The sequence below is a fragment of the Serratia sp. BIGb0163 genome (assembly GCF_024809935.1).
Lineage (GTDB): Bacteria > Pseudomonadota > Gammaproteobacteria > Enterobacterales > Enterobacteriaceae > Serratia > Serratia quinivorans.
In genome coordinates, this window is record NZ_JANUDZ010000011.1 from 1 (window position 1) to 56,020 (window position 56,020).

57 protein-coding genes and 4 tRNA genes (1 of these 61 cut by a window edge) are annotated in these 56,020 nt (G+C 55.4%); 38 read left to right on the forward strand and 23 right to left on the reverse strand.

Annotated elements, in window-relative coordinates; translation table 11 throughout:
* Positions 1-237: 237 nt before the first annotated feature.
* The 6 genes from M2406_RS24580 to aspA form a co-directional block, all read right to left on the reverse strand.
* A tRNA-Phe gene (locus tag M2406_RS24580) sits at positions 238-313 on the reverse strand.
* A gap of 159 nt (positions 314-472) precedes the next feature.
* The gene (locus tag M2406_RS24585; protein ID WP_041418443.1) at positions 473-1,048 is read right to left on the reverse strand and encodes a transcriptional regulator; all 576 of its coding nucleotides are present in this window, start codon (positions 1,046-1,048) and stop codon (positions 473-475) included.
* Between the two features lie 40 nt (positions 1,049-1,088).
* Positions 1,089-2,795 (reverse strand): protein-disulfide reductase DsbD, encoded by a 1,707-nt coding sequence (locus M2406_RS24590; RefSeq protein ID WP_259191767.1) that lies wholly within the window; start codon positions 2,793-2,795, stop codon positions 1,089-1,091.
* Entirely contained in the window at positions 2,771-3,094 is a 324-nt protein-coding gene (cutA, locus tag M2406_RS24595) for a divalent cation tolerance protein CutA (RefSeq protein WP_012004868.1), read from the reverse strand. Before cutA ends, M2406_RS24590 begins: the two co-directional genes overlap by 25 nt.
* Before the next feature lie 122 nt (positions 3,095-3,216).
* Positions 3,217-4,518, reverse strand: coding sequence for an anaerobic C4-dicarboxylate transporter (locus M2406_RS24600; protein ID WP_012004869.1), 1,302 nt, complete (start codon positions 4,516-4,518; stop codon positions 3,217-3,219).
* 125 nt (positions 4,519-4,643) lie between these two features.
* Entirely contained in the window at positions 4,644-6,080 is a 1,437-nt protein-coding gene (aspA, locus tag M2406_RS24605; protein WP_017891347.1) for an aspartate ammonia-lyase, read from the reverse strand.
* Between the two features lie 345 nt (positions 6,081-6,425).
* Here aspA and M2406_RS24610 point away from each other — a divergent pair, with 345 nt between their 5' ends.
* The 4 genes from M2406_RS24610 (at position 6,426) to M2406_RS24625 (ending at position 9,674) form a co-directional block, all read left to right on the forward strand.
* Positions 6,426-6,917 carry an FxsA family protein gene (locus M2406_RS24610; RefSeq protein ID WP_017891348.1) on the forward strand — a complete coding sequence of 164 codons (492 nt, stop codon included), beginning with the start codon at positions 6,426-6,428 and terminating at the stop codon, positions 6,915-6,917.
* Between the two features lie 185 nt (positions 6,918-7,102).
* Positions 7,103-7,396: a co-chaperone GroES gene (locus tag M2406_RS24615; protein WP_012004872.1), complete on the forward strand. Its 294-nt coding sequence runs from the start codon at positions 7,103-7,105 to the stop codon at positions 7,394-7,396.
* A gap of 44 nt (positions 7,397-7,440) precedes the next feature.
* The gene (groL, locus tag M2406_RS24620; RefSeq protein WP_012004873.1) at positions 7,441-9,087 is read left to right on the forward strand and encodes a chaperonin GroEL; all 1,647 of its coding nucleotides are present in this window, start codon (positions 7,441-7,443) and stop codon (positions 9,085-9,087) included.
* Between the two features lie 242 nt (positions 9,088-9,329).
* A complete protein-coding gene (locus M2406_RS24625; protein ID WP_012004874.1) occupies positions 9,330-9,674 on the forward strand; it encodes a DUF4156 domain-containing protein in 345 nt (114 codons plus the stop codon).
* 79 nt (positions 9,675-9,753) lie between these two features.
* Here M2406_RS24625 and epmB read toward each other — a convergent pair whose 3' ends face one another.
* On the reverse strand, positions 9,754-10,782 hold the full coding sequence (gene epmB / locus M2406_RS24630) for an EF-P beta-lysylation protein EpmB (RefSeq protein WP_012004875.1): 1,029 nt from the start codon (positions 10,780-10,782) through the stop codon (positions 9,754-9,756).
* A gap of 42 nt (positions 10,783-10,824) precedes the next feature.
* Here epmB and efp point away from each other — a divergent pair, with 42 nt between their 5' ends.
* The 4 genes from efp (at position 10,825) to sugE (ending at position 12,378) form a co-directional block, all read left to right on the forward strand.
* Complete coding sequence (gene efp / locus M2406_RS24635; RefSeq protein ID WP_004952647.1) at positions 10,825-11,391, forward strand: elongation factor P; 567 nt, start codon at positions 10,825-10,827, stop codon at positions 11,389-11,391.
* 70 nt (positions 11,392-11,461) lie between these two features.
* Positions 11,462-11,590 (forward strand): entericidin A/B family lipoprotein, encoded by a 129-nt coding sequence (locus tag M2406_RS24640; protein WP_012004876.1) that lies wholly within the window; start codon positions 11,462-11,464, stop codon positions 11,588-11,590.
* A 122-nt stretch (positions 11,591-11,712) separates the two neighbouring features.
* Positions 11,713-11,844 (forward strand): entericidin A/B family lipoprotein, encoded by a 132-nt coding sequence (locus M2406_RS24645; protein ID WP_012004877.1) that lies wholly within the window; start codon positions 11,713-11,715, stop codon positions 11,842-11,844.
* Between the two features lie 216 nt (positions 11,845-12,060).
* Entirely contained in the window at positions 12,061-12,378 is a 318-nt protein-coding gene (gene sugE, locus M2406_RS24650; RefSeq protein ID WP_017891350.1) for a quaternary ammonium compound efflux SMR transporter SugE, read from the forward strand.
* Between the two features lie 43 nt (positions 12,379-12,421).
* Here sugE and frdD read toward each other — a convergent pair whose 3' ends face one another.
* Genes frdD through frdA form a run of 4 tightly spaced genes read right to left on the reverse strand, consistent with a single transcriptional unit; the run spans position 12,422 to position 15,725 of the window.
* Positions 12,422-12,781, reverse strand: coding sequence for a fumarate reductase subunit FrdD (gene frdD, locus M2406_RS24655; RefSeq protein ID WP_085119381.1), 360 nt, complete (start codon positions 12,779-12,781; stop codon positions 12,422-12,424).
* Between the two features lie 12 nt (positions 12,782-12,793).
* Entirely contained in the window at positions 12,794-13,186 is a 393-nt protein-coding gene (frdC, locus tag M2406_RS24660; RefSeq protein ID WP_017891351.1) for a fumarate reductase subunit FrdC, read from the reverse strand.
* Positions 13,187-13,201: 15 nt separating this feature from the next.
* Positions 13,202-13,936, reverse strand: coding sequence for a succinate dehydrogenase/fumarate reductase iron-sulfur subunit (locus M2406_RS24665; RefSeq protein ID WP_259191771.1), 735 nt, complete (start codon positions 13,934-13,936; stop codon positions 13,202-13,204).
* A complete protein-coding gene (gene frdA / locus M2406_RS24670; RefSeq protein WP_012004882.1) occupies positions 13,929-15,725 on the reverse strand; it encodes a fumarate reductase (quinol) flavoprotein subunit in 1,797 nt (598 codons plus the stop codon). The genes M2406_RS24665 and frdA overlap by 8 nt, the downstream gene beginning before the upstream one ends.
* Positions 15,726-16,111: 386 nt before the next feature.
* Here frdA and epmA point away from each other — a divergent pair, with 386 nt between their 5' ends.
* Positions 16,112-17,089, forward strand: coding sequence for an elongation factor P--(R)-beta-lysine ligase (gene epmA / locus M2406_RS24675; RefSeq protein WP_012004883.1), 978 nt, complete (start codon positions 16,112-16,114; stop codon positions 17,087-17,089).
* Between the two features lie 182 nt (positions 17,090-17,271).
* On the opposite strand, the gene mscM is transcribed toward epmA, so the two are convergent.
* The 3 genes from mscM to rsgA form a co-directional block, all read right to left on the reverse strand.
* Positions 17,272-20,619: a miniconductance mechanosensitive channel MscM gene (mscM, locus tag M2406_RS24680; RefSeq protein WP_012004884.1), complete on the reverse strand. Its 3,348-nt coding sequence runs from the start codon at positions 20,617-20,619 to the stop codon at positions 17,272-17,274.
* A 13-nt stretch (positions 20,620-20,632) separates the two neighbouring features.
* On the reverse strand, positions 20,633-21,529 hold the full coding sequence (gene asd / locus M2406_RS24685; protein ID WP_017891353.1) for an archaetidylserine decarboxylase: 897 nt from the start codon (positions 21,527-21,529) through the stop codon (positions 20,633-20,635).
* Between the two features lie 75 nt (positions 21,530-21,604).
* Positions 21,605-22,654 (reverse strand): small ribosomal subunit biogenesis GTPase RsgA, encoded by a 1,050-nt coding sequence (gene rsgA, locus M2406_RS24690; protein WP_012004886.1) that lies wholly within the window; start codon positions 22,652-22,654, stop codon positions 21,605-21,607.
* A 183-nt stretch (positions 22,655-22,837) separates the two neighbouring features.
* Between rsgA and orn the strand changes: the two genes are divergently transcribed.
* The 4 genes from orn (at position 22,838) to M2406_RS24710 (ending at position 23,935) form a co-directional block, all read left to right on the forward strand.
* Complete coding sequence (gene orn / locus M2406_RS24695; RefSeq protein WP_012004887.1) at positions 22,838-23,383, forward strand: oligoribonuclease; 546 nt, start codon at positions 22,838-22,840, stop codon at positions 23,381-23,383.
* 205 nt (positions 23,384-23,588) lie between these two features.
* Positions 23,589-23,664: transfer RNA gene (locus M2406_RS24700), tRNA-Gly, on the forward strand.
* Between the two features lie 64 nt (positions 23,665-23,728).
* Positions 23,729-23,804, forward strand: a tRNA-Gly gene (locus tag M2406_RS24705).
* A gap of 55 nt (positions 23,805-23,859) precedes the next feature.
* Positions 23,860-23,935, forward strand: a tRNA-Gly gene (locus M2406_RS24710).
* Positions 23,936-24,233: 298 nt separating this feature from the next.
* Here the strand turns inward: M2406_RS24710 and queG are convergent.
* Positions 24,234-25,373, reverse strand: coding sequence for a tRNA epoxyqueuosine(34) reductase QueG (gene queG, locus M2406_RS24715; RefSeq protein WP_259191777.1), 1,140 nt, complete (start codon positions 25,371-25,373; stop codon positions 24,234-24,236).
* Here queG and nnr point away from each other — a divergent pair.
* The 16 genes from nnr (at position 25,372) to M2406_RS24795 (ending at position 44,047) form a co-directional block, all read left to right on the forward strand.
* A complete protein-coding gene (nnr, locus tag M2406_RS24720; RefSeq protein ID WP_041418446.1) occupies positions 25,372-26,883 on the forward strand; it encodes a bifunctional ADP-dependent NAD(P)H-hydrate dehydratase/NAD(P)H-hydrate epimerase in 1,512 nt (503 codons plus the stop codon). The genes queG and nnr overlap by 2 nt on opposite strands.
* A gap of 14 nt (positions 26,884-26,897) precedes the next feature.
* Positions 26,898-27,368, forward strand: a complete 471-nt coding sequence (gene tsaE / locus M2406_RS24725) for a tRNA (adenosine(37)-N6)-threonylcarbamoyltransferase complex ATPase subunit type 1 TsaE (RefSeq protein WP_012004890.1) — start codon at positions 26,898-26,900, stop codon at positions 27,366-27,368.
* Positions 27,369-27,375: 7 nt separating this feature from the next.
* Entirely contained in the window at positions 27,376-29,172 is a 1,797-nt protein-coding gene (gene amiB, locus M2406_RS24730; protein ID WP_259191779.1) for an N-acetylmuramoyl-L-alanine amidase AmiB, read from the forward strand.
* 22 nt (positions 29,173-29,194) lie between these two features.
* On the forward strand, positions 29,195-31,069 hold the full coding sequence (gene mutL, locus M2406_RS24735; protein ID WP_012004892.1) for a DNA mismatch repair endonuclease MutL: 1,875 nt from the start codon (positions 29,195-29,197) through the stop codon (positions 31,067-31,069).
* Positions 31,062-32,003: a tRNA (adenosine(37)-N6)-dimethylallyltransferase MiaA gene (gene miaA / locus M2406_RS24740; RefSeq protein ID WP_207978118.1), complete on the forward strand. Its 942-nt coding sequence runs from the start codon at positions 31,062-31,064 to the stop codon at positions 32,001-32,003. The genes mutL and miaA overlap by 8 nt, the downstream gene beginning before the upstream one ends.
* A 114-nt stretch (positions 32,004-32,117) precedes the next feature.
* A complete protein-coding gene (hfq, locus tag M2406_RS24745) occupies positions 32,118-32,426 on the forward strand; it encodes an RNA chaperone Hfq (protein WP_012004894.1) in 309 nt (102 codons plus the stop codon).
* 95 nt (positions 32,427-32,521) lie between these two features.
* Entirely contained in the window at positions 32,522-33,802 is a 1,281-nt protein-coding gene (gene hflX / locus M2406_RS24750) for a ribosome rescue GTPase HflX (protein ID WP_012004895.1), read from the forward strand.
* A gap of 68 nt (positions 33,803-33,870) precedes the next feature.
* Entirely contained in the window at positions 33,871-35,130 is a 1,260-nt protein-coding gene (gene hflK / locus M2406_RS24755) for an FtsH protease activity modulator HflK (RefSeq protein ID WP_012004896.1), read from the forward strand.
* A gap of 3 nt (positions 35,131-35,133) precedes the next feature.
* Complete coding sequence (hflC, locus tag M2406_RS24760; protein WP_012004897.1) at positions 35,134-36,141, forward strand: protease modulator HflC; 1,008 nt, start codon at positions 35,134-35,136, stop codon at positions 36,139-36,141.
* A gap of 63 nt (positions 36,142-36,204) precedes the next feature.
* Positions 36,205-36,405, forward strand: a complete 201-nt coding sequence (locus M2406_RS24765; RefSeq protein WP_017891360.1) for a DUF2065 domain-containing protein — start codon at positions 36,205-36,207, stop codon at positions 36,403-36,405.
* A 97-nt stretch (positions 36,406-36,502) separates the two neighbouring features.
* On the forward strand, positions 36,503-37,801 hold the full coding sequence (locus M2406_RS24770) for an adenylosuccinate synthase (RefSeq protein ID WP_012004899.1): 1,299 nt from the start codon (positions 36,503-36,505) through the stop codon (positions 37,799-37,801).
* Between the two features lie 233 nt (positions 37,802-38,034).
* Positions 38,035-38,460, forward strand: a complete 426-nt coding sequence (nsrR, locus tag M2406_RS24775) for a nitric oxide-sensing transcriptional repressor NsrR (protein WP_012004900.1) — start codon at positions 38,035-38,037, stop codon at positions 38,458-38,460.
* 59 nt (positions 38,461-38,519) lie between these two features.
* Positions 38,520-41,006 (forward strand): ribonuclease R, encoded by a 2,487-nt coding sequence (gene rnr, locus M2406_RS24780; protein ID WP_135344733.1) that lies wholly within the window; start codon positions 38,520-38,522, stop codon positions 41,004-41,006.
* Between the two features lie 59 nt (positions 41,007-41,065).
* Positions 41,066-41,797: a 23S rRNA (guanosine(2251)-2'-O)-methyltransferase RlmB gene (gene rlmB / locus M2406_RS24785; RefSeq protein WP_012004902.1), complete on the forward strand. Its 732-nt coding sequence runs from the start codon at positions 41,066-41,068 to the stop codon at positions 41,795-41,797.
* A 129-nt stretch (positions 41,798-41,926) separates the two neighbouring features.
* Positions 41,927-43,561 (forward strand): isovaleryl-CoA dehydrogenase, encoded by a 1,635-nt coding sequence (locus M2406_RS24790; protein ID WP_135344732.1) that lies wholly within the window; start codon positions 41,927-41,929, stop codon positions 43,559-43,561.
* An 87-nt stretch (positions 43,562-43,648) separates the two neighbouring features.
* Positions 43,649-44,047: a DUF350 domain-containing protein gene (locus M2406_RS24795; protein ID WP_012004904.1), complete on the forward strand. Its 399-nt coding sequence runs from the start codon at positions 43,649-43,651 to the stop codon at positions 44,045-44,047.
* On the opposite strand, the gene M2406_RS24800 is transcribed toward M2406_RS24795, so the two are convergent.
* Both M2406_RS24800 and bsmA read right to left on the reverse strand, forming a co-directional pair.
* The gene (locus M2406_RS24800) at positions 44,044-44,325 is read right to left on the reverse strand and encodes a DUF1471 domain-containing protein (RefSeq protein ID WP_259191780.1); all 282 of its coding nucleotides are present in this window, start codon (positions 44,323-44,325) and stop codon (positions 44,044-44,046) included. The two genes, M2406_RS24795 and M2406_RS24800, sit on opposite strands and share 4 nt — an antisense overlap.
* Before the next feature lie 122 nt (positions 44,326-44,447).
* Positions 44,448-44,756, reverse strand: coding sequence for a biofilm peroxide resistance protein BsmA (bsmA, locus tag M2406_RS24805; RefSeq protein WP_112364414.1), 309 nt, complete (start codon positions 44,754-44,756; stop codon positions 44,448-44,450).
* 126 nt (positions 44,757-44,882) lie between these two features.
* On the opposite strand from bsmA, the gene yjfP reads away from it, so the two are divergent.
* Complete coding sequence (gene yjfP, locus M2406_RS24810) at positions 44,883-45,635, forward strand: esterase (protein WP_259191782.1); 753 nt, start codon at positions 44,883-44,885, stop codon at positions 45,633-45,635.
* Positions 45,636-45,729: 94 nt separating this feature from the next.
* Here yjfP and M2406_RS24815 read toward each other — a convergent pair whose 3' ends face one another.
* Positions 45,730-45,996 (reverse strand): DUF1471 domain-containing protein, encoded by a 267-nt coding sequence (locus tag M2406_RS24815; protein ID WP_012004908.1) that lies wholly within the window; start codon positions 45,994-45,996, stop codon positions 45,730-45,732.
* A 457-nt stretch (positions 45,997-46,453) separates the two neighbouring features.
* Between M2406_RS24815 and rpsF the strand changes: the two genes are divergently transcribed.
* The 5 genes from rpsF (at position 46,454) to M2406_RS24840 (ending at position 48,370) form a co-directional block, all read left to right on the forward strand.
* Entirely contained in the window at positions 46,454-46,852 is a 399-nt protein-coding gene (gene rpsF / locus M2406_RS24820) for a 30S ribosomal protein S6 (protein ID WP_006317459.1), read from the forward strand.
* A 6-nt stretch (positions 46,853-46,858) separates the two neighbouring features.
* A complete protein-coding gene (priB, locus tag M2406_RS24825; RefSeq protein ID WP_012004909.1) occupies positions 46,859-47,176 on the forward strand; it encodes a primosomal replication protein N in 318 nt (105 codons plus the stop codon).
* A 4-nt stretch (positions 47,177-47,180) separates the two neighbouring features.
* Positions 47,181-47,408, forward strand: a complete 228-nt coding sequence (gene rpsR, locus M2406_RS24830; RefSeq protein ID WP_002210155.1) for a 30S ribosomal protein S18 — start codon at positions 47,181-47,183, stop codon at positions 47,406-47,408.
* Between the two features lie 39 nt (positions 47,409-47,447).
* Complete coding sequence (gene rplI / locus M2406_RS24835; RefSeq protein WP_012004910.1) at positions 47,448-47,900, forward strand: 50S ribosomal protein L9; 453 nt, start codon at positions 47,448-47,450, stop codon at positions 47,898-47,900.
* Positions 47,901-48,010: 110 nt separating this feature from the next.
* Complete coding sequence (locus M2406_RS24840; protein WP_115183398.1) at positions 48,011-48,370, forward strand: DUF488 domain-containing protein; 360 nt, start codon at positions 48,011-48,013, stop codon at positions 48,368-48,370.
* On the opposite strand, the gene M2406_RS24845 is transcribed toward M2406_RS24840, so the two are convergent.
* Positions 48,367-49,041: an OapA family protein gene (locus M2406_RS24845; protein ID WP_012004912.1), complete on the reverse strand. Its 675-nt coding sequence runs from the start codon at positions 49,039-49,041 to the stop codon at positions 48,367-48,369. The genes M2406_RS24840 and M2406_RS24845 overlap by 4 nt on opposite strands.
* Positions 49,042-49,327: 286 nt before the next feature.
* On the opposite strand from M2406_RS24845, the gene fklB reads away from it, so the two are divergent.
* Positions 49,328-49,948: an FKBP-type peptidyl-prolyl cis-trans isomerase gene (gene fklB, locus M2406_RS24850; protein ID WP_012004913.1), complete on the forward strand. Its 621-nt coding sequence runs from the start codon at positions 49,328-49,330 to the stop codon at positions 49,946-49,948.
* Between the two features lie 46 nt (positions 49,949-49,994).
* On the opposite strand, the gene M2406_RS24855 is transcribed toward fklB, so the two are convergent.
* Positions 49,995-51,947: a bifunctional 2',3'-cyclic-nucleotide 2'-phosphodiesterase/3'-nucleotidase gene (locus M2406_RS24855; protein ID WP_259191786.1), complete on the reverse strand. Its 1,953-nt coding sequence runs from the start codon at positions 51,945-51,947 to the stop codon at positions 49,995-49,997.
* Positions 51,948-52,203: 256 nt separating this feature from the next.
* Between M2406_RS24855 and cysQ the strand changes: the two genes are divergently transcribed.
* Positions 52,204-52,944, forward strand: a complete 741-nt coding sequence (cysQ, locus tag M2406_RS24860; protein ID WP_041418863.1) for a 3'(2'),5'-bisphosphate nucleotidase CysQ — start codon at positions 52,204-52,206, stop codon at positions 52,942-52,944.
* 1 nt (position 52,945) lies between these two features.
* Here the strand turns inward: cysQ and M2406_RS24865 are convergent, their stop codons facing one another.
* Positions 52,946-53,503, reverse strand: coding sequence for a YtfJ family protein (locus M2406_RS24865; protein WP_012004916.1), 558 nt, complete (start codon positions 53,501-53,503; stop codon positions 52,946-52,948).
* 326 nt (positions 53,504-53,829) lie between these two features.
* Between M2406_RS24865 and M2406_RS24870 the strand changes: the two genes are divergently transcribed.
* Complete coding sequence (locus M2406_RS24870) at positions 53,830-54,036, forward strand: DUF1107 domain-containing protein (RefSeq protein WP_012004917.1); 207 nt, start codon at positions 53,830-53,832, stop codon at positions 54,034-54,036.
* 279 nt (positions 54,037-54,315) lie between these two features.
* On the opposite strand, the gene M2406_RS24875 is transcribed toward M2406_RS24870, so the two are convergent.
* Positions 54,316-55,647, reverse strand: a complete 1,332-nt coding sequence (locus tag M2406_RS24875; protein WP_112364410.1) for a hemolysin family protein — start codon at positions 55,645-55,647, stop codon at positions 54,316-54,318.
* Positions 55,648-55,824: 177 nt separating this feature from the next.
* Positions 55,825-56,020, reverse strand: partial view of a peptide-methionine (S)-S-oxide reductase MsrA gene (msrA, locus tag M2406_RS24880; protein ID WP_405050637.1) — the end only. 446 nt of this gene lie beyond the right edge of the window; only the last 196 of its 642 coding nucleotides appear in the window; the start codon falls outside the window, past its right edge; it ends in the stop codon at positions 55,825-55,827.

Sequence of the window (56,020 nt, forward strand, 5' to 3'; positions counted from 1 at the left end):
CGAATAATCGAACTTGTTCGATGAAGAGTCCCACTCCTGAAAAGCAAAAAACCCGCCATAGGCGGGTTCTTCTAAATATGGTGCCCGGACTCGGACAACCGGCGTTTACGCCGAGTTGAACAACGCTTCAGCGTTGGCCCGCAGGGTGAGGCCTTCGGCCGAATAATCGAACTTGTTCGATGAAGAGTCCCACTCCTGAAAAGCAAAAAACCCGCCATAGGCGGGTTCTTCTAAATATGGTGCCCGGACTCGGAATCGAACCAAGGACACGGGGATTTTCAATCCCCTGCTCTACCGACTGAGCTATCCGGGCAACGCGCAGCATTAAACCGTATTGGCCGAAGGCAGTCAACGGCTTTATGAATGAAATCAGGTGAAACGCGTCTGGTTGCTGGCTTTTCGGTCAAAGGGCGCAAAAATTGCGCCGGATTGGCCAAAATTCTGCGGCGGCGGTGCACCGCCGCACACTGAATTAACTTAACGCCCCGTTTCTGCGGCACTGAGCTACCTGCAAGATGTCTTCCGCCAGCCGCTTGGCCACGGAAACGTCCTGTAGCTGGCGTTTTATCAGCAGTTTGCTCAGGCAACCTTCCTGAATCAGCTCCATCTGTTGTGCCACCATATCGGCGTCATCGGCATCCATTTCACGCAGCAAATCGCGGGTCAGATCCAGCGATGTCAGCTTCTGTTGCTCTGCCAATTGGTGAATAGGGTGATCCACCTCCGGGAAAAAGCTGCAGGCAGCGATAAACAAACAGCCGGGATAGCGGTCGTGTTTGACGTACTCTGCCAAAACGTCATAGCGCGCCAACAGTTTTTGCTGTGGGCTTAGAGTCTCGTCCAGCAGCAACTGGCGACGCCAGGTGTCAATTTGCTGACCATGATAGCGCAGGCAGTCATACAGCAGCGCTTCACGATCCGGCCAGAACCGTTTCAGGTCGCCCGGCTGCACATCGAGTTTATCCGCCAGCATTTCCAGTGTGGTGGTCGCCAGGCCCTGTTGTTCCAACAGCCCCAGTGCCGTATCAAGGACGTGTTCACGTTGCACTTGTGCTTCCTCCAAATTCGGTTCCGATCCTCAGTGTTATTTATTGCACCGTTTTCTGCAAATGCGCGTTGAATGCCGCGGCATCCATAAATCCGGTAACCCGTTGGCTGGTTGACTCTTGCCCCGTGCCGTTAAAGAACAGAATAGTTGGCAATCCCAGGACTTTCAGGTGTTTAAGGAGCGCGACCTGCTCGGCATTGTTGGCCGTGACATCCGCCTGCAGCAGCACGGTGTTGGCAAGCGCGGCCTGAACACGCGTATCGCTAAAGGTATATTTCTCGAACTCCTTGCAAGCGACGCACCAGTCGGCGTACAGATCCAGCATCACCGGTTTCCCCTGCGCCTGCTGCAGTGCAGCATTGAGCTGATCTACATTACTGATACGCGTGAAGTTCAGGTGTTGTACCGCTGCCTGCTGTGCGCTGCTGATGCCAAAGGCCCAGTCTTGCAGCGGTCGCGCAGCAATGACGGCCGCAGCCAGCAGCAGTAATTGCAATGCCCGTACCCAGCCGCGGGAAGTCTTCAGGCTCAGCGCGAAGGCCCAGCCGAAGAACGCCAGGCCAAGCAGGCTCCACAGCCGTAGTCCCCACACATCACCGATCACTCGTTCCAGCAGGAATACCGGCAGCGCCAGGATCACAAAGCCGAACGCCTCTTTGACATACTGCATCCATGGGCCACTGCGTGGCAACAGACGGTTACCGAACAGGGTCACCAGCACCAGCGGGATGCCCATCCCCAGCGCATACAGATACAAAGTGCCACCGCCGGCCCACATATTGCCGCTTTGGGCAATGTACAACAGGATGGCGCTAAGCGGCGCTGTGGTGCAAGGGGAGCAAATCAGCCCGGCCAGCGCGCCCATCAGGAATACGCCAGGCAGCGAACCGCCTTGTTGGCTATTGCTCCAGCCCGCCAGCCGGGTTTGCAGTGAAGAAGGTAACTGCAGCGAATACAGACCGAACATCGACAGTGCCAGCGCGATAAACAGCACTGACAGGCCGATGAGCACATACGGATGTTGCAGCGCTGCCTGGAATTGCAAGCCGGCGGCGGCAACCACCAAACCCAGCACAGTGTAGGTTAACGCCATGCCCTGCACGTAAACCACCGCCAGTGCCAGTATACGTCCGCTGCTGTGCGGTTTTTCACGCCCAAGAATGATGCCGGAAATCAGTGGATACATCGGCAACACGCAGGGGGTGAAAGCAATGCCAATGCCAATCAGCAGTGCCCACAGGGGGGAGAACGGCAGACTGGCCGGCGCCGGTTCTTCTGGTGCGCTGACTGGCAGTGCGGTTGTGGCACTCACCGCATCCAGCGGGATCACCCGCGTTTCCGGCGGATAGCAGAAACCTGCTTCGGCGCAGCCCTGATAAGTCACGCTCAGGCTGGCGCCGCTGGTGGCCTGCTGCAGTGGGATCGCCAGATTCAGCTGTTGTTTGAAAATAGAGACTTCGCCGAAGAATTCATCCTTGTGGCTCAGCCCGGCCGGTAGCTCAAAGGAGCCTAACCTTGCCTGCTGCGGCACCAGCTTGATTTGCTGGCGATAGAGGTAATAACCGGGGCGAATTTGCCAGTTCAGCGTCAGCTGGTGGTCTTGCTGCTTAAAATCGAAGGCAAACGCTTGATCGACCGGCACGAATTGGGTGCCGCCGTTAGGGGCGAACAGCGATGCCTGAGCCGCCTGTGGCAAAAAAAACAGGCTGCAAAGCAGGAATATCAATTTAATGAGGCGTTGATCCATAACAGGTAGTCTTTATCTCCAGCCATCACCGGCAGCACCAGCAGCTCGGGCGTTTGATACGGGTGATGTTGTTTCAGGTAGTTGAGCAGGGCGTCTTGATGGCTGCGTTGGCTTTTAAACAGCATCTGCACTTCGTACTCCTGTTCCAGTTTCCCTTCCCAGTAATATAACGATGACGCGCCGGGCAGCAGCGTGACACAGGCCGCCAGCTTTTCCCCCAAAACCCGGGCCGCCAGGTCTTGAGCCGTGGCTTCATCGGGTGCGGTGCAGAGTATGACGACAGCTTCGCAATCAGACATCTTCAGCCCTCTCATCGAGATTATCAGTGGGCACTATACCTTGAAGGACGGTCGGCTAGAAGGCGAGTTTATCGCCAGTGGGGCGGGTTGGGGAAACCGGGGCCGTAGCCCCGGTGAAAGCATTACAGCATGACGCTGCCCAGCAGGAAGCCGAACAGCACCGCCAATATCACCCCGATGGTGCCGGGAATAAAGAACGGGTGGTTAAACACAAAGCGGCCGATACGTGTGGTGCCGGTGTCATCCATCTGTACCGCGGCGACCAGCGTAGGGTAGGTCGGCAGGATAAACAGCCCGGAGACGGCGGCAAAGGACGCGACGGCGGTCAATGGCGAGACGTTCAGCGCCAGTGCCATTGGCATCAGCGCCTTGGCGGTGGCGGCCTGAGAGTACAGCAGCGCCGAGCAGAAGAAGAAAATCACCGCCAACAACCACGGGTGTGATTGGATCACGCTGCCTGCGGTATCTTTGATCCAGTCGATGTTGGCCTGCACAAAGGTGTCACCCAGCCAGGCCACGCCCAGAATACAGATACAGGCGCTCATGCCGGCCTTAAAGGTGCTGGAGTTGAGTACCATATCGGTATCGACTTTACACAGTAAGGTGGTCAGGGTGGCGACGCTCAGCATGATGATCAAAATCGCGTTGGTGGTGTTCATCAAGGGTTTGGCCACCAGGCCCAGACCCGGACTGTTGATAATGGCGTAGGCCACCACGCACAGCACGCCCAGCAGGAACAGCAACACCGAGACTTTGGCGCGCGGTTTGATTTCCATCACTTTGTTGCCGCGCAGGGTGACCAGGCCTTCTTCAAGGCGTTTCAGGTAAACCGGATCGTCAGACAGTTTGGAGTCAAACAGCCAGCTTACCAGCAGCGACATCAGTACCACGGCGCAGAAGGTCGAAGGCATCACCACCATCAGCAGGTGCAGGTAGCTGACGCCGTGACCTTCCATTACTGAGGACATGTAGACTACCGCTGCGGAAATTGGCGAGGCGGTAATGGCAATCTGGGCGGAGACCACGGCGGTAGACAACGGGCGGCAAGGTTTGATGCCCTGTTCTTTCGCCACTTCTGCAATCACGGGCAGAGCGGAAAGCGAAATGTTGCCAGTACCGGCGAAGATGGTCAGAAAATAGGTGACGATCGGTGCCAGAATGGTGATGTGCTTAGGGTTCTTGCGCAGCAGTTTTTCCGTTTGCTGAACCAGATAATCCATGCCACCGGCGACCTGCATTGCCGAGATCGCGGCAATGACGGCCATGATGATGGATATCACGTCGAACGGAATGCTGCCCGGCTTCACGCCAATCAGCGCCAGGACTAAAACCCCCAGCCCTCCTGCAAATCCAATTCCGATACCGCCCAGCCTGGCCCCTAAAAAAATGGCCAGCAGAACGATAACCAATTCTACGGCTAACATAGTGTCTACTCCTTAAAATAAGATTATTTGAAAATAAAAAGTTAAAATTTTGTGGGCGATGGAAAGTAAAAAGGCACGCTATCCAGAGGATTTAGCGTGCCTTTTTGGGCTACCGGGTGTGTCTGTTATTGTTCATTTTCATCCGTATAGCGTTTGGCTTTATAGGCTGGGTGCATCAGGTTCTCCACGGAGAAGATGTCATCCAGCTCGGCTTCGGTCAACAGACCGCGTTCCAGCACCACTTCGCGTACGCTCTTGCCGGTTTCAGCACAGATCTTCCCGACGATGTCACCATTGTGGTGGCCAATGAACGGGTTCAGATAGGTGACGATACCGATGGAATTGAACACGTAGTGCTCACACACTTCTTTGTTCGCGGTGATGCCGTTAATGCATTTTTCCAGCAGGTTATAGCAGGCGTTGGTCAGGATATGGATTGACTCAAACATGGCCTGGCCAATTACCGGTTCCATTACGTTCAACTGCAGCTGGCCTGCTTCGGCCGCCATGGTAACGCAAGTGTCGTTGCCAATCACCTTGAAACATACCTGATTGACCACTTCCGGGATCACCGGGTTGACCTTGGCAGGCATGATGGAGGAGCCGGCCTGCAGTTCCGGCAGGTTGATTTCGTTCAGACCGGCGCGCGGGCCTGAAGACAGCAGGCGCAGGTCGTTACAGATTTTGGACAGTTTGACCGCCAAACGTTTCAGTGCGCTGTGCACCATAACGTAGGCGCCGCAGTCGGAGGTGGCTTCGATCAAGTCTTCGGCCGGCACGACCGGCAGGTTGCTGACTTCAGCCAGTTTCTGTACCGCCAACTGCGAATAGCCTTCCGGGGTGTTCAGGGCAGTACCGATAGCGGTGGCACCCAGGTTCACCTCCAGCAGCAGCTCGGCGGTGCGATGCAGGTTGCGGGTTTCTTCTTTCAGCAACACGCTGAACGCATGGAATTCCTGGCCCAGTGTCATAGGCACCGCGTCCTGCAACTGGGTACGACCCATTTTCAGGATGGTTTCGAACTCTTTGGCCTTGTGGTCAAAGCCTTCGCGCAGTTGGTTGATGGCGTCGATCAGCTTTTGGTTGGAAGCGTAAACCGCAATGCGGAAACCGGTAGGGTAGGCGTCGTTGGTGGACTGGCATTTATTGAGGTGATCGTTAGGGTTCAGGTATTGGTATTCGCCTTTCTGATGACCCATCAGTTCCAGACCGATATTCGCCAGCACTTCGTTGGTGTTCATGTTCAGCGAAGTACCTGCACCGCCCTGGAACACGTCTACCGGGAACTGATCCATGCATTTGCCTTTATCCAGCACTTCATCACAGGCCTGGATGATGACATCGGCGATTTTGCGTGGGATGGTTTTTAGTTCTTTGTTCGCCAGCGCAGCGGCTTTTTTTACCATCACCATGCCACGGACAAACTCGGGCACGTCACTGATTTTGCTATTACTGATATAAAAATTTTCAATCGCACGCAGAGTGTGAACACCGTAATAGGCTTCTGCGGGGACTTCACGTGTTCCTAACAGGTCTTCTTCGATACGAATGTTATTTGACATGAGAACCTTCTTTATATTGCTGCCGAATTAATTAATTGTCAGGTAACCAAATTATGTTGCCGAAGGCTTCAGGCGTGAAACGATTAACCACCGTGCCCGTTGCTGCCCAGATCATATGCTGGTTAGTAATAAATGACTGAATCCAGATCACCTTCTGAGCCTTCTAAAATCACGTGTTTCCCGTTCTGTGATCTCATTCACGTTTACTAACTTTAGCAATAAAAAAGAGCCTTTGGTTGAAATGGCCGTCGGCTGACCCCATTGTATTTAGGTCGGCCGTTTACCGGCCCCTTTTTCGCGTTGTCGCCACTGTGCGGCAACGTAGATCTGCCAGAGGAGAACCAGGTGCGCTGGTTACCGTTACTGCTGATATTTTTATTGGCTTACATAGAAATATCGCTATTTATCAAAGTCGCTGCCGTCATGGGCGTAGCGATCACCCTGTTGTTGGTGGTGTTTACCTCCTGCGTCGGCATTTCGCTGGTGCGTAATCAGGGCATGAAAACTTTCATGCAGATGCAACAGAAGCTGGCCGCGGGTGAAAGCCCGGCGGCGGAAATGGTGAAGAGCGTTTCACTGGTACTGGCGGGCTTCCTGCTGCTGGTGCCGGGATTCTTTACCGACTTCCTTGGCCTGTTGCTGCTGCTGCCGCCGGTGCAGAAGTCGTTGACGCTGAAGCTGATGCCGCATCTTTCCGTCTACCGTCCTGGCGGTTGGGGAACGGGTGGTGATGCTGCCAACGGCAACACTTTTGACGGTGAGTTTCAACGTAAGAGTGACGATCGTTATACCCTGGGAAGCCAGCCTGAAGATCGTGACAAACCTAACGACAGATAAAGAAACGCGGCCCAGGCCGCGTTTCTTGTATCCGTAGCTCAGTTTTGCCATCAAAAGCGAAAATTTTTTTGGCTGCCCCCTTGAAGGGGGATGGAATGCCCCCATTTCAAATCCCACGAGGCCGGTAATCATAATCCGGTGACAACCCTAAATCTGATAGAGACCTTCTTACAGGAGAGCGTTCAATGAGTATTCGTCCATTGCATGACCGCGTTATCGTCAAGCGCAAAGAAGTTGAATCAAAATCTGCTGGCGGCATCGTTCTGACTGGCTCTGCAGCGGGTAAATCTACTCGTGGTGAAGTAGTGGCAGTGGGTAAAGGCCGTGTGCTGGAAAACGGCAACGTCCAACCACTGGATGTGAAAGTTGGCGATATCGTTATTTTCAACGACGGTTACGGCGTGAAAGCAGAGAAGATCGACAATGAAGAAGTGTTGATCATGTCCGAAAGCGACATTCTGGCAATTGTTGAAGCGTAAGAACGCTTTATCTTCTGAACTGAACGAGTTGAAGGGAAATACCAATGGCAGCTAAAGACGTAAAATTCGGCAATGACGCTCGCGTGAAAATGCTCCGCGGCGTGAATGTTCTCGCTGATGCAGTAAAAGTGACCCTGGGCCCGAAAGGCCGTAACGTAGTGCTGGATAAATCCTTCGGCGCTCCTACCATCACTAAAGATGGCGTATCTGTTGCTCGTGAGATCGAACTGGAAGACAAGTTCGAAAACATGGGTGCGCAGATGGTGAAAGAAGTTGCCTCTAAAGCGAACGACGCTGCGGGCGACGGTACCACCACTGCAACCGTACTGGCTCAATCCATCATCACCGAAGGCCTCAAAGCAGTGGCTGCCGGCATGAACCCGATGGATCTGAAGCGCGGTATCGACAAAGCGGTTATCGCCGCTGTTGAAGAACTGAAAAAACTGTCCGTACCTTGCTCCGACTCCAAAGCCATTGCTCAGGTAGGTACCATCTCTGCAAACTCCGACGAAACCGTGGGTAAACTGATTGCAGAAGCGATGGAAAAAGTGGGCAAAGAAGGCGTTATCACCGTTGAAGAAGGCACCGGCCTGCAAGACGAGCTGGACGTTGTTGAAGGGATGCAGTTCGACCGCGGTTACCTGTCTCCGTACTTCATCAACAAGCCAGAAACCGGTTCTATCGAGCTGGAAAGCCCGTTCATCCTGCTGGCTGACAAAAAAATCTCCAACATCCGTGAAATGCTGCCAGTACTGGAAGCCGTGGCAAAAGCCGGCAAACCACTGCTGATCATTGCTGAAGATGTTGAAGGCGAAGCGCTGGCTACCCTGGTGGTTAACACCATGCGCGGCATCGTGAAAGTGGCTGCGGTTAAAGCACCTGGTTTCGGCGACCGTCGTAAAGCTATGCTGCAGGACATCGCTACCCTGACTGGCGGTACCGTTATCTCTGAAGAGATCGGCCTGGAGCTGGAAAAAACTACCCTGGAAGATCTGGGTACGGCCAAACGCATCGTTATCAACAAAGACACCACTATCATCATCGATGGTAATGGTGAAGAACCTGCGATTCAGGGCCGTGTGTCCCAGATCCGTCAGCAGATCGAAGAAGCAACTTCTGATTACGACCGTGAAAAACTGCAAGAGCGCGTAGCGAAACTGGCTGGCGGCGTTGCGGTAATCAAAGTCGGTGCTGCTACCGAAGTTGAAATGAAAGAGAAGAAAGCTCGCGTTGAAGATGCTCTGCACGCAACCCGTGCTGCAGTAGAAGAAGGCGTGGTTGCTGGTGGTGGTGTTGCACTGATTCGTGCAGCGTCCAAACTGAGCGAACTGCGTGGCGTGAACGAAGATCAGAACGTGGGTATCAAAGTTGCGCTGCGCGCAATGGAATCACCACTGCGTCAGATCGTTCTGAACTGCGGCGAAGAGCCATCTGTTGTTGCCAACACCGTGAAAGCGGGCGAAGGTAACTACGGTTACAACGCAGCAACTGAAGAATACGGCGACATGATCGCGATGGGTATCCTGGATCCAACCAAAGTAACCCGTTCTGCTCTGCAGTACGCGGCTTCTGTGGCTGGCCTGATGATCACCACCGAGTGCATGGTAACCGACCTGCCAAAAGGCGACGCACCTGATTTAGGTGGCGCTGGCGGTATGGGTGGCATGGGCGGCATGGGCGGCATGATGTAATCATCCCCCACGCTTGCGTGTGCAGAAGCCCCGGCCAATTGGTCGGGGCTTTTTATTTGCGTGCTTTGTCGCACGGCATTTGATGATATTTTTGCAGACCGGGCTGATTTAGCTGGTAAACTGATAGTTCATCAGCCGTCGCTCAAGACGTTGGCCAGCTACCAGTGGCAACGGATGCTTAAGAGATGGCAACGCTTTCTGATAAGCTTTTGCGGAATTCTCAATATCATATGGGGAACAAGATGCGGATTAAAGCCTTACTGGGTCTTTCGGCAGCCGTGCTGCTGGCAGGCTGCAGCAGCACCAATGAACTGTCCGCCGCAGGCCAGCAGGTTAAATTTACCGACACCAAACCGGCAGCAGAATGCCAGCTGGTGGGCGAAGTGACGGGTACCCAGAGCAACTGGTTGTCCGGTAACGGTGGTGAAGGCAGCTCCATGCGCGGTGCGGCAAACGATCTGCGTAACAAGGCAGCGGCGATGGGCGGCAATGTGATTTACGGCGCAACCAGCCCAAGTCAGAACCTGCTTTCAAGCTTTGCTCCGCTGGACAGCAAAATGGCCGGCCAGGTTTATAAGTGCCCGTAACGGCCTAATGAACAACGCGTAACATAAAAAAGAGGCATGCTCCGGCATGCCTCTTTTTGTATCTGCAATATACCGCTAATCAGTCTTGCATCAGGTGCAGATCGAGAGGGGTTTTGCTTGGCTTACCGCCGACCTCACGGGTCAAGCGTGGCACCATATAGCCGGAAATCTTGCCCAGCAGCGCTTGCATGATAGTGCGTGCCTCATCATCACTGACCATAAAGTGTGCAGCCCCCTGCACCTTATCCAGTACGTGGATGTAATAAGGCAGAATGCCTGCGTCAAACAACGCGTTGCTCAGTGCCGCCAGCGTATCGGCATCGTCATTGATACCGCGCAGCAGCACGCTTTGATTCAGTAGCGTGACGCCAGCCAGACGCAGTTGCGCCATGCTGGCCTGCAGTTCGCGGTCAATCTCATTGGCATGGTTGATGTGCGTGACCATCAGCACCTGCAGGCGCGATGCCGACAGCCGCCGGCACAGCTCCGGTGTAATTCGCGCGGGGATAACCACCGGCAAGCGGGTGTGAATACGCAGACGTTTTAGATGCTCAATGGCTTCCAGTTCACCGATTAGCCAGTCCAGCTCATGGTCTTTTGCCATCAGCGGATCGCCACCCGAGAAAATAATCTCATCGAGTTCCGGGTGTTGGCGGATATAATCCAGCGCCTGACGCCAGTTGGCCTTATTGCCCTGGTTGTCCTGATACGGAAAATGGCGGCGGAAGCAGTAGCGGCAGTTGACCGCACAGCCGCCCTTAACCAGCAGCAAAGCACGATTACGGTATTTATGCAGCAGCCCCGGCACTACGCTACGCTGTTCATCAAGCGGATCGGTGGTGAAGCCAGGCGCATTGATGAATTCTTCGCTGGCAGTCAGAACCTGGCGCAGCAGCGGGTCATTGGCATCGCCAGGCTGCATGCGGGCTACGAAAGAGCGGGGGACGCGCAGCGCAAACAACCGACGGGCTTCACGGCCCTGTGGCAATTCCGGATGCGTATTCAGTGACAAAAGCTGCAGTAATTCATCGGGATCGGTAATAACATCGGCGAGTTGATGCAACCAATCTTCTCTATATGCCGTATTTTGGGTTATAATGTGTGCCATTTTTTTGGCTAAGCTACCAGTTTAAATATTCAGAGGGCCATCATGGCGACTTATTCTAGCAACGATTTCCGTCCGGGTCTTAAAATCATGTTCGAGGGCGAGCCTTACGCTATCGAATCCAGTGAGTTTGTTAAGCCGGGCAAGGGCCAGGCGTTTGCGCGCGTTAAAATGCGTCGCCTGCTGACCGGCAGCCGTGTAGAGAAAACCTTTAAATCTACTGACTCTTGCGAAGGTGCAGACGTTGTAGATACCAACATGAACTACCTGTACAACGACGGTGAGTTCTACCACTTCATGCACCCTGAGACTTTCGAGCAGCACGGTGTTGAAGAGAAAACCGTATCTGACGCAGCAAAATGGCTGCAAGATAACGCAGAATGTATCGTTACCCTGTGGGACGGTCGTCCTATCGCTGTTCAGCCACCGAACTTCATCGAAGCTGAAATCACTGATACCGATCCTGGCCTGAAAGGCGATACTGCCGGTACCGGCGGCAAGCCTGCGACCCTGAGCACCGGCGCCGTGGTTAAAGTGCCATTGTTCGTGCAGATTGGCGAAGTTGTCCGTGTTGACACCCGCTCTGGCGAATACGTATCACGCGTAAAATAAGTTTCAATACAAAGGAGCCTCGTTGGGCTCCTTTGTTTTATCCCCGCAAATTGTTGGCAGAATCTGCATAATGAAGAAAACTCTGTTGGCCGTTATCTCCCTGTTGCTACTGATGTCCCTTAGCGGATGTAATACTTTCCGTGGATTCGGTGAAGACGTTCAGCATCTTGGCGGCGCTATCTCGCGTACGGCCAGTTAATAAGTATCAAATGCACTAATGTATTAGTGCGAAATAAGACCATTCTAAACAGCAACTCTCGCTGATATTTACTAAGCTTAGAAAGCCGTACTTTTTCATCACTGACAAATAAGGGCTTTCATATGCTGAAGAAAAGTATTATCGCGATTTTCTCTTTGATGTTCTTGGCCTCATTGACCGCATGCAATACCACTCAAGGCGTGGGCGAAGATATTCAGGCTGGTGGTAAGGCCATCCAGCGTAGCGCGGAATAACCCACCTTGCTGATTTCTGCGGTATTCCGCGAACGGCCGCAAAAGGGCATCGTCGTGGGATACCGCTTTCTCCGCTGAGCCTTTCCCGGCAGGCACCTTTGTGCTGTTATCCTCCCTGGCTGCAGGTATAATCTCCGGGCATATCACAACGCTAAACGGGACGACCTGTTTACGCATCTGTATCCGGGGACGACCCCAACGTAATGGAGCCTGTTCATGGCTTGGATTATTCTGCTTATTGCCGGTTTGCTTGAAGTAGTGTGGGCTATCGGTTTGAAATACACCCACGGTTTTACCCGTCTGACCCCCAGCCTTATCACTATTGCCGCCATGGTGGTCAGTATGCTGTTGCTGGCGCACGCCATGAAAACGCTGCCGGCCGGCACGGCCTACGCGGTCTGGACCGGTATTGGTGCGGTAGGTGCCGCGATTATGGGGATGGTGCTACTGGGCGAATCAACCAATATCGCACGCATTCTCAGCCTGTGCCTGATCGTTGTCGGCATACTCGGGCTGAAGTTCAGCAGTCATTAAGAGATGTAAAAGGCGGCCAACGGAAGTGGCCGCCAGAAGAGATTTACAAGGTTACTACGCCGATCACGGTCACTACGCTGAGGATGGCAGCCAGGCCGTAGAAGACCCATTTGCCGGCCGGCACATGGATTTTCAAATCGTGCATCGCATGGTGGATACGGTGCAGACCGCACCACAGCGGCAGGATAATCATCAGCAACAGGAACAGGCGGCCGATCAGGCTCTGGCAGAAGGCCAGTACGCGGTCATAGCCCAGCGCATCGCCTGGGAATAACCCCAATGGCAGCAGAATGCCGACCAGCAGCACTATGGCGGGGGCGATAATGGCTCCCCACATGCCGCCGGCGCCGAATAATCCCCAGAAAACCGGTTCGTCTGAGCGTTTAGGTGCTTGATTTATCATGTTTCCTCCGGATTACACCAAGGCCACGGCCAGAATGACCACGCTGGCAACTATTGTCACCGCCCATAGCGTTTTCACTATTGGCCCCGGGCCCATTTTCTCGCTGTTAACCACAATGTTGGCGGCTTTCGGCGCCAAATCGAACCAGGTCTTGGTATGCAGCAGTGCGGCCAGTAGCGCGACGAAGTTAATCAGCAGCACCAGCGGGTTTTGCAGAAAACCGACGAAACCGGCCCAACTGTCCACTCCGCCTTTTAGCGCAAAGACGCCGTAGATCAGCACAATACTGAACCAGACCGCCGGCACCGAGGTGCCTTCACGCAGCATATAGAAACGGTAGAAGCCGAGCTTTTGCCACCAGGTCGGCGTCATGGTGCGCACATAGGGCTTACGTTGTGTTGTCATTGCTGTTTATCTCCCTTATTGCGGCTTCAGCATGGCGATCATGAAGTCTTTGGCACTTTCCACCTTGCCCTGCTGGATGGCAGCGGCCGGGTCGACGTGCTTCGGACATACTTCAGAGCAGTAACCGACAAAGGTACAGCTCCAGACGCCATTGTCACCGTTGAGCTGCGCCATACGCTGTTTCTGGCCGTGGTCGCGGTTATCCAGATTGTAGCGGTGCGCCAGGGTGATCGCCGCCGGGCCGATAAACTCAGGGTTCAGGCCGAACTGCGGGCAAGCGGCATAACACAGACCGCAGTTGATGCAGCCGGAGAACTGGTGATACTTGGCCATCTGCGCCGGAGTCTGCACGTTAGGGCCTTCTTCCGGTTTGCGGTTATTGCCGATGATGTAAGGCTTAATCGCCTCCAGACTTTCGATAAAGTGGGTCATGTCGACCACCAGATCGCGCTCAATCGGGAAATTGCCCAGCGCTTCAACCTTCATGCCACCGGTGTACTCGCGCAGGAAAGTTTTACAGGCCAGCTTTGGCACCCGGTTGACCATCATGCCGCACGAGCCGCAGATCGCCATACGGCATGACCAGCGGTAGGAAAGGTCGGGGGCCAGGTTATCCTTGATGTAGCCCAGGGCGTCGAGCAACGAGGTTTGCTCATCATAAGGCACCGCGAAGGTCTCGAAATGCGGCTCAGAGTCGCGTTCCGGGTTATAGCGCATGACCTCGATTTTCAGGGTGTTCATCTCAGCCATTTGCCTGCTCCTTATCCTTTTTATCCTGCGCTTCGGCTTCAGCGCCGTAAACACGTTTGGCCGGTGGCAGTTTGGTGATCTTCACGTCGCTGTATTCCAGGCGTGGTGCGCCGTTCGGGTTATGGAACGCCAGCGTATGCTTGAGGAAATTCACGTCGTCACGTTCGGTGCAGCCTTCGTCCAGACGCTGGTGGGCACCGCGGGATTCTTTACGGTTGAAGGCGGAATGCGCCATGCATTCGGCCACGTCCAGCCCGTAACCCAGCTCGATGGTGTAGAGCAGATCGGTATTGAACACGCTGGAGCTGTCGGTAATTTTGACGCGCTTGAAGCGTTCTTTCAGCTCGGCCAGTTTATCGACGGTTTTCTGCATCAGTTCCGGCGTGCGGTAAATACCGCAGCCTTCTTCCATCGACATGCCCATCTCGTCGCGGATTTTGGCCCAGTTCTCGTTGCCTTCCTGTTTCATCAGGTTGCTCAAGCGGGTTTCGACGTCGCGCCCTTGTGCATCCAGAGCACTACCGTTGGCTGGGCCGGTTTCCAGCGCGCGGCGAGCGGCTTGTTCACCGGCTACCCGGCCGAACACCACCAGTTCCGCCAGCGAATTGGAACCCAGACGGTTGGCGCCGTGCAGGCCGACGGAGGAACATTCACCGACGGCAAACAGCCCTTTGATACGGGTTTCGCAGTTTTGATCGGTTTCAATGCCGCCCATGGTGTAGTGCGCGGTCGGACGTACCGGGATCGGCTCTTTCACCGGGTCGACGCCGACATAGGCCTTGGCCAGTTCACAGATGAACGGCAGACGTTCCAGCAGTTTCTTTTCACCCAGGTGGCGCAGGTCGAGATAAACCACGTCTCCGCGCGGGGTAGCAACGGTACGGCCGGCACGCCATTCATGCCAGAAAGCCTGCGAAACCTTGTCGCGCGGGCCCAGTTCCATGTATTTGTTCTTTGGCTCACCCAGCGGGGTTTCCGGCCCCATGCCGTAGTCCTGCAGGTAGCGGTAGCCGTCTTTGTTTACCAGAATGCCGCCTTCGCCACGGCAGCCTTCGGTCATCAGGATACCGGAGCCCGGCAGGCCGGTAGGGTGATATTGGACGAACTCCATATCACGCAGAGGTATGCCGTGGTGGAATGCCATGCCCATGCCATCACCGGTGACGATACCGCCGTTGGTGTTGTAGCGGTACACGCGGCCGGCACCGCCGGTAGCCATGACTACCGCATTGGCACGGATCTGCACGCGGGTGCCTTCCATCATGTTCATCGCCACCAGGCCGCGGGCCTGGCCGTCATCTACCAGAATATCCAGCACGAAGTGCTCGTCGAAACGCTGGATTTGCGGATATTTGAGCGAGGTCTGGAACAGGGTGTGCAGCATGTGGAAGCCGGTCTTGTCGGCGGCGAACCAGGTGCGTTCAATCTTCATGCCGCCGAAGCGACGTACGTTGACTGAACCGTCCTCTTTACGGCTCCATGGACAACCCCATTGCTCAAGCTGGGTCATTTCGCGCGGGCAGTTGTGGACGAAATGGTCGACCACGTCCTGTTCACACAGCCAATCGCCACCGGCAACGGTGTCGTTGAAGTGGTAGTCGAAGCTATCGTGATCCTGAGTGACGGCGGCGGAGCCTCCTTCAGCGGCCACCGTATGGCTGCGCATCGGGTAGACTTTTGAGATTAGCGCGATTTTCAGTTGGGGGTTGGCTTCCGCTGCGGCTATTGCTGCACGTAAACCAGCACCCCCGGCCCCAATAATGGCAAGATCGGCGTTAAAGGTTTGCACTGCATTCCTCCAATATTCTTGTTAAGAACGGCAAATTAAATATCTATGCTTAATATTTATAAAAAAACTTCGGGTGCTAACTAACTGAGTTTATTGTCGTTGCATTAATACTAAGGATAGATATCTCCCACCAATAATGTGGAATTAACTATACCTAAAGTTAAGTAGAAGAAATTTGATGTGATCGATTGTTTTGCCTTTTAACCGCCGGCCGGGAGGATAATTTACCGCAGGCAGGATTTAACGTTTATTCACCTTTTATTAACCTTATTACTAACTATTTATCAGGTAATGTCGCGGTTAAAAGTCCAGGGCCTGTTAAGAATTTGTTTGCATGCCGGGATACGAGTAGACTGCATCCCCTGTTTGATTTCGGAGTAATTACCATGAGCGAAACGGCAAGCTGGCAGCCAAGTGCACCCATCGCCAATTTGTTGAAGCGCGCAGCGATCCTGACTGAGATCCGGCGTTTCTTCGCCGATCGTGGCGTATTGGAAGTTGAGACGCCAACCATGAGCCAGGCGACGGTCACCGATATCCACCTGTTCCCGTTCCAGACGCGTTTCGTCGGGCCCGGCGCGGCGGATGGCCTGACGCTGTACATGATGACCAGCCCGGAATACCACATGAAGCGCTTGCTGGCGGCGGGCAGCGGTCCGATCTATCAGATGGGGCGCAGCTTCCGTAATGAAGAAGCCGGCCGTCACCACAACCCGGAATTCACCATGCTGGAGTGGTACCGCCCGCATTACGACATGTACCGTCTGATGAATGAGGTGGACGATCTGCTGCAGCAGGTGCTGGATTGCGACAGCGCGGAAACCCTGTCCTATCAGCAGGCTTTCCTGCGCCATCTGGATATCGATCCGCTGTCAGCGGAGAAGGCACAACTGCGTGAAGCGGCGGCCAAGCTGGATCTGAGTAACATTGCCGATACGGAAGAAGATCGCGATACGCTGCTGCAGTTGCTGTTCACCGTCGGCGTGGAGCCGCACATTGGCCGTGACAAACCGGCGTTCGTTTATCACTTCCCGGCCAGCCAGGCGTCGCTGGCGGAGATCAGTACCGAGGATCACCGGGTGGCGGAGCGTTTCGAGGTTTACTTCAAAGGCATTGAGCTGGCGAATGGCTTCCGTGAACTGACGGACAGCCGCGAACAAGGGCAGCGTTTTGCCCAGGACAACCGCAAGCGTGCGGAACGCGGTTTGCCGCAGCACCCGATTGATAACAACCTGCTGGATGCTTTGCAGCACGGCATGCCTGAATGCTCTGGCGTGGCGCTGGGGGTTGACCGTTTGGTGATGTTGGCGTTGGGTGCCGAGAGCCTGAGTGAAGTGCTGGCGTTCCCGGTCGATCGCGCATAACTATATATCCGTCGTCTTTCAAGCCGCAGCGTTGTTACCTGCACTCGCTCACCCCAGTTACTTACTGAAGTAAGCGCCTGGGGATGAGCGAGCTGGGCGCCTAGCTGCAACATGAAAGCCATAGGATATATTGTGGTGATAAAAGGGTTCGGCCATGGCCGAACCCTTTTTGCATTCTGCGCTTACAGACTGCCTGATTCGCGTTTGGTGTTCGGCGGCGGGGTGGACGGCGGTGTGCGGCCATTGCTGGTCAGGCGTGAGAGCGTCTCGCTGCGTACCTGGAACGGTGGGTATGGCAGCGTAATGCCGTGCTCGCGATAACCGTCCAGAATCAACTGATGGATCTCGTGGCGTAGCGGCATGCGGTGGCCCATCTCGGCGGCATAGATACGCAACTCAAAGATCTGGATGCCCTGCTGCAGATCGACCAAATACACCTCTGGTGCGGGGGTATCGAGCACCAGTGAACAGCGTTCGGCAGCGTTGGTCAGGATCTTGGTCACCTCTTCGCTGTTGGCATCCCCAGGAGCCGGCACGGTCAATACCACACGGGTCAGGTTATCCGACAGCGACCAGTTAATGAACTGTTCGGTGATAAAGGCCTTATTCGGCACGATGATCTCTTTGCGATCCCAGTCCGAAATGGTGGTGGCACGGGTGTTGATCTTGGTGACGCTGCCGGTCAGATTACGGATCGTCACGGTATCGCCAATGCGGATCGGTTTTTCGAACAAAATGATCAGGCCGGAGATAAAGTTGGAGAAGATCTCCTGCATACCAAAGCCCAACCCCACGCTGAGCGCGGTCACTACCCATTGCAGTTTCGACCACTCAATACCGATCCAGGAAAAACTCAGTACTGCGCCGAACAGCAGCAGCAGGTACTTGGTAATGGTGGTAATGGCATAGCCGGTACCCGGCGTCAGATCCAGATGCTGCAGCACCGCCAGCTCCAGCAGCGCCGGTAGATTACGCACCAACTGCATGGTGACGATCAGCACTAAAATGGCGATCAGCACCGCGCCCAGGGTGATGGGGTGTGGGGTATCCACGCCGTTAACCGTGGAGCTGACGTTCCACAGGGTGATGTTTTCAAGGAAAGCGAAGGCGGAATGGATCTCCGACCACAGGACGATCACCGACACCAGCGCGATCATGGTCAGGATCGAACGCACCAATCGCAGCGACTGGGCGCTGATGGTGTCCAGATCGATCTCCGAATCATCCATGTCCATCGAGCCTTCGGTACTGTTAGGCGTATGCGGTGTTTCCTCTTCGCCTCTGGCGCGCTGCGCCAGGATATCGGCGCGGCGCTGCTTGGCGCGGTCGAAGGCGATGCGCCGCCGTTGGATCAGCATCCAGCGACGGATAATATGGTAAATCACCAACAGGAAGAACCAGATGGCTACCGAGGTTTCCAGACGCGCCAGCAGCGCCTGCGCCGTGGTCAGGTAACCGACGGCCGAGGCCAGCGCCGCCAGCACCGGAGCCGACAGCAGCAGCCCCCACAGCGCGGTGTTGACCATGTTCTCGCCGGAGCCTTTCTTGTCCAGATACAGCGGGATGCCGGCACGTTTCAGGCTGTTGGTTACCAGGGCCAATGCCAGACACAGCAAGATAAAGCACAGCCGGCCGAGGGTGCTGGCAAATTCGCGCTCTTTCAGGCTGTCGAAGGTAATCAGCGCCATGATCAGCGGCACGATCAGCCAGATCGACATCTTGTAGTAACGCATGGCGCGTGAAACCTGCTTCACCGGCCAGCGGAAGTGCACGATAAACAGCCCCTGGGGGTGGGCAAAGGCGGCGCAGATCATACAGACCCACAAGATCGGCAGCGTGGCGGTGACGCCCTTGCCGATGGCTTCGGCTACCGGATAGTTCCAGGCACTCTGCAGGCCAAAACCGAGCGCCGCCCACAGCACCGGCAGTGGCAGCGCCACCAGAATCGACCAGAACACGGTGCGAACCGTCAGGAAAAACTCATCCTGGGTAACTTTGCCGACCCGGCTGCTGGCCCGGGTCAGGAAGGCGTGGTAGTGCTTGCGGGAACTGATGCTGAAAATCACCAGCAGCAGGGCACCGAAAATCGGGATTAGCGTTTCCTTGCTGGTCACCATCATCATAAAGGCGCCGCCGAGTTGTGACAGCGTATCCAGTGACAGTAACACAGTGAGATCGTGCGCCACGTTAATCGGGTAGGACAGGTTGATCGGATTAATGTCCGGCACCCAGAACAGATAACGGTGGGTGGCGTCCCGGATTTCGTTCAGGGCCTCAATCAGCTGGGTGTTGGCCACTTTCAGCTTGGTCAGCTCGAGAATTTGGGTATCGCAGCCGGAAAGCAGTGAATTGAGCAGTTCGCGCTGGGTACGCAACTGGGCGTCGACGATACGCCGTTCCGCGCTGGTCAGTTCGCTACCGTCGTCGCGTTTAAACTCCCGCTGTGAGAGCTTCTCCAGTTGGCTTTCAAACTGCAGCCGCTGTACGCGCAACTGAGCCATATCGCCGTCCAACTGCTGTGGCTTGGGCATTTCCGGCAGCGTCGCCACCTGGGCGCGCAGGGTTTCTCCCAGTGCGGACGAGGAGCCAAGCCATTGGGCCTGTTCGATGATGGTGCTTAATGCCTGGCGCACCTGCAGCGTTTGCGCGGCAGCCTGACGTTGTTGGGATGAGATCAGATCCATGCGCTGGGCCTGATTGTTCAACGCGGCGGAAAGCTCACGGTTGATCTGTAGCTGCCGGCTGATGCTTTTTGGCAGGTCACCGTTCTGCTCGGCCAACTGTTCGGTTTTTTCCAGTGCCAGTTCGGCTTCACGTTGCCGCTGGGCATTGAGGTTATTGCGCAGCGCCTGCAGTTGGATGTCGATCTTCTCGTGGCGCTTTTTGTAGACCTCAGCGCGCATTCGCGCCAGTTCCTGACGATTATTGGCCGACAGTTGTGCCAGCTCGAGTTCATCGACCTTGGCCTTGCGCGCAGCGGCTTCGGTTTGCAATAGCGCCAGTGCGGCCTGAGCATGCGGGGTGGTTGGGTTAGCGGGTTGAGCCTGCAGACGGCGCTGCACTTCCGTCAGCGCCCGGCGAGCGTCGGTCTGCTGCTGTGGCAATTGGCCGAGAGAGTCGCTGATTTCCCGCGTTCGCTCCTGCTCCTGTTGCAGCAGACGGGCCTGTTCCAACAGCAGGCTGCTGGTCTGCAGGATCTGCTGCTCCAGATCGCTGGCCGGCAGGTTGTCGCCATTCGGCAGGATCTTGCTTTCTTCAATGACCAACTGACGGCGCAGTTCCTGCGTCATCTTCGGGAAATCGTCAATCACCCGCTGATACTGCTCAACACGCGTCAGCGACTCTTTGCGTTCCGATAACCAGTTGAGGGCGCTTTGCAGCGCCTCAGTGGTTTCCGCCTGATTAGGCGCGTTTTTGTTGCCTTCCGCCTGCTTCAGCTCTTGCTTGAGCTGTGTTTCGGTAGGCACCGCGGCGGCCAGCACCGGTTGAGACAGTAAACAACCGAGCAATAGCGTGATAATCAGGCGCACAGTAACAATTCCCTTAGATCTGCGTTGTTTCAGCGGCGACAGATGCAGCCGGGATTTCTGCGAAGGCTTCGCCCATACGGGTCACGGTGCCGTTGTTCAACTGCGGGGCAAACTGCACGCTGCCTGGGGTAAACAGGTTGATGACCGTCGAGCCGAGCTTGAAGCGGCCCATTTCTGCCCCTTTCTCCAGTGCGATAGCGCCTTCAGTGCCTTCTGCCGGATAGGTCCAGCGCTTGATGACGCCTTCGCGCGGCGGTGTAACGGTACCGGCCCAGACGGTTTCGATGCTGCCGACGATGGTGGCACCCACCAGGATCTGCACCATAGGCCCGATAGCGGTATCGAATACGCAGATCACACGCTCATTGCGGGCAAACAGGTTTGGCACGTTGGCCGCGGTCAGCGGGTTAACAGAAAACAGGTCGCCCGGAACATAGATCATTTCGCGCAGTACGCCATCGCATGGCATATGCACACGGTGATAGTCGCGAGGTGCCAGGTAAGTGGTGGCGAACAGACCGTTGCGGAACGGCTCAGCCAGCATGTAGTTGCCGGCCAGCAGCGCCTCAAGGCTGTAGTAATGACCTTTAGCCTGGAAAATCTGGTCGTCGTTGATTGGGCCGAGTTGGCTTATCGCGCCATCTGCAGGCAGCGCCAGCCAGTGGGTGCCATCGACGATCGGACGTGCGCCGTCACGCAGGGGGCGAACAAAGAAGTCGTTGAAGGTCGCATAAGAGGTCAGGTCAGGATTTTGTGCTTCCTGCATATCCACGCGGTAATAGCGGGCGAAGCCCTTCACCACTAGCTGGGTCAGCCAACCGGCTTGTTTATCTGCGCCCCAGCCGGCCAGGCGCGTCAGCGCCAGCTTGGGTAACCAATACTGCAATTTAATTTTGATGCTATCCAGCACATTAACCTCGTGAATCGGGGTAAAGGGCGCGCATTGTAACCGTGGCTCCGCCACAGTCAACGCCGCCCGGTATTATCAGCCTGCGGCGTCGGTGAAGTTCTTGCGAACCTTCACTGAGGCCATGCTTTCCAGAATGCGATGGTAGTTTTCGAAACGCTCTTTCGCGATATCGCCTTTCTCCATCGCCCCGCGGATGGCGCAGCCTGGGTCGGTATCGTGGCGGCAGTCGCGGAATTTGCAACCGCCCAAATAGTCACGGAATTCGACATAGGCTTGAGTCACTTGTTCCGGCTCCAGATGCCACAGACCGAACTCACGCACACCCGGTGAATCGATCACATCGCCGCCGTGCTGGAAATGGTACAGCCGCGCAGCGGTGGTGGTATGTTGCCCGAGGCCAGAGACATCGGAAACCTGATTTACCAGAATTTGCTTATCGCTCGGTGGCAGCAGGGCGTTCAGCAGGCTGGATTTACCCACCCCGGACTGGCCGGCAAAGATACTGATACGGTCGGCCAGCGCTTGTTCAAACGCCTCCATGCCTTCACGCGTCTGGCTGGAGACTTCCAGCACCCGATAGCCGATATGACGGTAGATATCCATCATCCCGTCGACGGTCTTGCGTGCTTCGGCATCCAGCAAATCGATTTTGTTCAGTACGATCAGCGGTTCGACTTCCAGCGTTTCACAGGCCACCAGATAGCGGTCGATCATATTCAGCGACAGCTCTGGCAGGATGGCGGAGACGATGACGATCTGATCGATATTGGCGGCGATGGGCTTCACGCCGTCGTAGATGTCGGGGCGGTTCAGTACGGAAGTGCGTTCATGCACGGCCTCTACGATGCCCTTCACCCCGGCATGGGTGCCGACGCCAGGGCGCCATACCACACGATCGCCGGTCACCAGCGAACGTAACGTACGGCGGATGTTACAGCGGTGCTGAGTGCCATCCGCTGCTTCAACGTCGGCGTGCATGCCGAAACGACTGATGACGATGCCGTCCTGCGGCTCACCCAGTTGGGAATCATCCAGTTCCGGTTTGTTGTCAGTGCGCTTCAGGCGACGTTGATGGTTCGCCTGCACGCGGCGTTCTTGACCTTTGGACAGTTTGTTCTTGCTCACTGCGCCTCACTTGAATCCGCTTTATCGCTCATGGCGACCAAAAGGACTATGATACACGCTATTTTATATTAAATAACCGTTGTTAGCCGCCACGTGCAGCCTACTACCGTCGGCAAACAGCCAGCGTCGCTCGCCGCCTTGCCTATAGTTTGTTTATCTTTTGGCTTTTACGCAGGAAATATCATGACAGGAAACGAAAATAACCTGATTTGGATCGATCTGGAGATGACCGGGTTGGATCCAGAACGCGATCGCATTATCGAGATCGCTACCCTGGTCACCGACGCCAATCTGAATATCCTCGCGGAAGGGCCAGTGATCGCCGTGCATCAATCCGACGAACAGCTTGGCCTGATGGATGACTGGAACGTGCGGACTCATACCGGCAGCGGACTGGTGGAAAGGGTGAAGGCCAGTCAGTACGACGACCATGCCGCCGAGTTGGCCACCATCGCCTTTTTGCAACAGTGGGTACCGGCGGGCAAATCACCAATCTGCGGCAACAGTGTGGGCCAGGACCGCCGCTTCCTGTTCCGTTATATGCCGGAACTGGAAGCCTACTTCCATTACCGCTATCTGGACGTCAGCACTTTGAAGGAGCTGGCGCGCCGTTGGAAACCGGAAATCCTCAGCGGTTTTAAAAAGCAGGGCACTCATCAGGCTATGGATGATATCCGTGAGTCGGTGGGCGAATTGGCCTATTACCGTGAGCATTTCATCCAGCTATAATGGATGTCAGGCCCCTGAACAGGGGGCCTTATTACTGCAAGCGGCCAATTCCGCCGCTTAATTAACCAGTTTGGCGCTTTAATCGGCAAACAAACAAAAAACGCGTTTTTTTGCTTTCAGGGGCTTGCGGCAGAAAGGATTTCTCGTATAATGCGCACCCCGTACCGATGAAGAATTTCGTTTAGTTCCGACATCGTTACGCCGGGCGGGAATAGCTCAGTTGGTAGAGCACGACCTTGCCAAGGTCGGGGTCGCGAGTTCGAGTCTCGTTTCCCGCTCCAAATTCAACAATGCTGCTTAGGTGGCGTGATGAATAAAAAAAGTATCAAGTAGTACCCATGCGACGCGGGAATAGCTCAGTTGGTAGAGCACGACCTTGCCAAGGTCGGGGTCGCGAGTTCGAGTCTCGTTTCCCGCTCCAAAAAATTCAAAGGCCATGTTGTTGTTTGATGGCCGGATGCCCAAAGCATCTCAATGCGGGAATAGCTCAGTTGGTAGAGCACGACCTTGCCAAGGTCGGGGTCGCGAGTTCGAGTCTCGTTTCCCGCTCCAATTTTATCTTCGATTTAACTCAGTCCAACGCCTTTAGCGGCGCGGCTTCCTGTCTTGTTGTACATACCCTGTCGAAATGTTGTGAACAGACTTATCCACAGGTAGCGTACATAATACCCTCAGCTCAAAAAATCAACGCCACACAAATGAAATATTTATTAGTTTGATTTATAACGATATTTATTTATCGGAAAACGTTATGCCGATCACTTGCTCTTTTTGTTGCAGTTGAAAGACAAAGCATTTTTATTTTTATGCACAAATCCACAGAGTGACTATTGGGCCTGAACGCAAGGTTTTAGGCATCCCTCGGTAATCCTTTTTCCACAGCCCGTATCAATCGTTTTTTCTGCATTGTCTGCACTTCTATACCTTGCTCCTCACGCCGTCCCAATTGCTGCTTCAGTGCCCAGTGGATATGTTCATCCAGCATAGCGTTCTGTTCCAGCCGGGAGCGCAGCGCGATCACTATGGCATCCTGATAGGGGGCATTACCCAGTGCCACGGCAATATTACGCAACCAGCGTAAATGGCCGATGCGTCGGATGGCAGAACCTTCGGTGATGCGCAGGAATTTCTCTTCCGTCCAGGCGAACAGTTCAATCAGCTGCGGCGCATGCAGTGCGGCACGCGGGCTGAAATCATCTTCGTCAGTGAGCTGTGAGAAGCGGTTCCAGGGGCAGATAAGCTGGCAATCATCACAGCCGTAGATACGGTTGCCTAACAATGGCCGAAATTCTTCAGGAATGGCGCCTTCCAGCTCGATGGTGAGATAGGAGATGCAGCGCCGGGCATCCACGGTATAGGGCGCGACGATGGCTCCGGTCGGGCAAGTGGTGATACAGGCGACGCAGCGGCCGCATTGTTCCTGCTGCGGTTCATCCACTGGCAAGGGCAGATCGATCAGCAGTTCGCCGAGAAAGAACCAGGAGCCGGCTTCGCGGTTGAGGATAAGTGAGTGTTTACCAACCCAGCCAATCCCGGCCTTGGAGGCCAATGCGCGTTCCATCACCGGCGCGGAGTCGACAAAAGGGCGGAAATTCAGTTCGCCGCAGTAGGCCTGGATCTGATCGCCAAGCTTTTTCAGCCGTTGGCGTAGCAGTTTGTGATAATCACGCCCCAACGCATAGCGGCTGACATAGCCCAATTCGGGGTTCTGCAGCGTGCTGGCAAAGGCCGCTTTGGCCGGTAGATAGTTCATGCGCACGCTGATCACCCGCAGGGTGCCGGGCAGTAGCTCATGGGGCCGGGCGCGCAGCATACCGTGGCGCGCCATCCACTCCATTTCGCCGTGGTATTGTTTGTCCAGCCAGGCCTGCAGTTTAGGCTCTTCCGCGCTAAGATCAGTGTCGCAGATGCCTACCTGCTGGAATCCTAGCGATTGGCCCCATTGCTTGATATGTTGGGCGAGTTGATTGAGATCGAGGGGGTGAGTCATGACGGGCCACAGTGAAAAACAATACTCCGCTAGTTTATCACACTCTGTCTGGTCTGCAGACTGGATCCGGCGGGCTGAAGCCAGCGCCGCTGCCTCGCTGGGGATTTCACTCTACCAACTGATGCAACGTGCCGGTGAGGCTGCTTACATCCTGGCACGCGACCAGTACCCGGCCGCTCACCACTGGCTGGTGCTGTGTGGCCATGGCAACAATGGCGGCGACGGTTACGTGGTCGCCAGACTGGCAGCGGCGGCCGGTGTTAAGGTCAGTTTGATCGCCTGCGAAGGCACACGCCCACTGCCACCCGAGGCCGCAGAAGCGCGACGGGCCTGGTTGGCCGCAGGTGGTGAAATTCATCCGGCTGACAGTCGTTGGCCGGAAGATAGTGATCTGATCATCGACGGCTTGCTTGGTACCGGGCTGAGTCGTGCGCCGCGTGCGCCATACGATGCGCTGATTGAAGCCGCGAACCGCAGCTGCGCACCGGTGATCGCACTTGATATTCCCTCGGGCTTGCTGGCCGAAAGCGGTGCTGTGCCTGGGGTGGTGATCCGCGCTTCGCACACTATGACGTTTATTGCCCTCAAACCGGGCTTATTAACCGGTCAGGCCCGTGATTGGGTCGGGCAACTTCACCAGAGTACGCTAGGATTATCGGGTTGGCTGGCGAAGCAACCGACACAGATTCAGCGGCTTACTGCCGAGTCCCTGCCTCTGTGGCTGAAACCGCGTCGTCCGTGCTCGCATAAAGGTGAACAAGGGCGTTTGTTGGTGGTTGGCGGCGATCATGGTTTTGGCGGTGCGATACGCATGGCGGCAGAGGCGGCACTGCGCAGCGGTGCCGGATTGGTGCGAGTACTTACTCACATCGAGCATGTCGGGCCATTATTGACCGCCAGACCTGAGCTGATGGTACAGCCTTTAAGTGACGAAACATTGCAGCAGGCGCTCGACTGGGCTGATGTTCTGGTGGTGGGGCCGGGACTGGGCCAGGGCGAATGGGGTAGGAATGCGCTGAAAGTATTGCAAGCCAGTGATAAACCGGCGTTATGGGACGCGGATGCGTTGAACTTGCTGGCATTAAATCCCGAGAAGCGTCAGAATCGTGTGATTACCCCGCATCCTGGGGAGGCGGCACGCCTGCTGGGGTGCCGTACCGCCGAGATTGAGAGTGATCGCTTACTTGCAGTGCGTAAACTGGTGGCGCAATACGGTGGCATAGCCGTGCTGAAAGGTGCGGGCACGCTGATTGCCGACCAGTACGGCCAGATGGCGATCGCCGACGTCGGCAATGCCGGCATGGCCTCCGGCGGAATGGGCGATGTTTTGTCGGGTATCATCGGCGGTTTGCTGGGGCAAAAGCTCTCGCTGTATGATGCAGCCTGTGCCGGATGTGTGGCGCATGGCGCAGCCGCCGATCGCGTGGCGGCAAGACAAGGAATCAGGGGGATGCTGGCAAGTGACTTACTGCCGGAAATTCCTTATTACGTTAATCCTGAGTTGGCATAAATAGAAACTATCGAATGAAAGAACTCGTTTTACCTCTGCCGGATGAGGCAGCGACTGTCGCACTGGGTGCCGTCTTGGCTAAGGCGTGCGATCGTGCCAGCGTAATTTACCTTTACGGTGACCTGGGCGCCGGTAAAACCACCTTCAGCCGTGGTTTCCTGCAGGCATTGGGTCATCAGGGCAATGTTAAAAGCCCCACTTATACGCTGGTAGAGCCTTATGCGCTGCAGCCGCTGGCGGTATACCATTTTGATTTGTACCGCCTGGCCGATCCGGAAGAACTCGAATTTATGGGCATTCGCGATTATTTTGCGCAGGATGCTATTTGCCTGGTGGAATGGCCACAGCAGGGCACGGGCGTATTGCCGGAGCCGGATCTGGAGCTGCATCTCAGCTATCAGGATCAGGGGCGAGAAGCAAAAATTCAGGCGGTTTCCGCCTACGGCAGCCAGCTTTTAGACCGTATTCACGGGCCACAGGAATGACGCCGCAATGACGTATGCGTTGAGAAAACTATTCATAATCGCCCTGATCGCCGTATTGGGGCCTTTGGGTGCGGCCAGTGCGCTGGCCGCATCGTCGCTGTCTGATATTAAAGTCACCAATGCCCAACGCGAAGCCACCGTCTCGGTGAGTTTCAACGGCCCGCCGGATTATGCCTTTTTCCCACTGCACGGCCCTGACCGCGTGGTGCTGGACGTTAACCAGAAAGGCAAGGTCGGCGGCCTGCCGCTGAATTTTAGCGGTCAAAACCTGGTGAAAAGTATCCGTTCCAGTACGCCGAAAGACGCCCAGAGCGTGCGGCTGGTGTTTGATCTGACCCAACGTTCGAAGACCCGGGTGGCAACACGGCAAAGCGGCAGTATCTATACCGTGGTGTTTACCATTGCCGCCGAGGGTAGCGCTAATACCAACATAGTGCGTAAAGCTCCGGTGCCTGCGCCGGTGGCCGTGAGCCAGCCAACGCGTAAAGCGCCAGTCGTGGTGAGTGAGCCTGATGAACCGGCACCGGTGCGTAAAGCACCAAGCGGTTCGAATCCGTTCAGCAACAAGACAACCGTAGTTGCGGGGACGGCATCGGAAATTACGCCGCGCAGCAGCCGCGTTTCCGCAGGTTCCGGCGATCGGGTAGTGGTAGCCATTGACGCCGGTCACGGCGGGCAGGATCCGGGCGCTATCGGCCCGAACGGCCTGAAAGAGAAGAATGTCACTATTGCTATTGCTCGTCGCCTGCAGGCGTTGTTGGATGCCGATCCTCAGTTCAAACCGGTCCTGACGCGCAATGGTGACTACTTCATCTCGGTGATGGGACGTTCCGACGTAGCGCGCAAGCAGGGCGCCAACGTGCTGATCTCCATTCACGCCGATGCCGCGCCAAACCGCAGTGCCAACGGGGCCTCGGTTTGGGTTCTGTCCAACCGCCGGGCCAACAGTGAAATGGCGGGCTGGCTGGAACAGCATGAGAAACAGTCTGAATTGCTGGGCGGTGCGGGCGATTTGCTGGCTAACAGCCAGGCGGATCCTTACCTGAGCCAGGCAGTGCTGGATCTGCAATTCGGTCACTCGCAACGTGTGGGTTACGATGTTGCGGTCAAAGTCTTGCAGCAGTTACAGAGCGTCGGTTCATTGCATAAACGTCGTCCGGAACACGCCAGCCTTGGCGTGCTGCGTTCGCCGGACATTCCATCATTGCTGGTGGAAACAGGATTTATCAGTAATAGCACGGAGGAGCGGCTGCTCGGCAGTAGCGCGTATCAGGAAAAAATTGCCAGGGCGATCCACAACGGCCTGCGTAGTTATTTCCTGGCGCATCCGCTACAAGCCGACCCAAAGGTGGAAAACCGACCGCTGGACGTCGCAGCGGCGGTTAGCTCCTCAACACCAGACGTCAGTCAGCCTGCACCGATCGTCAGTTCGGCCGGCAGCAGCCGTATTAGCGGTAAAACGCAGATTCACGTAGTGAAGCGGGCGGAAACGCTCTCCGGGATCGCCGACAGCTATGGCACTACCATGGCGGCGTTGCGTGACCTGAACAAGCTGAAGAAGGATGGCGTATGGGTCGGCCAACGCCTCAAGGTGCCGGCGGGTAAATCCGCCGCTGCAGTCAGCGCGGTCGCCAAGGCGAAACCCAGCGTGAAGAAGCCATCGAAGCATAAAGTGGCCCGCGGTGATACTTTGACATCTATTGCCAGCCGTTATGGTGTCAGCGTCAGCGATCTGAAACGCGTGAATAAACTGAAGTCGGACGTCGCGCCGCTGGATCGGACGCTGACCATTCCGCAGGCCTAGCGCCCACAATACAGGAGTCAGCATGCCCATCCAGGTGTTACCGCCCCAGCTTGCCAACCAGATTGCCGCCGGTGAAGTGGTCGAGCGGCCCGCGTCGGTGGTCAAGGAATTGGTGGAAAACAGTCTGGATGCCGGGGCGACGCGTATTGATATTGATATCGAGCGCGGTGGCGCCAAGCTGATCCGCATTCGTGATAACGGCAGTGGTATTGGCAAGGACGACCTGGCTCTGGCATTGGCTCGTCACGCCACCAGTAAAATCAGCACGCTCGACGATTTGGAAGCCATTGTCAGCCTCGGCTTTCGCGGCGAGGCGTTGGCCAGCATCAGCTCGGTTTCTCGCTTAACCCTCACTTCACGTACCGCAGAACAAAACGAAGCCTGGCAGGCTTATGCCGAAGGCCGCGATCAGGCGGTGACGGTCAAGCCGGCGGCACACCCGATAGGCAGCACGCTGGAAGTGCTGGATCTGTTCTACAACACCCCGGCGCGGCGCAAATTTATGCGCACCGAGAAAACCGAATTTGGCCATATCGATGAAGTGGTGCGACGCATTGCACTGGCGCGTTTCGATGTGGCGATCAACCTTAGTCACAATGGCAAGCTGATGCGTCAATATCGCGCAGCGAAAGACGAGAGCCAGTATGAGCGCCGTCTGGGCAGTATTTGCGGCCCGGCCTTTTTGCAGCATGCGCTGAACATCTCCTGGCAGCACGGTGACCTGACCATTCGCGGCTGGGTGGCCGATCCTGCCGGTGCGCGGCAACTGGGCGAAATGCAGTATTGCTACGTCAACAGCCGCATGATGCGCGATCGTTTGATCAATCACGCCATCCGCCAGGCTTATCAGGATCAACTGAAAGACGACCAGCAGCCTGCCTATGTGCTGTATCTCGAGGTAGACCCGCATCAGGTGGATGTGAATGTTCACCCGGCCAAGCACGAGGTGCGTTTCCATCAGGCTCGTCTGGTGCACGATTTTATCTATCAGGCGGTAACCACCGTGTTGCAGCAGGTCGGCAATGCGCCGCTGCCGTTGACCGATGAAACCGAGCAGCAACCGACACCGGTCTGGCAGCCGGAAAACCGCGTCGCCGCTGGCGGCAACCATTTTTCGCAGCCTGCACCACGCCGAGAAACCGCATCAACCGAGCCTGCCGTCGCGCGTGAACGTGCGCCGCAACCGGCCTATCATTCGGGCAGTGGTTACCAGAAGCGGGAAGGTGAGCTGTACGGCAAGCTGTTGCAGGCCACGCCAGTGGCTGAGCCACGGCAAGAAGCACCGAAGCAACCGCTGTTTCCGCCGGTAAAAACCGAGCAGGAAACGCCACTGGCCGGGAGTCAGCACAGTTTCGGCCGTGTGCTGATGATCTACCCGCCGTGTTATGCGCTGATTGAAAACGGTCAGCAGTTGATGTTGCTTAACCTGCCGGTGGCCGAACGCTGGTTACGTCAGGCGCAACTCAATCCTTCGCAAGAAGGCCTGCGGCCACAGCCGCTGCTGATCCCCATCAAGCTGACGTTGAACAAACAAGAGGCGGCAGCCTGCATACATCATCAGCCGCTATTGGTAACAATGGGGTTGGATCTGCAAGTAGATCACGGGCGTGTGACGTTGCGCGCAGTACCTTTACCATTACGCCAACAAAATTTACAAAAACTGATACCCGAACTGTTAGGCTATCTGGCCGAGCATCAGGAGATGTCGCCCGCGGTATTGGCCACCTGGTTTGCCCGCCATTTAGGTAGCGAACATGAACAGTGGAACACCTCGCAAGCGATACAATTGCTGACCGACGTTGAACGACTTTGCCCGCAGCTGGTCAAATCACCACCCAGCGGACTTTTACAACCTGTTGATTTACAGGCTGCACTGACAGCACTTAGGCATGATTGAAACTGAAATGACACCACGTCCCCCGGCTATTTTTATCATGGGGCCGACCGCCTCGGGCAAAACCGCATTGGCGATCGCGCTGCGTGAACGCCTGCCTGTGGAATTGATCAGCGTGGATTCCGCGCTGATTTATCGCGGCATGGATATCGGCACGGCCAAACCGAGCGCTGAAGAACTGGCGCAGGCACCGCATCGGCTGATTGATATTCGCGATCCCGCCGAAGCTTACTCCGCAGCGGATTTTCGCGCCGACGCACTGAAAGAGATGGCCGCCATTACCGCCGCCGGGCGTATCCCGCTGCTGGTGGGGGGAACCATGCTTTATTTCAAGGCGTTGCTGGAAGGATTATCGCCGTTGCCACCTGCCGATCCTGCGGTGCGCGAACGCATCGAACAGCAGGCGGCGGAGCAGGGTTGGGACGCTTTACACCGTCAGTTGCAAGAGATTGACCCGGTTGCGGCATTGAGAATTCATCCGAATGATCCGCAGAGACTGTCCAGAGCACTGGAAGTTTTTTTTATTTCGGGTAAAACTTTAACGGAACTGACTAAAATTTCGGGTGAATCGTTGCCGTATCATGTGCACCAATTTGCGATAGCGCCGACCAGCCGTGAGTTGATTCATCAACGCATCGAGCTGCGGTACCATCAAATGTTGGCGGCAGGTTTTGAGACGGAAGCGCGTGCACTTTTTGCACGGGGTGATTTGCATACGGACTTGCCTTCCATTCGCTGTGTCGGTTATCGCCAGATGTGGTCATATTTGTCTGGTGAAATTAGTTACGATGAGATGGTTTATCGTGGTATTTGCGCAACGCGTCAATTGGCCAAGCGCCAAATGACCTGGTTACGAGGCTGGGACTCGGTACATTGGCTGGACAGCGAGAAGCCGGGAGAGGCTTTGGACTCGGTAATACAGGTTGTTAGTGCATAGGTTGAGTGATTGTGTACAATTGATGAGTATTCAGCGCGCAAATTTTTTAGGTCGTTTATTTTAGAGCCGACAGGTTCTTAGTTAAAAACAACAAGCAAATAAGGAAAAGATAGAATGGCTAAGGGGCAATCTTTGCAAGATCCGTTCCTGAACGCATTGCGTCGTGAACGTGTTCCGGTTTCTATTTATTTGGTGAATGGTATTAAGCTGCAAGGCCAGATTGAGTCTTTTGACCAGTTTGTCATCCTGTTGAAAAACACGGTGAGCCAGATGGTTTATAAGCACGCTATCTCTACCGTTGTCCCGTCACGCCCGGTTTCGCACCATAGCAATACTCCGAGCGGCGGCACCAGTAACTATCACCATGGTAACAACCCGTCTGCGCCGCAACAGCCGCAGCAGGAAAGCGATGACGCTGAATAAAGCGCGTTGCGAGTCAACCATGACGGGGAGCATAAGCAGCCGTGGGCTGTTTATGTCCCCCAAACTCACGGATTTCCGTTTGAGAGGTTGCACGCTTGTTTGACCGTTATGAAGCCGGTGAGCAGGCCGTCCTGGTTCATATCTATTTCTCGCAAGACAAAGATACAGAAGATCTCAGTGAGTTCGAATCCCTGGTGTCCTCTGCGGGTGTCGAAGCTTTGCAAGTGGTGACTGGTAGCCGCAAAGCCCCACATCCCAAGTACTTTGTCGGTGAAGGAAAGGCCGAAGAAATTGCAGATGCGGTAAAAGCCAGTGGCGCATCTGTTGTCCTGTTTGATCACTCCCTTTCCGCGGCGCAAGAGAGAAACCTTGAACGCCTGTGCGAATGCCGGGTGATCGATCGCACCGGGTTGATTCTAGACATCTTTGCCCAGCGTGCCCGTACCCATGAAGGTAAGCTGCAGGTGGAGCTGGCGCAGTTGCGTCATATCGCCACGCGTTTAGTTCGTGGCTGGACGCACCTTGAGCGCCAAAAAGGGGGGATTGGCCTGCGCGGGCCAGGGGAAACCCAATTAGAGACCGACCGTCGTCTGTTACGCGATCGCATTAGCCTGATTCTACGCCGCCTGGAGCGGGTAGCTAAGCAGCGTGAACAGGGCCGACGTGCGCGTACCCGTGCCGAAGTGCCAACCGTATCGCTGGTGGGATACACCAACGCCGGTAAATCTACCCTGTTTAATCGAATAACGTCTGCCGATGTGTACGCGGCCGACCAGCTATTTGCCACCCTGGATCCTACCCTGCGGCGTATCGACGTGGCCGATGTGGGCGATACCGTGTTGGCGGATACCGTAGGCTTTATCCGGCACCTGCCGCACGATCTGGTGGCCGCCTTCAAGGCAACGCTGCAAGAAACGCGTCAGGCATCTTTGCTGTTACATGTAATCGACGCCGCGGATACCCGTGTCGATGAGAACATTGAAGCGGTAAATACCGTGCTGGCAGAGATTGAATCGGATGAGATCCCTACACTGTTAGTGATGAACAAAATAGATATGCTGGATGATTTTGTTCCGCGTATCGACCGCAACGATGAAAACTTACCGATCCGGGTGTGGCTGTCCGCCGCCAGCGGTGAAGGTATCCCGTTGCTGTATCAGGCGTTGACGGAGCGCTTATCGGGGGAAATCGCGCATTATGAGCTGCGCTTACCGCCAGAGGCAGGCCGTCTTCGTAGCCGTTTTTACCAGCTTCAGGCAATTGAGAAAGAGTGGAACGAAGAAGACGGCAGCATTGGCGTGGTGGTTCGTATGCCTATCGTCGAATGGCGTCGCCTCTGCAAACAGGAACTGGATCTGATTAACTTTATAGTATGATCATATCCTGTTACATTTGAGCTTCGCGTAAGCCTGAAGTACCCAATCACAGAATATGGAGCTAAAACATGGCGTGGAATCAGCCCGGTAATAACGGACAGGACCGCGACCCGTGGGGGAGCAGCAATAACAATGGCGGCAACTCTGGCGGTAATAACAAAGGCGGTCGCGATCAAGGGCCACCTGATTTGGACGATATCTTCCGCAAGCTGAGCAAGAAACTGAGCGGCTTGGGCGGGGGCAAAGGCTCCAACAACAATAACGACGGCGGTACTGGCACTTCGGGGCCGGGCTTTAGCGGTCGTATTATCGGTATCGCTGCGGTTGCGGTGGTGGTGATTTGGGCCGCCAGCGGTTTCTACACCATCAAAGAAGCCGAGCGCGGTGTCGTGACTCGTTTCGGCAAGTTCAGCCACCTGGTGCAGCCGGGTCTGAACTGGAAGCCGACCTTCATCGATGAAGTGCGTCCGGTCAACGTAGAGTCGGTGCGTGAACTGGCCGCTTCTGGCGTGATGCTGACCTCCGATGAGAACGTGGTGCGCGTAGAAATGAACGTGCAGTACCGCGTGACCAATCCGGAAGCCTATCTGTTCAGCGTGACCAACGCCGACGATAGCCTGAGCCAGGCTACTGACAGCGCCCTGCGTGGCGTTATCGGCAAGTACACCATGGACAAGATCCTGACCGAAGGCCGTACTATCGTGCGTAGCGATACCCAACGCGTACTGGAAGAGACTATTCGTCCGTACAACATGGGCATCACGCTGCTGGACGTCAACTTCCAGGCCGCTCGTCCGCCGGAAGAGGTGAAAGCCGCATTTGATGATGCGATTGCCGCACGTGAGAACGAGCAGCAGTACATCCGTGAGGCAGAAGCTTACGCCAACGAAGTTCAGCCACGCGCTAATGGCCAGGCACAGCGTCTGTTGGAAGATGCCAAAGCCTATAAAGACCGTACCGTCCTGGAAGCACAGGGTGAGGTTGCGGGCTTTGCCAAGCTGTTGCCGGAATACAAGTCTGCACCGCAAATCACCCGCGAGCGTCTGTATATCGAAACCATGGAAAAAGTCCTGAGCCACACCCGTAAAGTGTTGGTGAATGACAAAGGCAACAATCTTATGGTGTTACCGCTGGATCAAATGCTGCGTGGCCAAACCGGCGCGGCGGCTGAAGGCAGTAAAGACACCAGCCTGATTCGTCTCAACCCCGCTCCGTCTGCCAACAGCGGCGCCAGCTCCAGCAGCCAGCGCACCAGTAACGGCACGGTCATGGACCAGCGCCGGGCGAATGCGCAGCGTGACGACACCACTCGCGTAGGGAGAGAATAATCAATGCGTAAGTCTTTTATAGTAATTATCCTCGCGGTGCTGGTGGCGTTGTATGCATCCTTGTTCGTGGTTCAGGAAGGTCAGCGCGGCATCGTGCTGCGTTTCGGCAAGGTACTGCGTGACAGCGACAACAAACCGCTGGTCTATGCGCCGGGCCTGCACTTCAAGATCCCGTTCATTGAAACAGTGAAAACGCTGGATGCACGTATCCAGACCATGGACAACCAGGCTGACCGCTTTGTTACCAGCGAGAAGAAAGACCTGATCGTCGACTCATACCTGAAATGGCGTATCAGCGATTTCAGCCGTTACTATCTGGCAACCGGCGGCGGTGATGTTTCACAGGCCGAAGTGTTGCTGAAACGTAAGTTCAGTGACCGTCTGCGTTCCGAAATTGGTCGTCTGGATGTTAAAGACATCGTGACCGACTCGCGCGGTAAACTGATGTCCGACGTGCGTGACGCGCTGAACACCGGTACCGTCGGTGATGACCAGGAAGTGGCGACCACCGAAGCCGATGACGCTATTGCTTCTGCAGCGGCGCGTGTTGAAAAGGAAACCACCGGCAAACTGCCGAAGGTTAACCCGAACAGCATGGCGGCGTTGGGTATCGAAGTGATCGACGTGCGTATCAAGCAGATCAACCTGCCGGCAGAAGTGTCAGATGCAATCTACCAGCGTATGCGCGCCGAGCGTGAAGCGGTAGCCCGTCGTCACCGTTCACAGGGTCAGGAAGAGGCTGAGAAGCTGCGCGCTACCGCAGACTACGAAGTGACTCGTACCCTGGCGGAAGCCGAACGTACAGCGCGTATCACCCGTGGTGAAGGTAATGCCGAAGCGGCTAAACTGTTTGCTAACGCATTCAGTCAGGATCCGGACTTCTATGCCTTTATCCGTAGCCTGCGTGCTTATGAAACCAGCTTCAGCAGCAATAACCAGGACGTGATGGTACTGAGCCCGGACAGCGATTTCTTCCGCTACATGAAGTCGCCTGATTCCGTACGCAAGTAACCGCGACAGGTTAATGATCGAGGGCCCGTTTAAACGCGGGCCCTTTCTTTTTGGGAGACATTGATGAATTCAACGATCTGGCTGGCGCTTGGGCTGGTTTTGGTGCTGGAAGGCTTGGGCCCGATGCTGTTTCCGCAGGCCTGGCGCAAAATGATACTGGCGATGACCCAGTTTCCTGACGCGACACTGCGTCGATTTGGCGGTGGAATAGTGGTTGCGGGCTGTGTGATCTACTACATGTTGCGTACACACGCAGGGGTTTAAAGTTTAGCCTAAAAAATATGCAACCCTATGCTAAAAGTGCTGAAACTCACGAATTACGGTGGTAGAATCCATTTTTAAGCAACCGGTGATTTTTAAAATGGGTAAGAACGTCGTCGTACTGGGCACTCAATGGGGTGACGAAGGTAAGGGCAAGGTCGTAGACCTGCTGACCGAACGGGCTCAATATGTAGTGCGCTACCAAGGGGGCCATAACGCTGGCCACACTCTGGTTATTAACGGTGAAAAAACCGTCCTTCATTTGATTCCATCAGGCATTCTGCGTGAAAACGTGACCAGCATCATCGGCAACGGTGTGGTTCTGGCTCCAGACGCATTGATGAAAGAAATGGGTGAACTCGAAGCGCGCGGCATCCCGGTACGCGAACGTCTGTTACTGTCCGAAGCCTGCCCGCTGATCCTGCCTTATCACGTTGCGCTGGATAACGCGCGCGAGAAAGCACGCGGCGCGAAAGCTATCGGTACCACCGGTCGCGGTATCGGCCCGGCTTACGAAGATAAAGTGGCTCGTCGCGGTCTGCGCGTTAGCGACTTGTTCAACAAAGAAACCTTCGCCGTTAAGCTGAAGGAAATTGTTGATTACCATAACTTCCAGTTGGTCAACTACTACAAAGTTGAAGCCGTTGATTACCAGGCGACTCTGGATTATGTGCTGTCTATCGCCGACATCCTGACTGCAATGGTTGTTGACGTGTCCGAACTGCTGGACGGCGCGCGCAAGCGTGGCGACCTGATCATGTTCGAAGGCGCACAGGGCACCCTGCTGGATATCGACCACGGTACCTATCCGTACGTGACCTCTTCAAATACCACTGCTGGCGGCGTTGCTACCGGTTCAGGTATTGGTCCGCGTTACGTGGATTACGTACTGGGCATCGTTAAAGCCTACTCTACCCGTGTGGGTGCAGGTCCGTTCCCAACTGAACTGTTCGACGAAACCGGTGAATTCCTGTGCAAGCAGGGTAACGAATTCGGTGCTACTACTGGCCGTCGTCGTCGTACCGGCTGGCTGGACGCGGTAGCGGTTCGCCGCTCTGTACAGATCAACTCCCTGTCCGGCTTCTGCCTGACCAAGCTGGACGTGTTGGACGGCTTGAAAGAAGTGAAGATCTGCGTGGGTTACCGCATGCCTGACGGCCGCGAAATGACTACCACTCCGTTGGCGGCTGAAGGTTGGGAAGGTATTGAACCCATCTACGAAAGCATGCCGGGCTGGAGCGACACCACTTTTGGCGTGAAAGAACACAGCAAACTGCCACAGGCGGCGCTGAACTACATCAAGCGTATTGAAGAGCTGACTGGCGTGCCGGTAGACATTATCTCTACAGGTCCAGACCGTAGCGAAACCATGATCCTGCGCGACCCGTTCGACGCATAATCTGGTTTTACTGCAGTAAAACAAACCGGGCATTGTCCCGGTTTGTTTTTATCCTGATTTCCCCCGGTTGCGATTTCACTTCAAAAAATCCTTTCTTTAACCTGTCCAGCGTCCGAGATGCGCTAAATAATTAGCGGCGAACTCTCTGGCTGGTTTATTATCCAATAAGTAATCTTTTGAATAATGCCGAAAATCGGCGTATCAGACGGGTAAAATGATACCCAGAGGTAGATGTGCAGTTAACAAGTTTTACTGATTACGGCCTGCGGGCGTTGATCTACATGGCCTCGCTGCCACCGGACAAAATGACCAGCATCTCGGAAGTTACCGAGGTCTACGGCGTGTCCAGAAACCATATGGTAAAGATCATCAATCAGTTAAGCCGGGTTGGGTTTGTAACCGCAGTGCGCGGTAAGAACGGCGGCATCCGTTTAGGCAAACCGGCCGAAACCATTCGCCTCGGCGACGTAGTCAGGGCGCTGGAGCCGCTGTCACTGGTTAACTGCAACAGTACTTTCTGCCACATAACCCCTGCTTGCCGCCTGAAACAGGTGCTCCAACAGGGCGTACAGAATTTCCTTGAAGAGCTGGACAGCCACACGCTGGCCGATATGGTCGAAGACAATCCATCGCTCTACAAGCTATTGCTTGTCGAATAAAGCGTCGCTGAGAAGACAAGGCTCAGCGGCACCCTGCTGATGACAACGGAGGAACCGCAATGTCACAAGATCCATTCCTGGAACGAGAAGCAGAAAAATATGAATCCCCAATCCCGAGCCGTGAATTCATTCTGGCCCATCTGGCGAAAAGAGAAACGCCGGCCAGCCGCGAAGAGCTGGCCAAAGAGCTGAATTTAACCGGTGAAGAGCCGTTAGAAGCGTTGCGTCGCCGTTTGCGTGCGATGGAACGTGACGGTCAGTTAATATTTACCCGCCGTCAGTGCTATGCGCTGCCGGAACGTCTCGATCTGCTGCGCGGTACCGTTATCGGCCACCGTGATGGCTTTGGTTTCCTGCGTATTGAAGGCAGCAAAGACGACCTGTATCTGTCAGCTGAGCAGATGAAAATGGCAATCCACGGTGATGTGGTGCTGGCACAGGCAATGGCTGCAGATCGCAAGGGCCGCCGTGAAGCGCGTATCGTCCGTGTGCTGGTGCCGAAAACCAGCCAAATCGTCGGTCGCTTCTTTATGGATGCCGGTACCGGCTTTGTGGTGCCGGATGATAGCCGCCTGAGCTTTGATATCCTGATCCCGGCCGAAGCAGCCAGTGGCGCACGCATGGGCTTTATGGTGGTGGTTGAGCTGACCCAACGTCCGACCCGTCGCACCAAGGCGGTAGGCAAGATCGTTGAGATCCTCGGCGATAAAATGGGCACCAGCATGGCGGTGGATATCGCTCTGCGCACCCATGAGATCCCGCATGTTTGGCCGCCACAGGTGGAAAAACAGGTCGCCGATCTCAGTGAACAGGTACCTGAAGCCGCCAAGAAAGGCCGTGTCGATCTGCGTCAGTTACCTTTGGTGACCATTGACGGCGAAGACGCACGCGATTTCGATGACGCGGTTTACTGTGAGAAAAAACGTGGCGGCGGTTGGCGCCTGTGGGTAGCCATTGCCGACGTCAGCTACTACGTCCGTCCGCGCACTGCGCTGGATGACGAAGCGCGCAACCGCGCAACTTCGGTGTACTTCCCATCGGAAGTCATCCCGATGCTGCCGGAAGTGCTGTCCAACGGCCTGTGTTCGCTTAACCCGCAGGTTGACCGCCTGTGTATGGTGTGCGAGATGACCATCTCCGCCCAGGGGCGTCTGTCGACGGCCAAATTCTATGAAGCGGTAATGAGCTCTCACGCCCGTTTAACCTACAACAAAGTCTGGCACATCTTGCAGGGCGATCAGGAGCTGCGTGAGCATTATCACCCGCTGGTCAAGCACCTGGAAGAGCTGCACACAATGTACAAGGTGTTGGATCAGGCGCGCGCCGAACGTGGCGGTATTGCTTTCGAAACCGAAGAAGCCAAGTTTATCTTCAACGCCGAACGTCGTATTGAACGTGTTGAGCCAACGGTGCGTAACGACGCCCACAAACTGATCGAAGAGTGCATGATCATGGCGAACGTTGCCGCGGCGCGCTTCGTTGAGAAGAATAACGAGCCGGCGCTGTTCCGCGTGCATGACCGTCCAAGCGACGATCACATTACCGCGTTGCGCAGCGTGCTGGGCGAACTGGGCCTGACGCTGGGCGGCGGTAACAAGCCGCAGCCGAAGGACTACGCCACCTTGATGGATGAAGTTTCCGAACGTCCTGACCATGAAATGCTGCAAACCATGCTGCTGCGTTCAATGAAGCAGGCGGTCTACGATCCGGAAAACCGGGGCCACTTTGGTCTGGCGCTGGCTTCTTATGGCCACTTCACCTCGCCGATCCGTCGTTATCCGGATCTGGCGATGCACCGCGCAATCAAATACCAGCTGGCTAAAGAGCACGGCGAGCCGAAAGAGCGCTGGACGCCGACCGGTGGTTGGCACAGCGAGTTTGAAGAAATGCTGCAGCTGGGCGAGCACTGTTCGATGGCCGAGCGCCGCGCTGATGAAGCGACGCGTAACGTTGCCGACTGGCTGAAATGCGACTTTATGCAGGATCACGTCGGGGAAGTGTTCAGCGGTATTATTGCCAGCGTGACCGGCTTTGGTTTCTTCGTTCGTCTGAACGATCTGTTTATCGACGGTCTGGTGCACGTATCATCGCTGGATAATGACTATTATCGCTACGATAATATCGGCCAGCGTCTGATTGGCGAATCCTCCGGCGTGGTTTATCGCCTGGGCGATACGGTAGAGATCCGCGTTGAAGCGGTGCATATGGATGAGCGTAAAATTGACTTCGCTTTGGTCTCCAGCACTCGCAAGCCGCGTGGTGAAGGCAAAACCGAACGCGATCGCGCCAAAAATGGTGGCCAACGCACCCTGCGTGGCGGGGCTGGCGCAGGCCGCACTTCCGCTCCGCGTAAACGTCGCGGCGGCAAACCGCCCGCCAATTTTGAGCCTGACAGCGCCTTCCGTAAAGACGAAGCCAAACCCGCTGACAAGGTGAAGAAAGACAAAAAGGCGAAAGCCAAGAAAGTGTCCGACAAAACCCGGAAAATAGCGTCGGCGACCAAGGCCAAACGCGCCGGCAAGAAGAAAGGTGCTGAGCAGGCTTAAGCTGCCACACGTCATTATCACCGGCTGGCATACGCCAGCCGCACAGTTAAAAGAGCATCATGAGCGAAATTATTTACGGTATTCATGCCGTCAAGGCCCTGTTAGACAACGATCCGCAACGCTTCCTGGAAGTGTTTATCCTCAAAGGGCGTGACGATCGCCGCTTGCAGCCGCTGATTGCCGAGCTGGAAGCGACCGGCATTGTTATCCAGGTGGCTAACCGCCAGTGGCTGGATGAGAAGGTCGAGGGCGCGGTGCATCAGGGGATTATCGCCCGGGTGCGCGAAGGGCGTCAGTATCAGGAAAACGATTTGCCGGCGCTGCTGGAAAGCGTGGACACGCCTTTCCTGCTGGTGCTGGACGGCGTGACCGACCCGCACAACCTCGGCGCCTGTCTTCGCAGTGCCGATGCGGCCGGTGTACACGCGGTGATCGTCCCGCGCGACCGTTCTGCCCAGTTAAACGCTACCGCCAAGAAAGTGGCCTGCGGCGCGGCGGAAAACGTTCCGTTGATTCGCGTCACCAACCTGGCGCGTACCCTGCGTTTGCTGCAGGAAATGAACGTCTGGGTCGTCGGCACTGCCGGCGAAGCCGATCACACTTTGTTCCAGAGCAAAATGACTGGCCCGATGGCGCTGGTGATGGGGGCAGAGGGCGAAGGTATGCGTCGTCTGACTCGCGAGCACTGTGACGAGTTGATCAGCATTCCAATGGCCGGGACGGTGTCTTCGCTGAACGTATCAGTCGCCACCGGTATCTGTCTGTTTGAAGCGGTGCGTCAACGCAGCTGATTTACCGTTTAGGGCGCAGAATTTTGCGCCCTTGTTGCTTTCTCAATTCCCACCCTGTGATCTCACCTGCGGCAGAAATCCCCCTGACGACCATACTTACTCCTGACGCCTTTATCAGGGAGCAAGCCGATGGTCTGGAATACACACACCGTTTTTAATCAGCCAAAGCCGCTGGGGAACAGCAATCTGTTCCTGTCCGATACGCCACTGCATGAGGCGGTACAGCGCGAGCAAGCCGGTTGGGATGTGGAAGTGCTGGCCTCGTTGGGGCAGCAGTTGGGAACCCAGGAATCGCTGGAACTGGGGCGACTGGCCAATGCCAACCCGCCGGAGTTATTGCGTTATGATGCCACCGGCCAGCGGTTGGACGACGTCCGTTTCCATCCCGCCTGGCATATCCTGATGCAAGGCTTGATTGCTAACCGTGTGCATAACCTGCCGTGGCAGGAGGATGCCCGTATTGGTTCATTCGTGGCGCGCGCCGCGCGTTTTGTGCTGCATGCTCAGGTCGAGGCCGGCACCCTGTGCCCGGTGACCATGACCTTTGGCGCTATCCCACTGCTGCAGCGTTCTCTGCCGACAGAATTCCAATCCTGGTTAACGCCGTTGCTATCCGATCGTTACGACGCGCATGTGCTACCCGGTGGGCAAAAGCGCGGCTTGCTGATTGGCATGGGCATGACCGAAAAGCAGGGCGGTTCCGACGTATTGAGCAATACCACCACCGCCAGCCCGTTAGCGGCCCGCGGCCCGGGGGAGGCTTACCGGCTGGTAGGACACAAATGGTTTTTCTCGGTGCCGCAGAGCGATGCGCACCTGGTGCTGGCGCAGGCCGAAGGGGGTCTGTCCTGCTTCTTTCTACCGCGTATTTTGCCGGACGGCACGCGCAATGCCATACGGCTGGAGCGGCTGAAGGATAAACTGGGTAATCGTTCCAACGCCAGCGGAGAGGTTGAGTTTCAGGACGCCAGCGCCTGGCTGGTGGGCGAGGAAGGAGATGGCGTGCGGCATATCCTGAAAATGGGTGGCCTGACGCGTTTTGACTGTGCGTTGGGCAGCCAGGGTTTGATGCGGCGCGGGCTATCGGTGGCGTTATACCACGCTCTGCAGCGGCAGGCGTTCGGCAAGCCCTTGATCGAACAACCGATGATGCGTCAGGTGTTGGCGCGGATGGCGCTGCGGCTGGAGGGGCAAACGGCGGCCCTGATGCGCCTGGCGCGAGCCTATGACAGCATCGGCGTCGGGGCGCCTTTGGAACAGGCGCTGTGTCGGGTGATGACCCCGGCGGCGAAGTTTGAAGTCTGTCGACAGGGCATCCCTTTTATCGGCGAAGCGATGGAGGCGCTGGGCGGTATCGGCTACTGTGAAGAGAGTGAGCTGCCGCGGCTGTACCGTGAAATGCCGGTGAACAGCATTTGGGAAGGTTCCGGCAATATCATGTGTCTGGACGTGATGCGAGCCTGGGGGAAGCTGCCGGTGGTACAGGAAGCCCTGGAGCTTGAATTTGGTGAGGTCAGGGGGCAGAACCGTCACTTTGATCGCCAGTGGCGGCAGTTGCTCCAGTTGATGCGCAAACCCCAGGAGGAGCAGGGACGGGCGGTCACCGGTGCGTTATTCAATCTGTTCGCCGCGGCGCAGCTTCTGCGCTACAGTTCACCGCCGTTAGCGGAAGCCTGGTGCCAAATGATGCTCGATACCCGTGGTGAGCGAACATTACCAGACCGTCTGTGCGAGACGTTGTTTGCCCGAGCGATGGGAGGCTAGGGAAAACAGTAGCGCTACAGCGGGAAAAGCTTTTTAATTCAGCACTTGGCCCGTAAGGGATACTGACCTCTGACCAGGAAACATGACATGGATATTCTCAGCGCGTTGGCGGCATTCGCCTCTTATTTCTTCAGTGGCTTTGCCATGGTTCTGGTGTTCTTGTTTGTTTATACCCGCATTACGCCGCATGACGAATGGGCGTTGATCAAGGCCGATAATCAGTCAGCCGCTTTTGGATTCGTCGGCGCCTGCCTGGGTTATGTGATCCCGTTGGCCAGCGCGGCGATCAACTCGGTCAGCCTGCTGGACTACCTGCTATGGGGCGTGGTGGCCTTGGTGGTACAACTGCTGCTGTTTGCGGCGGTGAAAATCTATATGCCGCGTATCAGCGACAAGATTGAGTCCAATCACGTCGCCGCCGGGATTTTCCTGGGGGGCGTGTCAATCAGCGGCGGCATACTGAATGCGGCCTGCATGACCTACTAAAGATAGAGAATTGCAAAGGCGCGCCAGCCAGGCTGATGCGCCTGTTCTTCCATCCGCAGGATGCGGTAATAGCTCGCCCCATGCTCATCAGCCTTGCGGGCAATCAATTGTTCTACATCCTGAGGCGAGCCGGGCAGGTTATTCAGGGTGATTTGTGCAATTTCGCTAAGCGGCGTAACGCGGTCTGCGGGCGCCAACTCAGCGGACTGAGCGCTGGCGCTGAGTAACCCCATTGAGAGCAGGAGGGCGGTGAGTGCGGCGGAGCGTGTCCGTGTCATGGCGTTCCCCTTGGTCGGATCCTGGACTCACGCTCGCAGGCTGCGGCGCGCTGACCGCCAGTGTGCAACAGCCAACTTCAGTCTGTGCAAAGCCAATGTAAATCTTATTAAAACTCCAGAGTTTACCGGTACAGGATCGCCTGCGAATACCACTGGCCGGGCACCACGGTTTCACTGTTCATCATGATCATGTAATAGCGTGCGCCGCTGGCGTTGGCTTTCTTCTGAATTTCTGCTTCCACATCCATCGGACTGCCGCGGACCAGGGCGCTGGTGGTGCCCATTTTCACCAGACTGCCGGTTTGCGCCCGGGTTACCTCTTGCGCCTGCCCATTGGGCGCCGGCGGGGCTTTTGGCGTCGTGGTCATCATGCCACAGGCACTAAGCAGCGTGACCAGCGCCAGGGGCAGCAACAGATAGGACAGTTTCATAGAGACCTCGACAAAGCGGATAGCATGATTTCAGTGTAACTCATTATAAATTGGAACAGATTGAGCTAATGCTATTAAGCTCAAGTTTGCCATTATGGAGGCAAACAGCGACGTGGAGAAAAACGGATGATTGAAATCTATGACGAGCGAGTGGGAGACACTGCGGTGATCCACGCGGTGCCTGCGGGGCAATATCACCAGCCATTGCCGACGGTATTTTTCTACCATGGCTATACCTCGTCGAAAGAAGTGTACGCCTACTTTGCCTATGCATTGGCCAAAGCAGGGTTTCGTGTGGTGCTGCCGGATGCCGATCTGCACGGCGAACGTTTTGATGGCAATGAAGCCAAACGGTTGGCCAGTTTTTGGGAGATCCTTCGGCGCAATATTGACGAGTTACCGGCGCTGAAGGCGCACTTTGAACAGCTCGGTCTGATTGCCGAGGGGCGCATTGGCGTGGGCGGTGCGTCAATGGGCGGCATGACGACATTGGGCAGTTTTGCCCGCTATCCGTGGGTGAAAGCGGCGGCCAGCCTGATGGGGGCCGGTTACTACACCTCTCTGGCGCAAACGCTGTTCCCACCGCTGGATGAGCAGGGAAATCCTTTGTCGAGCGAGGATTTTGATGCGCGCATTGCCATGCTGGCGGATTACGGTCTGGAACAGCAGTTGGAGAAAGTTGCCGATCGTCCTTTACTGCTGTGGCACGGTGAGGCGGATGACCTGGTGCCGGCGGCGGAAAGCCTGCGGCTGGCGACCGAACTGCGCCAAAGTGGCTGGGACCGTCAATTGACGTTACTCACTGAGCCGGGAGTCAAGCACCGCATTACGCCACAGGCACTCAGTGCCACCGCCGATTTCTTCGTGCAATCGCTGTAAAAAAAGCCCCCTGCAGGCAGGGGGCTGATGGTGACTTTCGCAGTTTAATTTACTGTTTTAGGCGCGAGTTGCTTCCCTGGTACTGCATTTTCACTTAACGATACAGTTCGGCGCTGACGTGGATGGTGCTGTTGTTTTCAGGCTCATGCAGGGCAATGATCCGATAGGCGGTGGCGCCGCGCTGGTCGGCTATTTTGCTCACCTGACTGGTGGCGTCATCCGGAGAAACCACATTCTGGTTCAGCGTGACGAAGCCAACGCTCTGACGTTGATCGGCCTGGTGTGAGGTGATCTCTGTTGCTGCCATGACGTTGGCGGAAAACAGTAAAGCAATGGCGGTAGCGATGGTGATGTGTTTCATAATTGCCTCTCTTAACTGTTTGCTTCAACGGCCTGACAGCCGGTGCCAGTGCAGCAAAAAGTTATTTGCATGTATTGAATAACCTCAAATCTTTTTCGTCGCGCTGTCTGCGGCGGATAACTACAATTTTAGACCTTCCGGCAGGATTAAAAAGGCCGCCATTTTGATGGCCTCTTTCAAAAAAAATGAATGAAATTCATGCGGCAGTGATGATTTTATTGAGAGATTTTTTCAACTGATGGATTTGTGTACATAGGTTTTGCCGACAGCAAATCGTGCTATTTACGCATCCGCTTCGCATTACCGATAATAAGCCCCCTTCGACCCTTGAGTTTTTCAGCCTGCGCAAGTATGATTACGCGTCATTTTTTCAGCCGCACACACATACACGTTCCTTGCTTCCATGGGCCGCGGTTGACCCTGACAGGAGGCTGAATAATCCGTAAGGAGCAATTCGATGCGTCATTACGAAATCGTTTTTATGGTCCACCCTGACCAAAGCGAACAGGTTCCGGGCATGATCGAGCGTTACAGTGCTACCATCACTAACGCTGCTGGTCAGATTCACCGTCTGGAAGACTGGGGCCGCCGTCAACTGGCTTACCCGATCAACAAACTGCACAAAGCCCACTACGTTCTGCTGAACGTTGAAGCTCCGCAGGAAGCGATCGATGAGCTGGAAACAAACTTCCGCTTCAACGACGCCGTTATCCGTAGCATGGTTATGCGCGTTAAGCACGCGGTAACTGAAGCATCTCCGATGGTTAAAGCGAAAGACGAACGTCGTGGCGATCGCCGCGAAGACTTCGCTAACGAAACCGCAGATGATGCTGATGCTGGGGATTCTGAAGAGTAATTTACCGTGACGGCTAATCGGCTGACGTTGTCTGGCACCGTGTGCAAGACGCCGACGCGTAAAGTGAGCCCGTCAGGTATTCCACATTGCCAGTTCGTGCTTGAGCACCGTTCAGTGCAAGTGGAAGCCGGTTTTACCCGGCAAGCCTGGTGTCGTATGCCGGTGATTATCAGCGGCAAGGCCCATCAGGCCATTACTCAAAGTATAACGGTCGGCACGCCTCTCACCGTTTCCGGTTTCATTAGCAGCCATCAAGGGCGCAATGGACTGAACAAAATGGTGTTGCATGCCGAGCAGATTGAATTGATAGATTCTGGAGACTAGCCTAATGGCACGTTATTTCCGTCGTCGCAAGTTCTGCCGTTTCACAGCGGAAGGCGTTGTTGAGATCGATTACAAAGATATCGCAACGTTGAAAAACTACATTACCGAAAGCGGTAAAATTGTCCCGAGCCGTATTACCGGTACTCGTGCAAAATACCAGCGTCAGCTGGCTCGCTGCATCAAGCGCGCTCGCTACCTGTCCCTGCTGCCATACACTGATCGTCATCAGTAATCGGCCGCCGTCTATTAACGACTTTAAGAGGATAAGGTAATGCAAGTTATTCTGCTTGATAAAGTAGCAAACCTGGGCAGCCTGGGTGATCAAGTTAACGTTAAAGCGGGCTACGCCCGTAACTTCCTGGTACCACAGGGCAAAGCTGTTCCTGCTACCAAGAAAAACGTAGAGTTCTTCGAAGTACGCCGTGCAGAACTGGAAGCCAAACTGGCTGAAATTCTGACTGCTGCTGAAGCTCGCGCAACCAAGATCAACGAACTGGGTTCAGTCACCATCGCGTCTAAATCAGGCGACGAAGGTAAACTGTTCGGCTCTATCGGCACCCGCGACATCGCTGACGCAGTTACTGCGGCAGGCGTTGAAGTTGCCAAGAGCGAAGTTCGTCTGCCGAATGGCGTTCTGCGTACCACTGGTGAACACGAAGTTCAGTTCCAGGTACACAGCGACGTATTCGCACAGCTGAATGTAGTTGTGGTAGCAGAAGCTTAATCGCTGCTGCTCGCCAAGTTAAAACGCCAGCCTCGTGCTGGCGTTTTGCTTTTCTTACATCCGCTAAATCGCGTTACCCTGTTATCACCTTGAGTGAGGAGCAGCGGCAAATGGCAGAGATTAACTTACAGCGTGTTTATGATTTTACTGGCCCGGCGCCGGTGAACTGCTATCTGATAGATCGGCTGTGGCCGCGAGGCGTCAGCAAGGAAAGGCTGCAGGGCGTACAGTGGCTAAAGCAGGTGGCACCGGATAACGCACTGCGGCAGTGGTTTCATCAGCACCTTGAGCAGTGGGAAGAGTTTGAAAGCCGCTACCGACGGCAACTGGCGGAAAATGACGCCTGGCAGCCGCTGGTGGCATTATTACGGCAAGGTCAGCCCATGACCCTTCTTTATGGCAGTAAAGACACACAGCACAACCATGGCGTCGTGCTGCGCGACTTTCTGTTGGCGCAGTTGGCCGATTAACGCTCGCGGCGGTAACTGCCGTCGGCCTGGCGGCGGAACAGCACCTGCGTATTATCAGCGGCGGTGACCGAGAGCGCGGTGATCACGCCGTTAGTATCACGTTCGATACGCACTTCCTGGCCGGCTTTCATGTTACTGAGCGGCTTGTCATTACCTTCCACCTGCGCCATGGCGAAGACTTCGTTCACCGGCAGGCTGTTGTCGCGGAACAGTTGCGCCAGCGTCTGCCCCGGCTGGATCTGGAAACGTTGCCAGTTGCCCGCCGGTTCAGGTTCGGCAGCGTGCTGTTGCTGAGCATTATTTTGCAGATCGGCCCGCAATGGCACGCTGTTATCCTGCTGGGTAACCGGGAAAGGTTGCCCGCTGTTCTGTGAAGAGTATGGCCATAGCAGCGCCAACAGCAGGATGATGCCGAAAATCAGGGTCCAGCGGCGGTGAAAATAGGGTAATGGCTCCATCCAACCGAAACCGTCCGGCAGGTGCCAGATCTTCAGCAATAATGCTTTGATACTTTGCCCCTTACCGTTTCCCGGTGGTTGTTCTGAATCCGGATCTTCTACCGCCTCTGGCGCGGAGCCTGGTTTCAGGCGCTGGCTGAAGTTCAGCCAGGTACGCAGCAATGGCTGGTAGACACGGGTGGTTTTCCTTCTCCTGGGCGAGATTCTGCCCATGGTGACCTCTCTTCAACGGCGTAAAATATCAGGGTACAAAAGTCTGTACCGACGTCCCGATGCTCTTGTTTCAGTATAGTCCGCTAACTGATTGAAGTGAAAGGCAGCAGCAAACCCATGCCTGTTGCGGCAGGCAATTCGCCTGGGGCGCGGGAGCGGGCGTTAACAGGAGGTTATTGTTTCTTTTTCTACGACAAAAGTCATCATTCTCCACACAAGATTTTACCCGGCTTTACGGCGCTGTTATGCTGCGCTTTCGACTTTTTAAAGACTAAAGGAAAACCCCATGACAACCCCTTCTTTTGACAGCGTTGAAGCTCAAGCGAGTTACGGGATTGGTTTACAGGTCGGCCAGCAGTTGCAAGAGTCCGGTCTGGAAGGTTTACAACCGGAAGCTCTGCTGGCAGGTTTGCGTGACGCGCTGGAAGGGAATGCCCCGGCGGTTCCGGTAGACGTGGTTCACCGTGCGCTGCGTGAAATTCACGAACGTGCGGATGCCGTGCGTCGCGATCGTCAGCAGGCGATGGCCGTTGAAGGTCAGAAATTCCTGGAAGACAACGCCAAGCGTGACGAAGTGACGCTGACCGAATCCGGTCTGCAGTTCTCCGTGCTGGAGCAGGGCGATGGCCCAATCCCGTCCCGTCAGGATCGCGTGCGTGTGCATTACACCGGTCGTCTGATTAACGGCGACGTGTTCGACAGCTCTGTAGAGCGCGGCCAGCCGGCAGAATTCCCGGTCAGCGGCGTGATCCCAGGCTGGATCGAAGCGCTGACTCTGATGCCGGTCGGCTCCAAATGGCAGCTGTACATCCCACACGACCTGGCCTACGGCGAGCGTGGTGCAGGCGCATCCATCCCGCCATTCAGCGCGCTGGTGTTTGACGTCGAGCTGTTGGAAATTCTGTAAGTCACCGCAGAGTTTTTCAAGGGCGCCTTAACGGCGCCCTTATTGTTTATTTCTTCTGCAAATCAATCTGATAAACCGCAAAGCCGATGCTGTCTGTCCCTTCAGCTTTCATCGGGTACTGGGCGTGCGTTTTGATAAACGCGCTGGCTTTGTCACTCGGTGAGGTTTCAAAGCGGATATCCAGCGGCTGCGGGCTGCTGAACGTCGCCAGGCGCCAGTTATTATCCACCTGTGGCTTCACTGCGCCGTGTTGCCTGGTTTCAGCGCTGATATAAGCCGCCAGTACCGAACGGTTCTCATCCGGTGAAGCAAAAGCAATGTGTTGATCGCCGGTGCCGGCAAACTTGCCGCCGTAGGCGCGGTAGTTATTGGTGGCAACCAGGAATGTGGCTTTTGGATCGATCGGTTTGCCTTTGAACGTCAGCTCCTTGATGCGCTGCGCCTTGTCGTTAATTAACTGGCATTCGCCGTCGTAACGCGCCGGTTGGCTGACGTCGACCTGATAATTGACTCCGTCAATCACATCGAAATTATAGGTGCGGAAACCGTCCCAGTTGATCAGGCCCTGTGGTTTACTGCTGTTGACGTCGATCTGGTTGAACTGCCCGGCGGAACACTCCAGCCATTCCTTCACTTCTTTGCCGCTGGCTTTCACCACCACCAGTGTGTTGGGATAAAGGTAGAGGTCTGAAGCGTTACGGAAGGTGAGCTGACCTTTTTCCACCTCAACGAAGCTGGCCGGATCGTTTTTGCGCCCGCCCACCTTGAACGGGGCCGCGGCTGACAGCACCGGCAGGTCAGCCAGATCCGGATCGCCCTGAATATAGTGCTCGACGTAGGCCTTTTGCGCGTTATTGACGATCTGCACCGTCGGATCATCCTGCACCAGCGCCAGATAGCTGTACATGTTGTCGTCGGCCTTGCCGACAGGCTTGCTGACGAAATCTCGCGTGCCTTTGTGATCTTCCGCCAGCACTTTCAGCAGGTTGGCGTCTTCCGCCGCCAGCGATTTCTTGTTCTCTTTGTCGTAAATCGGCCGAGCTTGCGCCTTGGCCGCCGTGACTTTCCAGGTGCCGCTGTCGTTATTCAATTGCAGATCGACCACGCCGAGATGATCGCCCCACTGGCCCGGCATCACTGCCGGGATGCCGTTCAGCGTACCCTGTGCGATGTCAGCCCCTTTGATATTGGCGAAGTCCTTGCTGGGGAACACGGCGTGAGCGTGGCCGAACATGATGGCGTCGATGCCCGGTACCTGGCTGAGGTAGTACACCGAGTTTTCCGCCATGGCCTTGTACGGCTCGCTGGACAGGCCGGAGTGCGGGATAGCCACCACCAGATCGGCGCCCTGTTTGCGCATTTCCGGCACGTAACGTTTAGCCGTTTCGGTGATGTCGTTAACGGTGACCTTGCCCTGCAGATTGGCTTTATCCCACACCAGGATTTGCGGTGGCACAAAGCCGATATAACCGATGCGCAAACTATGTTCTTTGCCGTCACGGTCTTTTACCGGCGTATCGACGATAATGTAAGGAGTGAACAGGGGTTTTTGTGTTTTAGCGTCGATCACGTTGGCGTTGATATACGGGAATTTGGCACCGGCAATGGCGTTTTTCAGGTAATCGAGCCCGTAGTTGAACTCATGGTTGCCGATATTGCCGACCACATAATTCAGGGTATTCATCGCCTTATACACCGGGTGTACATCACCGGGTTTCAGGCCCTTGGCCGCCATATAATCGCCGAGCGGGCTGCCCTGAATAATGTCGCCGTTGTCCACCAGCACCGTATTGGCTGCCTGCTGACGGGCCTGTTCAATCAGGCTGGCGGTGCGTACCAGACCGAATTTATCGGTCGGTTTATCCTTGTAGTAATCGAAGTCCATCATGTTGCTGTGCAGGTCGGTGGTTTCCAGCACGCGCAGATCGACCGTTGCCGCTTGTGCGGAGGTGCACACCAGCATAGCGAGGGCAGACAACGTCAGCGGACGCTTCATCATTTTTAGTTTTCTCCATTCCATTTTTCGAGTTTTATCGCAGAGGAACATGTAATTAACATTGGTTGTCTCACCAAACTGTGAAGTGTGGCAGAAAATAAGCCAGTGCAGGACAGTAAATGTCACAGTTGTGACGGCAAAGACTCGAGTAATTACCGCGGGTTAAATCGTTGTGATGGATATTCCATGCAAAAAAAACTAGGCTGCTAGCAATGAGAAAGGGGAAATGACCCATGGAACTGCATATCTGAGGTGAATGATGTTAGAGCAAATTTGCCAACTGTCCCGCGAGGCGGGCGCAGCGATCATGGCGGTATATGACGGTAAACAACCGCTTGATGTCGCACAGAAAAAAGATGATTCCCCGGTGACGGCGGCCGATCTGGCAGCGCACCACATCATCCAACGCGGCCTGGCAGCGTTAACGCCGGAAATACCTTTACTGTCAGAAGAAGATCCACCGGGCTGGGAAGTGCGACAGAATTGGACGCGTTACTGGCTGGTCGATCCGCTGGATGGCACCAAGGAATTCCTCAATCGTAACGGCGAATTCACGGTAAATATTGCGTTGATTGAAGACGGGCAGGCGGTGATGGGCGTGGTTTACGCCCCGGCGATCGACGTGCTGTATCTGGCCGAACGCGGCAAAGCCTGGAAAGAAGAAAAGGGCCAACGCCAGGCGATTGGCGTCAGTAATGCCAATCCGCCGTTGGTGGTGGTTAGTCGCTCGCACAGTGACGAAGAGCTGAAGGATTACCTGAATCAGTTAGGTGAGCATCAGACCGTATCTGTCGGTTCCTCGCTGAAGTTCTGCCTGGTGGCAGAAGGTAAAGCGCAGCTTTACCCACGTTTTGGGCCGACCAATATCTGGGATACCGCCGCCGGACACGCAGTCGCGGTGGCGGCCGGAGCGCAGATCCACGACTGGCAGGGCAGGCCGCTGCTCTATACGCCGCGTGAGTCTTTCCTCAACCCCGGCTTCCGGGTTTCGCTGTTCTAATTCAGTTTGCCAGCAGTTGGTGCAGTTGGGTCATGACCTGCTGCACCTCTTCCGGCGTCAGTGCGCCGTCTTTGGCAAACTGGATCCTGCCCTGCTTATCCAGCACTACAATGGCTGACCCCTTCGGCTGTAAATCCCAGGCTTTGCGCACGTTACCGTTGCTGTCGACCACAAACTGCGACCAGGGGAACTCTTTCTTGCTGTCTTCGATACTGCTGCGGACAAACATCGCCGTGCCGAGCAGAGCATCATCTGTATTCACTATTGTCGTCGTTTGGTAACGATCGTGCGGTAGCTTGGCTTTCTTAATCGCTTCTATCAGTGGGTCGTTCATGTCCTTGGCAGAGCTGCGGCCGGCAATATGCTGGATGACTCGCACTTTTCCACTGAGCTGCGCGCTATTCCAGTTTTGATAGCTAAACTTATCATTAGCGTAGTTCAGCTCACCCTTGTCGCTGACGCCAATCGGCGCTACGCGTTGCTGGAGCTGGAAGTTATGCGCAGAGGCAAAAAGGGGTGCAAACAGCAGGGACGCAATGAGCATGTGACTTTTTTTCATGCCTTCTCCTTGAAGGTGGAATGGTGCCGACCGCACCCGACAGCCTAAAGCATAGGTGGTGATCGGAGGTCTGTCCTGTTAGCCGGATCTCAGTTCTTCCTTCAGGCCGCTAATACCCGGTTTTTGAAGGGATATACTGAAAAAGTTATATATAATCATATACAATTCTGTCAAAAAGTGTAAATCCAGTGAAGATCTCCAGGCGGAAATGAACGTTATAGTCTTTACTAGGTCTACTACATGGCAATCAAGTTGCGTTCTTACTTTAGAGGCTGCCACCTTGGCGGCTCGCTGAGCGCATGGACCAAACGGAGGAAAGTAATAGAATGAGAATCTTCCAGCGTTATAATCCGTTGAAAGTGGCGAAGTACGTCAAGACCCTGTTTCGTGGCCGGCTGTATATCAAAGATGTGGGCGCGTTCGAATTCGATGAAGGGAAAATTCTGCTGCCGAAAATTCGCGACCGGCGTCACTTCAGCGTGATGTCAGAGGTTAACCGTCAGGTGTTGTTATTGCAGACCGAGATGGGTTGATCAACTACCCGTCGCCTTTCAAGCTGCAGCGTTGTTACCTGCACTCAGTTACGTGGCCCATCCGTGGGCCACGCCCCTAAAGGGGCCGCTGCAAGCAGCGTTCAAATCTGTTCCCGACAGATTTGTCACCTCAGTTACTTACTAAAGTAAGCGCCTGGGGATGAGTGAGCTGGCCGCCTAGCTGCAACTCGAAATTCATAGGGTAATAGTTAGAGCACCTGCAAAAGCTAAAATAATCGCGGCCCCGTTTGGGGCCGCTGACGTTTTTATCGATGGAGATCAGGCTGCGGGTTTTTCTTCCGGTGCCTTCGGCAGTACCGATGCCGGTTTGTCGCTCAGCCGGGTTACCAACAGCTGGTCAATCTTGTAGCTGTCGATATCCACCACTTCAAACTTGTAGCCGGCGTATTTGACGAAGTCGGTCCGTTTCGGGATCTTGCGCAGCATATACATCATAAAGCCGCCGATGGTTTCGTAGTTGCCCGCCTGCGGGAACTCATCAATGTGCAGCACGCGCATTACATCGTCGATCGGCGTCCCGCCCTCAATCAGCCATGAGCTTTCATCACGCGCCACGATCTGCTCTTCCTGGCCCTGGCCTACCAGATCGCCCATCAGCGTGGTCATCACGTCATTGAGTGTGATGATACCCACGACCAACGCATATTCATTGAGAATAACCGCAAAGTCTTCACCGGCGGTTTTAAAGCTTTCCAGCGCTTCGGACAGCGTCAGGGTATCCGGCACGATCAGCGCCGAGCGGATCTGCACGCCGCTGCTCAGCACCAGGCTCTGATTGCCCAGCACGCGGTTCAACAGGTCTTTGGAGTCCACGTAGCCGACGACTTGATCGATATTGCCATCACAGACCAGGAACTTGGAGTGCGGATGGGTCGAAACCTTCTCGATAATGCTTTCTTCGGTCTCACGCAGGTCGAAGTAAACCACGCTTTCACGCGAGGTCATCGACGAAGGGACGGTGCGAGACTCCAGTTCGAACACGTTTTCGATCAGCTCATGTTCCTGTTTGCGCAGCACACCCGCCAGGGCACCGGCTTCTACCACCGCGTAGATATCGTCGGAGGTGATGTCGTCTTTGCGCACCATCGGCAGTTTGAACAGGCGGAAGATCAGGTTTGCCATGCCGTTGAAGAACCACACCAGCGGCCGGAAAATCATGATCGAGAAACGCATCGGGTTGATGATCCGGACGGCAAACGTCTCTGGTGCAATCATACCGATGCGCTTCGGGGTCAAATCTGCAAACAGGATAAACAGGCTGGTTACCAGCACGAACGAACAGACGAAGCTGGCCTGCTCTGCCAGTTCAGGTGATAAAAAGCGGTCGAACAACGGTTGGAATGTAGGAGAAAAGGCTGCATCGCCGACGATACCGCCGAGAATGGCCACGGCGTTCAGGCCAATCTGTACCACGGTAAAATACAGCCCCGGGGTTTCCTGCAGTTTGAGGACTTTGGCGGCATTGACGTTACCTTCGTCAGCCATCATTTTCAGTTTAATCTTGCGTGACGCGGCCAGAGATATTTCCGACAGTGAGAAGAACGCACTCACTGCGATCAGAAAAAGAATCAGTAAAATACTGTTTAACATAATCTATCCATACGTGCCGACGGGATGACGGCGCTCTTGAGGAAGGGTAGTACATTGTAAAAAAAGTAGCGATAACAACCAGAAAGAAGGTTATCGGGCCGATGATCCGGCCCGCACAGTATAGCAGCAGCCCTACCGGGGCCGCCAGCGGTTAAAAAATTACCTCCAACCTGCGGCTTAGCCCTGTGGTGGCAAGCAAACACCGATACCACCCAGACCACAGTATCCTTCAGGGTTTTTGTACAGGTACTGCTGGTGGTCGTCCTCGGCATAGTAGAACGGCAGGGCCGGTGCAACTTCGGTGGTGATGGCGCGTTTATCGCCGGCCTGCTCCATCGCCTGTTGGAAACGCTGCAGGCTGCTTTCCGCTTCG

What these genes read in the sequence shown, in the direction of transcription:
- M2406_RS24590 (WP_259191767.1), bottom strand. Translation starts at nt 2,795, where the DNA reads ATGGATCAACGCCTCATTAAATTGATATTCCTGCTTTGCAGCCTGTTT.
- cutA (WP_012004868.1), bottom strand. Translation starts at nt 3,094, where the DNA reads ATGTCTGATTGCGAAGCTGTCGTCATACTCTGCACCGCACCCGATGAA.
- M2406_RS24600 (WP_012004869.1), bottom strand. Translation starts at nt 4,518, where the DNA reads ATGTTAGCCGTAGAATTGGTTATCGTTCTGCTGGCCATTTTTTTAGGG.
- aspA (WP_017891347.1), bottom strand. Translation starts at nt 6,080, where the DNA reads ATGTCAAATAACATTCGTATCGAAGAAGACCTGTTAGGAACACGTGAA.
- M2406_RS24615 (WP_012004872.1), top strand. Translation starts at nt 7,103, where the DNA reads ATGAGTATTCGTCCATTGCATGACCGCGTTATCGTCAAGCGCAAAGAA.
- groL (WP_012004873.1), top strand. Translation starts at nt 7,441, where the DNA reads ATGGCAGCTAAAGACGTAAAATTCGGCAATGACGCTCGCGTGAAAATG.
- M2406_RS24625 (WP_012004874.1), top strand. Translation starts at nt 9,330, where the DNA reads ATGCGGATTAAAGCCTTACTGGGTCTTTCGGCAGCCGTGCTGCTGGCA.
- epmB (WP_012004875.1), bottom strand. Translation starts at nt 10,782, where the DNA reads ATGGCACACATTATAACCCAAAATACGGCATATAGAGAAGATTGGTTG.
- efp (WP_004952647.1), top strand. Translation starts at nt 10,825, where the DNA reads ATGGCGACTTATTCTAGCAACGATTTCCGTCCGGGTCTTAAAATCATG.
- M2406_RS24640 (WP_012004876.1), top strand. Translation starts at nt 11,462, where the DNA reads ATGAAGAAAACTCTGTTGGCCGTTATCTCCCTGTTGCTACTGATGTCC.
- M2406_RS24645 (WP_012004877.1), top strand. Translation starts at nt 11,713, where the DNA reads ATGCTGAAGAAAAGTATTATCGCGATTTTCTCTTTGATGTTCTTGGCC.
- sugE (WP_017891350.1), top strand. Translation starts at nt 12,061, where the DNA reads ATGGCTTGGATTATTCTGCTTATTGCCGGTTTGCTTGAAGTAGTGTGG.
- frdD (WP_085119381.1), bottom strand. Translation starts at nt 12,781, where the DNA reads ATGATAAATCAAGCACCTAAACGCTCAGACGAACCGGTTTTCTGGGGA.
- frdC (WP_017891351.1), bottom strand. Translation starts at nt 13,186, where the DNA reads ATGACAACACAACGTAAGCCCTATGTGCGCACCATGACGCCGACCTGG.
- M2406_RS24665 (WP_259191771.1), bottom strand. Translation starts at nt 13,936, where the DNA reads ATGGCTGAGATGAACACCCTGAAAATCGAGGTCATGCGCTATAACCCG.
- epmA (WP_012004883.1), top strand. Translation starts at nt 16,112, where the DNA reads ATGAGCGAAACGGCAAGCTGGCAGCCAAGTGCACCCATCGCCAATTTG.
- orn (WP_012004887.1), top strand. Translation starts at nt 22,838, where the DNA reads ATGACAGGAAACGAAAATAACCTGATTTGGATCGATCTGGAGATGACC.
- nnr (WP_041418446.1), top strand. Translation starts at nt 25,372, where the DNA reads ATGACGGGCCACAGTGAAAAACAATACTCCGCTAGTTTATCACACTCT.
- queG (WP_259191777.1), bottom strand. Translation starts at nt 25,373, where the DNA reads ATGACTCACCCCCTCGATCTCAATCAACTCGCCCAACATATCAAGCAA.
- tsaE (WP_012004890.1), top strand. Translation starts at nt 26,898, where the DNA reads ATGAAAGAACTCGTTTTACCTCTGCCGGATGAGGCAGCGACTGTCGCA.
- amiB (WP_259191779.1), top strand. Translation starts at nt 27,376, where the DNA reads ATGACGTATGCGTTGAGAAAACTATTCATAATCGCCCTGATCGCCGTA.
- mutL (WP_012004892.1), top strand. Translation starts at nt 29,195, where the DNA reads ATGCCCATCCAGGTGTTACCGCCCCAGCTTGCCAACCAGATTGCCGCC.
- miaA (WP_207978118.1), top strand. Translation starts at nt 31,062, where the DNA reads ATGATTGAAACTGAAATGACACCACGTCCCCCGGCTATTTTTATCATG.
- hfq (WP_012004894.1), top strand. Translation starts at nt 32,118, where the DNA reads ATGGCTAAGGGGCAATCTTTGCAAGATCCGTTCCTGAACGCATTGCGT.
- hflK (WP_012004896.1), top strand. Translation starts at nt 33,871, where the DNA reads ATGGCGTGGAATCAGCCCGGTAATAACGGACAGGACCGCGACCCGTGG.
- hflC (WP_012004897.1), top strand. Translation starts at nt 35,134, where the DNA reads ATGCGTAAGTCTTTTATAGTAATTATCCTCGCGGTGCTGGTGGCGTTG.
- M2406_RS24765 (WP_017891360.1), top strand. Translation starts at nt 36,205, where the DNA reads ATGAATTCAACGATCTGGCTGGCGCTTGGGCTGGTTTTGGTGCTGGAA.
- M2406_RS24770 (WP_012004899.1), top strand. Translation starts at nt 36,503, where the DNA reads ATGGGTAAGAACGTCGTCGTACTGGGCACTCAATGGGGTGACGAAGGT.
- rnr (WP_135344733.1), top strand. Translation starts at nt 38,520, where the DNA reads ATGTCACAAGATCCATTCCTGGAACGAGAAGCAGAAAAATATGAATCC.
- rlmB (WP_012004902.1), top strand. Translation starts at nt 41,066, where the DNA reads ATGAGCGAAATTATTTACGGTATTCATGCCGTCAAGGCCCTGTTAGAC.
- M2406_RS24790 (WP_135344732.1), top strand. Translation starts at nt 41,927, where the DNA reads ATGGTCTGGAATACACACACCGTTTTTAATCAGCCAAAGCCGCTGGGG.
- M2406_RS24795 (WP_012004904.1), top strand. Translation starts at nt 43,649, where the DNA reads ATGGATATTCTCAGCGCGTTGGCGGCATTCGCCTCTTATTTCTTCAGT.
- M2406_RS24800 (WP_259191780.1), bottom strand. Translation starts at nt 44,325, where the DNA reads ATGACACGGACACGCTCCGCCGCACTCACCGCCCTCCTGCTCTCAATG.
- bsmA (WP_112364414.1), bottom strand. Translation starts at nt 44,756, where the DNA reads ATGAAACTGTCCTATCTGTTGCTGCCCCTGGCGCTGGTCACGCTGCTT.
- yjfP (WP_259191782.1), top strand. Translation starts at nt 44,883, where the DNA reads ATGATTGAAATCTATGACGAGCGAGTGGGAGACACTGCGGTGATCCAC.
- M2406_RS24815 (WP_012004908.1), bottom strand. Translation starts at nt 45,996, where the DNA reads ATGAAACACATCACCATCGCTACCGCCATTGCTTTACTGTTTTCCGCC.
- rpsF (WP_006317459.1), top strand. Translation starts at nt 46,454, where the DNA reads ATGCGTCATTACGAAATCGTTTTTATGGTCCACCCTGACCAAAGCGAA.
- rpsR (WP_002210155.1), top strand. Translation starts at nt 47,181, where the DNA reads ATGGCACGTTATTTCCGTCGTCGCAAGTTCTGCCGTTTCACAGCGGAA.
- rplI (WP_012004910.1), top strand. Translation starts at nt 47,448, where the DNA reads ATGCAAGTTATTCTGCTTGATAAAGTAGCAAACCTGGGCAGCCTGGGT.
- M2406_RS24840 (WP_115183398.1), top strand. Translation starts at nt 48,011, where the DNA reads ATGGCAGAGATTAACTTACAGCGTGTTTATGATTTTACTGGCCCGGCG.
- M2406_RS24845 (WP_012004912.1), bottom strand. Translation starts at nt 49,041, where the DNA reads ATGGGCAGAATCTCGCCCAGGAGAAGGAAAACCACCCGTGTCTACCAG.
- fklB (WP_012004913.1), top strand. Translation starts at nt 49,328, where the DNA reads ATGACAACCCCTTCTTTTGACAGCGTTGAAGCTCAAGCGAGTTACGGG.
- M2406_RS24855 (WP_259191786.1), bottom strand. Translation starts at nt 51,947, where the DNA reads ATGATGAAGCGTCCGCTGACGTTGTCTGCCCTCGCTATGCTGGTGTGC.
- cysQ (WP_041418863.1), top strand. Translation starts at nt 52,204, where the DNA reads ATGTTAGAGCAAATTTGCCAACTGTCCCGCGAGGCGGGCGCAGCGATC.
- M2406_RS24865 (WP_012004916.1), bottom strand. Translation starts at nt 53,503, where the DNA reads ATGAAAAAAAGTCACATGCTCATTGCGTCCCTGCTGTTTGCACCCCTT.
- M2406_RS24870 (WP_012004917.1), top strand. Translation starts at nt 53,830, where the DNA reads ATGAGAATCTTCCAGCGTTATAATCCGTTGAAAGTGGCGAAGTACGTC.
- M2406_RS24875 (WP_112364410.1), bottom strand. Translation starts at nt 55,647, where the DNA reads ATGTTAAACAGTATTTTACTGATTCTTTTTCTGATCGCAGTGAGTGCG.